Here is a 57671-nt window from a genome sequence, read left to right as displayed (position 1 = left end):
CGCTTCAATGCCGAACCCCAGTCGGGCGCCCTCGCTGACGATCTGTTGGACGACTTCGCGCTGCTGGTTGACCTTGATCGGGAACACGCAGCGGTAGCGGTTTTGATACTTGTGGTCTCGGATCGAATTCTTGAAACACTCGTCCAATTGGCGCAGCCGGTCACGCAAAATCCCGTTGAATCGCAACAGAATCGGCAGGTCCAAATTGCGTTGTCCCAAGCGATCGACCAGCTCCTTCAAGTCAATGCTCTGGGACGAATCCCGGTCGGGTGAAACCAACACCGTGCCCGATTCGGAAATTGAAAAATAACCTCCGCCCCAGCGATCGATGTCGTACGTTTGGGACGCGTCGCTGCGCGTCCATTTGGGATCCAAAACCGAGCTCACCCAGAGTTCCCTGTGTAAGAAAATTGTGTTTGAAACGTGAGAGTCAGAATTGCACCTCTTTCACGCCCCGCGCACCAGTGGGCAACTTCCCAGTTACCGTGATTTCTGTGATTGGATAGCGTCCAGGAACCCAGAATTGGCTGCTTTTGGTGGCAAAGGCGGCTTGGCGGAGAACCAGAGTTTCGCCCACGCCCAGCGGCTTGTCCTGGTACAGAAAGTACTGGCCGTTCAAATTCATCGTGACATTGGGGATCTCAAAGTCCGCTTGGTTGGTCACCACCAAGACATCGTCCAACAACTGCGAGTTGCCTTGCACGGTCATCAGCGGCCGGCGGTCGATCAGAATCTCGACCGGAAGACCATGTTCGCTGGCTTTGCCGAAGATCACTGCGTACAGACTCAGCCCGAACAGCGGGACAAAACAGACCGTCGCCAAAGCGAGGAACAGGCCGCGTCTGGACAACTGAGGCGTCGGCGCGATGGATCGCGGTGGATCATGAACCGCCGGATTCGATTCCGTTGGAGGAGCGGTTGTTGGTGTGGTGCTGGTGGATGAATCGGACATGGAAGGGTGTCAGCGAGGACGATGCAGAGGTGAGGTGTGTCAGCCAGAACGCAATGGAATCAAAGGACCAAACGATCGCCGACCGATTCACCGAAACGGCTGGAAAAAGTTGTGGCTTCGAGACCTGGGCCCGGTGAATGGGCCATCCGCCAACGGGCCGCCAAGGGATGTTCCAACGATGGTCAATTGTCGTGCCAGATCAAGGGCCCCGTTTTGTCGATCGAGACCTCTTCCTGGCGTTTTCCAGCACGGACCAAAATCAATCCAATGCCGTGTTCAGCAGCATACGCTTTCGCGTCCTCGTTTCCCATCACAAACAAAGCGGTCGACAAGGCGTCCGCATCCACCGCATGAGTCGTCGTCAAGGTCAACGACAACCACTGGCCAGCGGGGTATCCCGTTCGTGGATCAATGACGTGGCCGTATCGTTTGCCCTGGTGGTGAAAAAATTGCTTGCCACTGCCGCTGGTCGACAACGCTTCGTCACGCAGCCAAAGCCCGCCCAATCGACGTCCCGGACGAGTGGGGTGTGACACGCCGACCAGCCAACCCGTCGGGGCTTCTTCTTGGGTGGCTGCATCCTTGTTCCGTTCGGAGACTTCATTGAGTTCCGTTTTGGCGCGGACGATGTCCTCGGAGCTCGATGGTTCCAACGGTTGCTGATTCCCAGCCGCCAGAACGCTGCTGTGCCCCGCATGGATGAGGAAGTCACGCATGCCGTCTGCCCGCATCGCTGCGGCCAAAACATCAATCGCGTGGCCCTTGCCGATTGCCCCCAGATTCAACGCCATGCCTTCGACACCAAAGCGAACGGTTCGGTTAGTCGTGTCCAGCATCAGATGTTCCCAACCCACACGAGACCTGGCGAGCTCAATTTCGTCTGGTTTCGGCTTGCGGCCTTCCCGTTTAGTGAATCCCCACGTCTCGACCAATGGCCCGGCAGTGATGTCGAATGCACCCTGCGTCTTCTCCGCCAACGCATTCGCTTTGACCAGCAAGTCAAAGGTGGGTGGCTTCACGTGAACGACTTGCTCAAACGCCAACGCGTTGATGCGAGCGATTTCGCTGTCGTCCCGATAAACCGTGAGAGCTCGCTCGATCTCTTCAATTGCCTCCAGGTGCCGCAACACAACATCGGCGACCGAGCGATTGCCGACCCGTTGATTCTCATCCGGCACCAGCACCACAAAGTCACATGCCATCGCACGATGCGTCAATTCCAACAACTCAATCTTCCCTAAAAGCCAACCTTTTCAATGTTCCCGGCCGTTCGCTGGCCGGCAACACATGATAGGGGCAAGGTCACTCCATTGGGAAACCCCATCGATTCACGTGACAAATCCCCGCACCTGATGTGGTGAACGACAGCCCGGTTTCGAGAGCAAGCGGCGCAGCAAACCACTGAATCTGGAGTCAAGGAATCTCCCAGAGATCCGTCGATCCGATCGTTTCCTTCTCTGGTTTGGGTTCGATGGTTTCTGGGAACGTGACCGTTTTGATCTTGGCGATGTCAAACTCGCTGCGATCATTGACCCACTGCTGAAGGGTCTTGCTTCGCGGAATCACCCCCATCGTGGTTACCAACGAATTGAAGCCCCGAATCATTAACGCATCATCGCCAGCGTACATCGCGACACGATAGGTTCCATAAGTCACCGGAATCGTCTCGTTCTTCTTGCCAAATCCGATGATGTTGGAAGTTTCAAAGCTGACGGATTCAGTCACTTGGTTCACGTCGGCTCGGAGGACGAACGGGCCGTCCTGGTCAACAATCCAGCCATTCTTCCTCGCCATGGCTTCCAACTGAGTTCGGATCGGTTGCCGATACTGCTCCGCCATGGATCCAAAAACACGAATCGCAACCTTTGCTCCAGGGCGGACGGAAGTGACTTTGGGAGCCGGTGGCTCGAGCTGATCGGGAGAGACGACATCGAACAGGTCCCGAACAAGAATCTTCGAGTCGCGTTCGTTGTGAATCAGCAACTTCCCGGCCAGTGTGCTGACGGAACCGACCGATTGTCGATAGGAGGTGAGATTGAACTTCCAAACGATTCGATTGGACTTGGAATCGAAGATGGATGCTCCATCGACGAGCGCGTAGCGATCGTCGATCCATTCAACAATGGAATCCGATAGTCCTTCCGCCTCCAAAGTTCGGGGCTTTCCGTTGTTCATTGAAACGATGGTGGGAGAACCAGCGCCGCTGACGAGGAGCTTCGTTCCACTGGGAGCAAAACTGACCTTCTTCACGCTAGATCTCAGCGGTTCTGTGTTCGCCAAGACTCGAATGCCATCCGTTTTGTAGATGGTGATATGACCAAACACAAAGAAGGCAGCCATCTCGCTGGCAGGCGAGAACTCAATGGGTGTCTTGCTGTTGGCCGTGATGATGGCATGTTGTGACTTCGTCTCCGGCATCCAAACCGCAAAGCGTTTTTCATCGAGCACAGCCACACGATCGTTCTTGAGCCAGAACGCAGATTGAACTTGGCTCACTTGGTGCGACTCTGGAACAGGACGCCACACCCATTCAATTGTGGCCGAATTGTCTTCGATCAAATAAACGCAAAGTCCGGTTGGTCGTGATTCCTCATCGCTGAGGGAAACGATCAGACGTCGCCCGTCGTCTGACAACGCCTAGGGATTCATCGTCGTGCGAGGCAGTTCATCGGTTTGCCACTCAATCTTCCCGTTAGTCAAATTGAGTGCGACCAGTTGATCATCCCGGACCAACAAGGCACGCTCGCGGTAGACCGATGGAATGAACGCATTCCACGATTTGTCGTTGTGAGATGGGTCAAGCTGAAAGGTCCAGTTTTCAAGCGTTGGTCCCGCTTCCGTTGGAATCGGAGCTGACCATCCATTGTCCGATAGGTGACCGACAAAACGGCGGCGTTGGATCGACTCGTGACTGTAGACCGGTGGAGTTGTCGGTGGAAGTTCGAGCGTCAGTCGAGGCGAGATCGTTGCACTGTCCAGGTTGGTCTTCTGCTCCTCGGGGAGATTTACGACCGGTTCCATTTCGGGCTTGGTGGAGTTGCTAGCTGGATTTTCATTTGCAACGGCAGCCGGAGGATCCGCCTCGGCAATCAATCGCAACTCCTCCGCCGTCACCCACTTGTTCCAGCTATCCGAATAGTCGTCAAACGCAATGAAGTATTTGCCAGGCTGAACCTGCAGCACTTCGCCTGGGTACCAACCCCCTGTCGATTTGATCTCGACCTTGGTGCCGATGGGAAAGTCCCCCACCATCGCCTTGTATCTCTGCAACATGTCGCGAAGGAACGTTTGGTCCCGATCTGAAAGTCGGGCCAATGGCACCACCACTTCGACGCCATCTGCCTTCTGGAGCTTCACCTCGGTTTCATCAAGATCCATCACCACGGCTCGAATTCGAAACTTGCCGGTTTGGTCAGTGAAGAACCGCGAGCCGGGTTGTTGGGCCGCACAAGTTCCCGCCATCAAGCACAAGATTGCCAGCGAGTTTCGGAGACTTCGGATGAATGACATGGTCGGTACTCTCCTTGAATATTCACAATGCCAGCGGAACGTCCGTTTCAACTGCTTCGCTCGGCAAGCACCCGATTTGACTTGGGCTCAAACAAATTCTCTTCGACGGAGAATCAAGGTGCAAGACAAACAACGGTTGAATCGCAACTGGGAGGATTCGCAAGCTGTTTTCACGTTCCTACTGATCTTGGGGTGTCCTCCGCCAAAATCAGCGTCGACGTTCGGGACGTCTGCCGTTGTCAAAAAGCTTCGCGTAGGCGCGTCCGACCCCAGCCTTGAAAGGTCGTTTCAAAGTCAAATGGTTCGCTTGGATCGGGTATGATGAGGGGCCGAAACCCGAACCAATTGACACCCTGTGCCCGCCAAACTGGAATTCCTCGCCGTGACCAACAAGATGACTACCGCCAACCGTCGCTCTTTTCTGAAAACGGCCACGACCGCGACCATTGGCATCGGAACCGTCGGCATTCAATCCGCGACAGCGGCCGAGTCGAGCGACAAGCTGAACCTGGCGATCATCGGTTGCACAAATCGCGGAGCCGCCATTGGCAACGACGCGATCAAATCCGGCATGGTCAATGTCGTTGCCCTTTGTGACGTCGATCCGTCCCGCACCGCTCGCTTCAAACAGCAACACCCTGATGCGAAGGTTTACGATGACTTTCGCAAGATGTTTGACGACATGGGCGGCAAGATCGACGCTTGCACGGTGGGAACGCCCGACCACACGCACTTTCCCATTGCCATGCGTGCGATTTCAGAGGGTGTCGCCACCTACGTCGAGAAACCACTTGCGCACACGTTCGAGGAGTGTGAGCTGCTGATCGCAGCAGAAAAAAAGCACAACGGCATCTGCCAAATGGGGAATCAGGGGCACTCGTCTTCTCAACGCATGCAGTTCAAAACCTGGGTTGAGGACGGAATCATCCAAAATGTCCGCCGCGTCGACGCTTGTATGAACAAAGGACGTCGTTGGCATCCATGGGGAGACGTGACCGGGTACCCAGCCGCGGAGCCGATGCCGGCTGGAATGAACTGGGACGTGTGGTCCGCGACCGCACCGATGCGTGACTACAGCAAGCGGCTCGATGGAGGCAATTGGCGAGGTTGGTACGACTATGGCGATGGTGCGTTCGGCGATTGGGGACCGCACACCTTGGACAGCATTCACCGCTTCCTCGAATTGGGACTGCCCTACGAAGTCCGCGCCGACAAATTGGAAGGGCAGAATGACTACATCTTCCCCATGGCAACCACGATCGCATTTGAATTCGCAGAACGTGGACCAGGCATGCCGGCCATGTCAATCAACTGGTACGACGGAGTCAAGAACACGCCTCCTCGCCCGAAGGCACTGGGCGAAGGCAAATCGGTTCCCGCTTGCGGAAAGGTGATCTACAGCGATGATTTGACATTCATCGGTGGCACGCACAGTGGGAAACTCAGCATTCTTTCGGATTCAGAGGATGCGATCGAGACGCCCAAGATTCCTGCAGGCGAAACCAACCAAAACCACATGAAGAACTTCTTGCTCGCCGCGATGGGCAAAGAAGAATGCAATTCGAAGTTTGCAGTCTCGGGTCCGTTGACGCAGGTCTTCATGATTGGCTGCATCGCTCAGCGACTTGGTGGAACTCTCAAGTTTGACGCGGAAACGCGAGAGATCACGAACAACGATCAAGCCAACCAGCTTCTCAAGGGGCACGCTCCCCGAAAAGGCTGGGAAGAGTACTACACGCTGTAGTTCACTGACGCGTTGCTTGACGATCGGTGGCTGGTGGACCACAACAAATGGTCCGCGCAAACTCCCCCGTTCCACCTGATCGTCGTGGTCACGCGGCTTCTGAATGCCCTTCTCGAAACCTCTTGCGAACCTCGCCCGTTGAGGAGGTCGTGCAGTTTTGAAGTACCGTGTTGCCAAGCGTTTATTATCACCCTCCCTTGGGACGTTCGAAAAATATATGGTGGCGGGCGTCTGGGTGTCGCCCCGGATGGGGCCGTCATGCTTAGCTCGGGGCGGAAGCCCCGAGAGACCGATGCCGGAAAACAAACGGTCGCCCCGGATGGGGCCGTCGTGGGAGTTGGGGGGCGTCCCTCGCTCACGCTTCGGGTTGTGATGGGGTGGTCTTGGCCGACTCTGAGGGGCAAGAGTGCCCATGCTACAACCGTTTCACGATGCGGCGGGTTCTTGCGAGGCGGCCATCATGCGGATGGCTTCGGGCAGCGTTTCGCATTCGAGTTGGAACACCCGCGAGGCGAGGTCGTCGGGCGTGTCGGTGGGAAGGATCGGGCAGGCCTTCTGATGGATGATCGGCCCGTTGTCATAAAGGTTGTCAACGTAGTGAACCGTGCAACCACTGATCTTCACGCCTCGCTTGATCGCCGCGGCATGCACGTTGTGGCCGTACATCCCCTTGCCTCCGAAGGCAGGCAGCAAGGACGGATGAATGTTGATCACGCGTTGTTCGAAGTCACTGGGGATCAAAACGTGTTTCAAGAAACCCGCCATGACCACGTGCGTCGCCCCGGCGTTTCGGCAAGGACCAAACATGGCTTCGCAGTAGGCTTCGTCGGTATCGAAGTCGCCTTTCCGAACGACGCGTGTTTCGATGCCAGCCTCCTCCGCGATTTTGATTCCGCCCAAACCCTCTCGACTGGCGATCACCAGCCGAAATTCGATGGGCAGACCATGGTCATCGCGATGGCGAATCAAATTGGCCAGCGTGCGACCGCCTCCGCTGAGGAAGACGGCTACTTTGAGGGGGCTTGCATCGCTCACGCGTCACTCACCTTGGCGACAAACAATTCGCCGCCCTCCATGCTGACTTGCTGAGCGTTCTTCAATGTGCCAGCGATCAGTTCATTGGCCAAGGTTTCGCTGCAAATCATTTCACGGTGGGTTTCAATCGCGGCCTGCAGTTCCGCATCCGACGTTTCCACGGCCACACGGATTCGATCGGTGTATTGGCAATCGAGTTCTTTGCGTTGGCTTTGGATCCCGCGGATCAAGTCCTTGGCCAATCCTTCACGACGAAGTTCGGGAGTGACTTCGGTGTTGAGCACGACGACGCAGCCTGAACCTTGAGCAGCTGCCCAACCTTCCCGGGCTTGCAAGCGAATCTCAATGTCTTCCCCGTCCAACTTCAAGGGACCCGATGGAAGTTCAACTTCCACGTAGCCGGCCGTTTGCAGCTGAGTCAGCAATTGGTTGCCGTCCGCTTCGCCCAGCATCTTTTTGACCAGCGGGATGTTCTTGCCCACTTTGGGGCCCAGCCGTTTGAAGTTGGGGACGATGGTGTACTGGACGTACTCGCCGCCATCGGTCGTGTAGTCGACCGCTTTCACGTTCAGTTCTTCTCGCACCAACGCATCGTGGCTTTGCAACCAATCGATCGACGAATTGTCCGTCAGGATCACTTCGACCTTGGACAGCGGCAGGCGGACCTTCAGCTTGGCGTCGGCACGAGCCGAGCGTCCCATCGATGCGATCTCTCGCAGCAATCGCATGGAGTCGGAAAGCTTTTGATCGACGCGGGAGGCATCCGGTTGGGGAAAGTCACACAGGTGAACACTCGGCAGCACCTTGTCGCCAAACGGCGCGGTCAATTCTTTCCACAACGTGTCGGCCAGGAACGGAACGAAGGGAGCGATGACCTTGGTCAGTTCCAGCATCACTTCGTACAACGTCCAGTACGCATCGTGTTTGTCGGGGGAATCGGCATCGGAGGCCCAGAACCGATCGCGGCTGCGGCGGACGTACCAGTTGCTCAGACCATCCAGCAAGTTCGTGATCGCTTGGCACGCGTTGTAGTTGTCAAACGCATCCATGCGGTCGATGACGGTCGCCAAGGTGCGATGCAATTCAGAATGGATCCAACGATCGATCTCACTTCGTTCGTTGATGGGGCGATAGGTGGGTGCCGAAGCCAATGACTGGGGCGTCAGCTGATCGTCCGCGTTGGTGGCCGACGTGGGATTGAACCCATCGATCTCAGCGTAGATCGAGAAGAAGCTGTATGTGTTCCAGAGTCGCAGCAGGAACTCGGGGATCGAATCGCGGATCGCTTGATCGGAGTAGATGATCGAATTCCACGGTGCTTGATTGGCGAAGAAATACCAACGCATCGCATCGGCACCGTACTTGTCGAAGATCTCCGAGGGACTGCGATAGTTCCGAAGACTCTTGGACATCTTGCCGGTCTTCTTGGTGAACTTGCCCTCGGCTTGTTCGACTTCCGCTTCGGACAGCAACACCGTTTTGGGTTGGCCATCTTTGCCAGCCGCTTCGTACCACTGAGACAGCATCAATCCCAGCACGATGCAGTTGCGGAACGGATGCGGGTAGTCCGATTCACTGTCGCGAGACGGTGTGGATTCGCTGGCCTGAGTTCCAGCTTCCCGGATCGAGGCCCCTTCGCCAAACAACATCGTGCTGATCGCCAGTTGGCTGTAGAACCAACCGCGGGTTTGGTCGATGGCTTCGCTGATGAAGTCCGCCGGGAATTGCTCTTGGAATTGAGCGTCGTTTTGATGCGGCCATCCCCATTGGGCAAACGGCATCGCACCGCTGTCGTACCAGCAGTCGATGACTTCGCTGACCCGCTGCATTCGGGCGCCCGATTCGAACGGCGAATCGTAGGTGACCGAATCAATGTAGGGTTTGTGAACGCGAAGATCGTCGGGCAGTTCAGGGTTGGCCGCTTTGGCATTGTCCCAAACCTGCGTTCCATCCACGCCGGGTTTGGCGAGCAATTCTTCGTAGCACTCGATGGCTTCCATGCGACCGGTGGATTGGCAAACCCAAATCGGAAGCGGCGTGCCCCAGTAGCGTTCCCGCGACAACGCCCAGTCAACGTTGCTGTCTAGGAAGTTCCCAAAGCGTCCATCGCGAATGTGTTCGGGTTGCCAGCCGATCTTGCTGTTGTTCTTCAACATCAAGTCGCGGAACTTGGTCGTTCGGATGAACCAGCTTTCTCGAGGGTACTGGATCAACGGGTCATCGTCGGCTCGCCAGCAGAACGGATAATCGTGCAGGTACTGTTCCAGGTGCAACAGGCGACCGGACTCACGCAACGTTCGCGTCAGAGTCTTGTCGGCTTCCTTGACCCAGACGCCCTTCATCGATGCAAACTCATCGGTGAATTTTCCGTCGGGGCCGACTGCACACAAGAGTTCGGGGCGCTGGCCCTCGACGAATCGAGTTCGCTCGGTGACCAAAACTTCGTGATCGATTTCACCGAATGCAGGTGCCAAGTGAACCAGACCGCTGCCCGAATCCGTGGTCACAAAATCAGCCGCCACGACGCGCCAGTACAGCGACTCCTTTTCACCGGTGATCAATTCGCCGCTTGGATCGCCCAGTCGCGAGTGGTAATCGTCAAACGGAGGTTGGTAGCGCTTGCCGACCAGCGACTCGCCCGTGACCGTTTCGATGACTGTCAATTCGCGTTTGAGTTTGCCTGCGAGTGACTCCACCAGTGCGGCGGCCAGGACCAGTTCTTGACCGGTTTCGGAATCTTTGACAACGGCGTATTCCAGTTCGGGCTTCACCGCCGCGTACATGTTGCTGGGCAACGTCCAGGGGGTCGTGGTCCAGACCACCAAGGATCGTTCTGGTTGGTCAGCCAACGGGAACAACACGTAGACGCTTGGGTCAGCGACCTCGCGGTAGCCCTGCCCGACTTCGCCAGCGGAAAGTGCCGTGCCGCCTTGAGCCCACCACCACACGATCTTGTGGCCTTGGTAGAGCAGTCCGCGGTCGAACAGATTTTTCAGCGACCACCAGACGCTCTCCACGTAGGATTGGTGGTACGTCACATAGGCTTCTTCCAGGTTGACCCAAAACCCGAGTCGGCGGGTCAGCGTTTGCCATTCCTGCATGTAACGCCACACGCTGGATTGGCATTTCTGGATGAAGGGTTCAACGCCGTAGGCTTCGATCTCTTCTTTGCTGTGGATGCCGAGTTCTTTGCCGACTTCGACTTCAACCGGCAACCCGTGCGTGTCCCAGCCGGCTTTGCGTTCGCAGCGATAGCCCCGCATCGTTTTGTAGCGAGGGAAGACGTCTTTGATCGCGCGTGTCAGGCAGTGACCCGGGTGAGGCATCCCGTTGGCCGTTGGGGGGCCTTCGTAGAAAACGAAGGTGGGTGCGTTGGCGCGGCGAGCCAGTGATTGCTCGTAAATCGAGTGCTGGTCCCAAAACGCCAGAACTTGTTCTTCGAGAGTCGGGAAATGGGGGCTCGCGGCAGGGGCCCGAAAAGCAGCGGTCGAATTCGCGGACACGTGATAACCGAACGAATGAGATGGGAATGTCAAAACAACGCATAGTTTTATGCGTTGAAGGACATTTCCCCTACCCCCAACCAAGTTCTGCCGCTTTCGTTGTCATTTTCACCTTCTCCAATGACCGGCCTCCCCTCGCGCACGCCGTTTTTGCAGTCGGTTTTGTTGGCCAACGGCCATCATCATCGTAGCCGGGGGGGCGCTGCGGAGCAGCATACCCCCGGCAAACGAGCCCCCGAAAAAACTCTCCCTCCCGCCGTGGCCATCGGCCACGGCGGGAGGGAGAGTGGCGACGCGGGCTACAGGTCCGTCGGTGGCGCTATCGCTTACCGACGGCTACTCTCTGTCATCCCTACCGGGATGAAAACTTGCGCAAACGAATACGTTCCACAACACCAAACATGTCGCAGTCCAGGCGAACGCCCATCGGCTGATCGCTCAATCTGCGAAACGTCCTCGATCAACAAGCCCGTTTGCAACGGGCGGGGTTCTCAAGGCGTTACTGGCACAGCGTTTGAAAACAGCACGACCTCGAGGGAGGGCGGGAATTCAGGCGACCGCGGCTGAGTTGGCGCTCGCGGCGGCCCGTTTCGCTGCCACCATTTCCTGGTACTTCAAACGCAGGACATTCAGCCAGTACATCAGGTAGAGGTTGGCGACGAAAGAGACCAGCAGCAGCGCGTTGAAGAGCGTTTGGGTGGCCACCTTTTCTCGGTCCGCACGTGGGTCTTGGCTGATGGCGCTGCCGAGGGCGTCTTTGTCGTCCAAGGAACCTTCCCCTCTGCCGGGCGGAGGCCCTGCATTGGAAGTTCCTGGTTGCGTGCCGCCCGAGGCAGAGGTGTTGCTGGCGACTCCGCCAGGGTTGTTGGCGTTGGGCGTGAAATTGACGTATTGGTAGGGATAACCCGTCGCCGGATTGATGTTGGGGTTGGCAGGATTGGAATTCGTCGGTGCGTAGGGAATCTGGGGCGGTGTGTAATTCTGACCGTACGGGTACTGGGACTGGGGTTGCCCGGCGTTGGGCATGGGGGCGGCGGGTTGTTGGCCGTTGGCGAAGAGCGGTCCGGTGTTTGGGTTCCCAGTGTTAGGAGGAACCGTGTTTGAGTTCCCGGTGTTGGGGGCCGCGTAGTTGGGGAAATGGGTGCCTGGATTGGCTTGGCCTTGGTTGGTCTGACCTGGATTGCTGCCCTGTTGGCTGGCGTAGGTCGCGTTGCCGCCGTAACCCGGGTTCCCGTTGGTCGGCGCGCCGTTGGACTGCATGCCCGAGGACTGGGAACGGTTGGGGGTGGGATTGCTGGCCAGGCTTGGGTTGGAACGGTTGCTCTCGTTGGCGTAGGCCGAGTTCGAAAGAGGCCGGCCATTTTGATCAACTCGCTCGCCGTAGGCATTCAGCAAGTAGCCTTCTCGGTCAACGGGAATGCCCGCGGTGTTGAATGACCAGCCATTGGGCGGCAAACGGTCCGCTTCGGCTGGAGTCAGCTTGGGATCGTATTCGTAGCGTTGGATCGTGTTGGCGTCGCCTTGCGAGGAGGTCGCGTAGGTGGTGTCACGTCGAGACGAGGGGGTGGCGAGGGAGTCCGATGCTGTTTGGCCGAAGGGATTTTGTCCGCCCAGGCCGCCGGGCATTTGGTTGAAATTGCCAGTGTTGAAGGCTGAGTTGGGGCTGTTTCGGTTGCTTGGATCTGCGCCGGTGCGTGGTGCAGCGCCAGGATCCGAGGCCAAGGAGCCATTTGTCGGGTTGGTGGCAGGGGCGGTGGAGGGACGCGAAGCGGGACGGTTGCCCAGTGCGTACCAGTCATCGTCATCATTGGGCCAAGGCGGCGCACTCGATCCGGTCGATGCGGACGTGGGTGCGGTCGACGGGCCGCCGTTTCGGGCGGAGCGATCCATGGTGGCTGGATTGGATGTTCCGGGGTTCGCCGTGTAGGGGTTCGCAGCGTTGGGATTGGTGGTGCCCGAGTAGGCCGTGTTGCCTCCGGTGAACGGGGGCGGAGCGACGGTCGTCGACGAGGCACGCGAGGCCGCCGCCGGGTCATTGCTCGCTGTGCTGGGCATGCCCAGACCGAGGTTCCGCCGAGTGGCCTCTGCAAAGGCTTCCGCTTCAGCGCGGAGCGTGTCGTTGAGTGACGCTGTGTTGGCAGCGCCCGTGTTGGGGACGCCTGTGCCCGGGGTGGATGCAGCGCCGCCTTGCGCCAATGAGGGCGGCATGTTGAAACCGCTGGTCGAAGGTCCGGTGGTTGGGGCGGGAGGTTCGTAGCCACCGGGAAGATTCATGCCTCCGGATTGAGGTTTCATCAACCGGGTGACGCTGGGTGAGTTGACGTTGCCAGGGATGATTCTTGGTTGCGTCGAGTTCGATGTCATCGGGATCGGAATCGGCCGACGATCATCCGAGGCGATTGGCAGACTGCGGAGCGCATTCTCGTCCGAGACCACCTGCGAAACCCCGGAGGGATGCGACGCATTGGTTTGGTTCCAATGAGCAGGTGTCTCGCGAGGGACACTTCCGGTGCCAACTCGGATCACGATTTCGCTGACTCGTCCCCGCACTTCGGGCGAGATCGTGCTGGTGATTTCACCCACACGCTCGAGTTGATCGAGTTGGTCTGGCGGGACTTGGATGATGTATTTCACCCCATCGGCACCATCCGGAGTCCATCCGAAGGTGATGCCCATCGTCGCGACCAACAATAACGTCACAGCGCCACCCATGGCACAATCCTTTGCTGTGTTCAGTTGTGGGCTTGGAAGCACATTCCGAGTGATTCACATCGCAGCCCATCGGGTTTCACGCCAAATCGTACCGGCGATTGCTGATCGAGGTAAAGCCCGATGTGGGGTGAAAACACAAGACACTTGGATGCTCCGTCTGAAACGCTGAGTCGGGTGATGGGAGCCTCGTGAATGGCAGCCGATTGCAGAGCTGAATTCGATTTGCATGCTCTCGCCGGGGTGTTTAGGGGCAGCTCCCTGGGGGGTGTTTATGGGGCGAGAAGTCGCCTAGATGGATTTCTCTGGTGGGGAATCTCTCGAAAATTTGGTTTTGTTACAGGATGTTTGTGTACCCGCTGCCGGCGGGATCCCTAAGATGGGAACGCATCGCATTGCTCGAGATGAGTGTGTGATTTTTCATTTTGTTCTAGGGAGATTTTGTTATGAAGCGTTTTCGTGTCCAGCCAAAGGGTTTCACTTTGGTAGAGCTTTTGGTGGTGATTGCCATCATTGGCGTTTTGGTGGGGCTGCTGCTGCCAGCCGTGCAAGCCGCCCGAGAAGCAGCTCGTCGAATGAGCTGCAGTAATAATTTCAAGCAATTGGGCTTGGCAATTCACAATTACCACTCGGCGTACAACCAGCTGCCGATTCATGGGGTCGGAACGGGTGGGACAGATGGAGGTGCCGCCCCGTTTGGAAACACTGGTGTGACGACCAATTGGTGGACAAACTATGGCGATGCCAACGCTTGGCGTTTGAGCATGCTGGTAGGCCTGACTCCTTTCGTCGAACAGCAGGGGCTGTGGGAAGAAATCAGCAACCCTAGCCTGGTCAACGCGTTGGACCTGAATACACCGCTGACCGTACCTTGGCCCGCGATGGGGCCAGCGGTCGAGTTTTTGCAATATCGCCCCTGGATGACGAACATGCCAACGCTCCGTTGTCCGAGCGATCCTGGCCAAGGTTTGCCTGGCCAAGGACGCACGAACTACGGCGCCTGTCTGGGGGATTCGATGGAGTGGTCGGTCCGTGGGACCAAGTCACACGATGGGACCAGTGGCGAAAAGGTGAACAACAGCGGCTGGGCGCAGCGTTCGCGTGCTGCTGACCGAGGTATGTTCGTTCCTCACACGACTTCCAAATTCCGAGATGTCTTGGATGGATTGTCCAACACGGTTGCGATGGCAGAGATGCTCACGGATCTTGGTGATCGGGACACGCGTGGGATCCAGTCGATCAATGGGAACCCACCCAATGAAGTTCGGCTGAACCCCAATTACTGCGTGGAGAACAACCAGATTGACCCAGAACGTCCACAGTTTTGGCTTGCGACAACTTCGATCCAAGGTGTGAATGGTGGCCGCGGTTACAAGTGGGCCGATTTTCGTCCTAATTTCAGCGGAATCCACACCATTGCTCCGCCGAATGCAGCGATCTGTGGTGGCAACAACGCGGGGCAAACGGGAATGTTCCCGCCATCGAGCCGTCACCAAGGTGGCGCCCATATTTTGATGGGCGATGGAGCGATCAAGTTCATAACGGACTCGATTGAGGCCGGGAACCAAAACCACGAGATGGTTTGGCAAAGCGCCTCGATGGCAACCGCGAAGCCAGGGTCCAAGAGCCCGTATGGCGTTTGGGGAGCGATGGGAACCAAGGGTGGTCGTGAGATCATCGACCAAGAGTTTTGACCCTCACGAAGCAACCTTCGAACCAAGGTGCTGAGGAACAACGAAAGCCGGCTTCGCTCATTTGAGTGAAGCCGGCTTTTTTTAGGAATCATTCGGAAACAACTTCGGTCTTGAGAGTGTCAACGGAACGACCCGAGTCCTCCAGCAACGACCAGGTGGCTCACGCCATTCCGCCAAAACGGATTGATGAACCGTTCCTTCGTCTTGACCCCGAGCGACAGGGATGGAATCCCAGTCGCTCGGGCTTCAAACAGCGTTGGTTACGGTTTGGTTTCGAGGGTACCGTCCATCGACGCGAGGTCTTTCTCTTGTTCAGCCTGGTAGGCGTCGATCGCCGACTGGTCAGCGTCTTCCAACGCGGTGGTGGGTTGCGAGGGGCAGCCAACTGCGGTGCCCAGTGTGAGGCAGCAAAGGACAGCGAGGGCTCGCCGGAGGTTCAAGACGTTCATGGGGGCTCCAGTAACAAACGTAAAAAGGACAAGCGTCAACTACGTGGACGCGGCGCTTGTATTGTAACTGTTTCGCGCACGGGACGTGTTGCTCTGAGTGAAAGCTGAGTGGCATGACGCCCGATGTCGGCGCATGAAAAATGCCGAGTCACCTGGGTGACTCGGCATCGAGAGTTCGAGTGGATTCGAGCGTTGCGATTTCAGTCGCTCACAATTGAATCGGCTCAGCAGCCTGGGCCGGGGACGTCGATCAGACGCCGGCGGGCACGTTGGCCGTCTTGACCGTTGCGATAATCGCACTGGCAACCATGTATGGGTCCGCGTTGGAGGCGGGGCGACGATCTTCCAACCAGCCCTTCCAGCCATTTTCGACGGTGGCGATTGGAATGCGGATCGATGCACCGCGGTCCGAGATGCCGTAGCTGAACTTGTCGATCGATTGCGTTTCGTGCAAACCGGTCAAACGTTGGTCATTGTCAGCACCGTAGACATCGATGTGCTCGGTGATCCGAGGCTCGAAGGCTTGGCAGATCGCATCGTAAACTTCTTTGCTGCCACACGTCCGGAGGGTCGTGTTGCTGAAGTTGGCGTGCATGCCGCTGCCGTTCCAGTCGCCCTTGACTGGTTTGCAGTGGTAGTTGATTTCCATGCCGTATTTTTCACCGGTGCGATCCAGCAAGTAGCGGGCGAGCCAGATCTCGTCGCCAGCTTGGGCGGCGCCCTTGGCGAAGATTTGGAATTCCCACTGACCCATCATGACTTCGGCGTTGATGCCTTCGACATTCAGGCCAGCTTCCAAGCACAGTTCCAGGTGCTCTTCGACAATTTCGCGACCGACTGCTTTGCCAGCACCGACGGAGCAGTAGTAAGGGCCTTGAGGGGCTGGGAAGCCTTCTGAAGGGAAGCCGATTGGCTTTTTGGTTTCCGGATCGAAGATCGTGTACTCCTGTTCGAAGCCGAACCAGAAGTCATTGTCGTCGTCGTGGATGGTTGCACGCCCGTTGCTACGGTGAGGACTGCCATCAGCATTCATCACTTCGCACATCACCAAGAATCCGGTGCCCAAACGATCTGGATCGGGAACGCAGTAAACAGGTTTCAGCAAGCAATCGCTGGCACCGCCGGGGGCTTGTTCGGTGGACGAGCCATCAAAGCACCAGACAGGTGCATCTTCCACGTTGCCGCTGAAGTCGCTGACAACCTTGGTTTTGCTGCGCATGCTCTGGGTCGGTTGATAGCCGTCGAGCCAGATGTATTCCAATTTGCACTTGGTCATGGATGCGTGTCTCCTAAAGACTTTCGGGCGCTCTTGGCGATTTTGCCAGAACTAAAGAATGAAACTGTCAGACAAACGGTTCTACCCAACCGCAGCAATTGAAAACAAACGACTCAGTTTGCGTCAGATGCAGCCAACAGTTCCCTAAAATACCCGAATTGAATCGATTTACCAATGCTCCGAAAACCAAGATTCTGGGGCGGTACCAAATCCACCGGCATTTGGGTTTAATGTGCGTGCTGTCACGACACGGATGATTGTGACGGGAGCGGGAAGGCTGCGGACCAGCTCTTTCCGTCACCGTGGCCACGGCGTTCGTCAAGGGCTCGTCAGGGAAGAATCTTCACCATCGCGTGGGCGAAAAGGGAATCATGTCCAGTACACCAAACGACCCATTTGACCCGAATCGGGCCTATCAAAATCCGCTGACTCCCGAAGTGGTCGGTGGGCCTGGCGTTCCACCGCCGGCCAAGAAAAAGTGGCCCATGATCCTGGCGATCGTCCTGGGGCTTGGTTTTCTGTCGTTGGTGGTTTGCTGTGGAGTCAGCTGGTACGCGATGTCCAAGGTTGGCGGTTTGGCGGTGGTGTTCGAACCCGTCAAAGAAGATTTGAATCGCATGCCCGAGGTCACCGAGGAAATCGGTTCGATCGAATCGATGTCCATGAACTTCAGCGAAACGGTCAACGAAGCCGAACAGAACCCCGATTTCATCGTGTTTGACTTGGAAGGCACCACTGGCTCTGCCAAGGCCGCTGTCAAAGTGGGATCCGATGGCGGGGTGGAAAAAGCCGTCCTGATCCTGCCCGATGGGACTCGCAAAGAACTCGACCCGTCGAATCAGTCCGCCAGCGTTCCCAGCGTGCCCAGCATCCCCCGTCTCGACGAAACGCAGACGGACGACACGACCTTTGAAGACGAAACCGAGCGAGAGCTTCGTGAATTGGAATCTTCGCTCGATTTGTGATCTCGAGTTGCCGGAATGGAACTGGGGTCCCAATCAAAATCAACCAACGAACCGTTTTTACTACCTTGACGAAAGTGACCGATGAAAGTTGCCACATTTGATACCGATCGCGGAACGATTCGCATCGAATTGTTTGACGACAAAACTCCCAAGACCGTTGAAAACTTTGAAACGCTCTGCGAGAAGAAGTATTACGACGGGCTGGTTTTCCATCGCGTGATCCCCAACTTCATGGTCCAAGGCGGCTGCCCCGAAGGCAGCGGTCGCGGTGGCCCCGGTTACCAGTTTGAAGATGAATTTCATCCCGATCTCAAGCACGATGGTCCCGGCGTTTTGTCGATGGCCAATGCGGGGCCGAACACCAACGGTTCGCAGTTCTTCATCACGCATGAAGCCCAGCCTCACCTCGACAACCGACACAGCGTGTTCGGCAAGGTCATCGAAGGCCAGGACATCGTCGATGCGATTGAGCAAGGCGACAAGATGAAGACCGTTCGCGTCACCGAAGAGTGAATGCGATTCATTCCTGGCGTTTTCCGCGTCGTGGATGATCTCAAAATCAAAGCGACCCCGGTGAGTTCACCGGGGTTTTTTTGTGCTGTTTCGAAGTCGCGGGCGAGGTTGCCCAGCATCGCCCCGGATGGGGCCGCCGTCGTTAGCTCGGGGCGGAAGCCCGAGACCGATGGCGGCCAACAGTACGCCGCCCCGGACGGGGCCGTCGTGGGGGGATTCCGTGGGGTACCTCGCTGACGCGTTCGGGTTGTGATGGGGGGCGATCGACGGACTTGGTGGTCTGTCGTTTCGGGACGTTTTTCCTGGACTGCTAAATGTTTGCTGTTGGTGCTCTGATAGCGGATGCAACTTTTCTTCCGGCTTCTGTCTTTCTTCATCCCGGTAGGGATGTCAGATGGTACCCCCGGTAAACGAGCCCCCCTGAAAAACTCTCCCTCCCGCCGTGGCCATCGGCCACGGCGGGAGGGAGAGTGGCGACGCGGGCATGTCCGTCGGTGGTCGAGCGAAGCGAGGGGAGGGTCGAGCATCGGAACCAGCGCGTAACCCTCCCCGACCCGAAGCGGTCCGACCCTCCCAAAGGGAGGGTGGAATAAAACGGCACAACCTCTTCTCGGCGGCTCAGGGAAGCTGAATCGCGTTGGGCTGGCCCTGGACCATCAACCATTCCGAGTTCGTTGCGATGCCCTGGAACGTTTGTGGTTGATCGTTTGGCCATCGGATTTCAACCGTGACGTCGTCGGCAGAATCCGGGCAACTCAGGGTCCAGGCGGCTTCGTCGTTGCTGAAGTAACTTCCACCGGCGATGACCCAGTGTTTCCGTTGCCAGTCGCCTGCCGTCACGGTGATCCAAGTGCCGATCGCATCGCGAGACGACTCTGTGCCAGCCACTCGGATCTTCAGTTTGGGGGATTGGGAAGCGGTGTGATTGACGAGCATCGCAGCCGGTTCGGTTTGATGGGTCACCATCAGATCAGGTCGCAGGTCGCGGTTGACATCGATCGTCCACAAACTGCGCCCGACATGGGGCTGGGAAAGGTACTCGCCCGACATGGGTGCCGTTTCAAATCGGCCATCGGATCCATGGCGAAAGATCTGCGCCGGTTGAGCGTAGAGACTGCGGCGAGCGGACGACTGAGAGGGGTCCTCCGACAAGTCATCGCGTTGGAAGATGTCGACGTGGCCGTTGGCAACGATCAATTCGTTCTGCCCGTCGCCGTCCAGGTCTGTCGAGGTGGTTCCGAAGCCAACCAAGGGCAGCGTGTCCGAGCCCAGGTTCACTGCCATGGTGGAGTCGCGATAGCTGCCAGGGCCGGTTTGCAGGTGCAGCGTGTTGTATTCCTGGTCGAAGTTGGTGACGTAGAAGTCGATCTTTCCGTCCTGATTGAAATCGTCGACCGCGATGCCCATCGAACCCTGCGCGATGGAGCGACCATCCACGGCCAGCCCGCGAGGCAAGGCGGACTCGGACCAGTTGCTGTTCGTATCACCTGGCGAGGGTGACCAGTAAAAGTTGCTGGTCATGTCGTTGGCAATGAAGACTTGATTGCCCGGTCGATCTTCAAAGCGACCGATGGCGACGCCAAGTCCCCGACCGGGATCAGTGGCAAGGACGTTCCAGTCCTGCGTGACGTCTTGAATGCCTCCGCGCGGCTGAGTCCGAAAGAATTGGTCTTGGTCTCCACGGAATCGCATCGGAGAACAGGACCGGGCGGGTTCGTCGGACCCGTCGCCACAAACAAACGTGACAGGATCCAATCCTTCGCAGTAATTCAGGACGACCATGTCGGTCAATCCGTCGGAATCGAGGTCGGCAAACGCGGCGCCCGTCGACCAACGTGTTTCGTCAGGTTGGTCCATCCATTTGGCCGTTTCATCGACGAAGGTTCCGTCACCTTGATTGATCAGCAACACGTTGGGTCCGTAGTTCGTGCACAGCAAATCGGGCCAGCCATCTTCGTTGAGATCGCCGACCGCGATTCCTTGGGCAAACCCGCGATCGTTCACGCCGGCCGATTCCGGTGCCGTGACGAAGACTCCATTCTCGTTGCGAAGCAAAACATTCGGCGGTGAATCCTTGTGCGGTGGCGTGCCACCGGCGGTCACCAGTGCCAGATCGCTCCAGCCGTCCAGGTCAAAGTCCAGTGTTGCACCACCACAGCCGAGCGTCTGATGCAGGCTGATTCCCGGCTGGTCGAGGTCTTGGCCCGTCGCTGCCAAGAATGAAACGCCTCGTTGCTGGGCTTCGTTGACCAACTCAATCGGTTGGACTTGGTCGCTGGCGGCTTGGGGCATCTCGGCGGCAGGAGTTCGGTTTCGCAATGGATCGGGCTCGGACTCCTGTTCTTTGATTTGTCGTTGTAGGAATCGTTCGAGGGAGGGTTGGAATGTGAAATCCGAAAGATCCAGTTTCAGCTCCGGATGGTTCTGCACCTCTTGCCAAGGTGTGTCGCGACGAAGCTGAGCGACCAAGTCCTGACGCAATTGTTTCAGGTCGACCGAATCATCTTCGGGGAGTTGCATGCCGATGGAGATCCAGGCTTCGGCTTCCCAGGGGCGGCCCAGATCTTTCACGACGCTCACCATTTCAGCGATCACCGATCGTGAGATTCGGCCGGACCGGTCGAAGCGTCGGCGAAGTTGGTTGAATCGATTGAGTTGTTTGGCTCGGTCGCCGATGGCTTTGACGACGGTTGGTTCGACTCCCAACGGCGGATCGGATTGCAAGACACGTTGCAGGTCCAACCAGGATCGCGAAATGTCGGGGTCGGTCTGGGTGGCTCTCCAGTGGGCTTTGGCGGCCGCCTCAAGGTTGCCGGTGGCTTCGGCCCACATGCCCATTGCGGTCCAAAAGTGTCGTCGCTGGGTCACTTGGGATGGCATTGATGCCAGCGATGATTCCAGTTCTTCCCAGTCCGCTTGTTCGGCCAGCAAGAGCGAACGCATGGCTGCGGCGGTCGCGTAATCGGGGTGGCGCTGGACGATCTTGTCCAGGCTCTCTCGGGCTTCATCAAACAGATTTTGGTCCAACGCGGATCGAGCCGCGCCAATCAAGGGACGAAGGTCGTCCGGATTGCGGGCCACCATTTCATCCAGCGGCTTGGCATCCATCGACCGGATCTCGGTGTCGGTCATCGTCATCAGCAGTTCCAGGTCGAACTGACGATCTCGGATCAAGCTTTGTCCGTTGAGCAGCCCTGCGTCGCGTTCTTCCGTGCCCATCTGGAGGTCAAACAGCATCCTTCGGGTGTCGTGGCGATCCGGATGAGCCGTCACGACTCGTTCTAGGAATGCCATCGCATCGTGAGTTCGACCGGCTGAGATCATCGCGATCAGCGTCTCGTCGACGCGTTTAGGCGAAGCGTAGTTCTCGACTCGGCTGGCTTGCGCCAGGTAGTCGGCGGCCAGGTTGGCTCGGCCGGTTTGGTGCGCGACTCGAGCCACAAACGTGATCGCTTCGGGATCCTCGCTGTGTTTTTCCAGCACCGCGTCACGCAGGTTCCAAGCCTCGTCCCATTTGCCGGTGCGTCCCAAAACTCGCATGCGACCCAGCGGGCGTTTGACCGTGGATTCCTGGCCAGAGTCAATGGACGGGGTGGAGCTGGGGCAACCCACGCAGAGTCCTAGCAAGAAACCAATCGCAATGGATTGGTAAATCCCGGCAGTGTGGCGGCGGAGGGAATTCATCAATGGAAAACAAGGTGCGTTCATGAACGCCATTGTATCCCAGCAATTGCTTTGCGATCAGCGGCGGGGCTACACTGCGAACAGGATTTCGTTGTCTTGGGATCCCTTTCCCGGTTCTGCGAATGAGCACGCTGGGGAACTCTCAGCAGGGTTGTTTTCACTCGTTTTGGGATTGTTTTTTTGTTTCGTGGCACGCCTCCGACACTCGTTCGTTTGTTTGGCATTGGGATCGCCCTTGGAGTGCTTTCACTCGAACTCGGCTGCACGCCTCGGTCCGATGCGCCGCCCGAGGCGGGGAAACGCACGGTCGCGCCGTCAACGGACCAGCCCAACGACCCCGTCGATCCCGATGTGGAGGCAGCGACTTCAGCGGCAACGTCTGATGCGCGGAAGATCGGGGATCGGTTGGTCGAACGGGTGCGCCCCCAGGTCGAAGTGTTTTGCACGGCGTGTCACGTCATGCCATCACCCGCGGGAGCCCCGAAGCATGAATGGCCGCAATTGGTCGACCAGATGTACATGACCTACAAGGATTCGGGACGCAGCGATTTGGTGGTTCCCGATCGGACCGAGGCATTGAAGTTCTTTCAGATCCAGGCGCCAGAGTCGAAGAACTTGCCGTTTGCGAAGCAAGAGTTCGGCCCCAGCACTGCCCGTTGGGATCAGCGACCGGTCGATTTGGAAACGTCACGTCCGCCAGGGATCAGTCATCTGCAATGGATCTCGTCTGGATTGGGGGATTCACCAGCCCTGGTCGCGTGCGACGTCAACACGGGAGCATTGTTTGCAAGTTGGCCCAGTGAGCCCGAGCGACCGCCCCAGCGATTGGCGACCCTGTTTCAACCGGTTCATGTGGAGCCTTGTGACCTCGATGGCGACGGGGTGTTGGATTTGATCGTGGCGGATGTGGGTGAGTTCAATGCCGCGGACAGCGACCTCGGTCAGGTCATCGCGCTTCACCAAGAAGCACCGGGGGAAGCCAACGAAGTCGGGACGATGAAGAAGATCGTTTTGGCGGAAGGGCTGGGCCGAGTCGCCGAGGTCCAGCCGGGCGATTTTGATTCCGACGGGGACCTCGACTTCATCGTGGCGGTGTTCGGGTGGAGAAAAACCGGCGGGCTGTATTTATTGCGTCGGGATGGCGAAGTCGACATTCAGCTTGGCGCGGAGGCTTTCACGCTGGAAACCATTGACGAGCGATCCGGGCCGGTCAACGTTCCCACCATCGACCTGAACGGCGATGGGCACCTGGACTTTGTGGCGTTGATCAGCCAAGAGCATGAAGTGATCGAAGCGTTCTTCAACGATGGAACCGGGCACTTTCGAAACGTCGTGATGCATGCGGCTCCCGATCCGTCTTATGGATCGACGGGCATTGAACTGGTCGACCTGGATCGCGACGGTGATGTCGATGTGCTGTACAGCAACGGGGACTCGTTCGATCGAGGAGCCAAACGTCATCATCAAATTCAGTGGCTGGAAAATCCGTTCGAGGATCAACGCCAATGGAAGGAGTCTTCGCCCGCAAAATCAGGGCAAGCACCTCGGGCAGAGTTCCGGCATCATCGGCTGGCGAGCATGCCCGGTGTGTTGCGAGCTCAAGCAGGCGACTTCGATGGAGACGGCGATCTCGATGTGATCGCGGGAGCACTGTTGGCCACGCCCACCATCGTTGCATGGCAAGGAAGTGGTTCCCCGTCACTGTTGTTGTTGCGACAAACCGAGGCGGGTGTGTTTGAGGGAGAGATCCTTGAAACGGATCTTCAACGGCACCTCACACTCGAGGTCGCCGACATGGACGCTGATGGCGTCGACGAATTCGCAATCGGCAACTTCTTCCGCGATGGCGAATCCAGCGACCCGCACATCCGGTGGTGGAAAGAAGCGAGCACGAAGAATTGAGGTTCTCCATCGAAACGTTGGGGCTCGCTTTGGTCACGGCCGGACCTTGGGTTGAAACCCAAGGCTGGCCAAATGCCGTCGCTCCGCGACTGTTCGTTTGAGATGTTGGTCAACCAACCGCGGAGCGGTGACATTTGATAGCGTCGGGTTCCAACCCGACGTCTCGGATGCCCGCCCCCACTCCAAAGCCGCGGAGCGGCGGCAGATCGTTCCGAACTCGTTGCCGACTCTCGTCGCTAGGGATGAAACTTGCGGAACCCAATCATTCCTGCCTGCCTGCTTAGCGGAACGGGTCTTACCCCTTCACCGCTTTCGGACCCGCGGTGAGTTTCGCTTTTGCCTCTTGCAAAAACTGCCAAGCTTGAATGGGTGACATCGAATCAATGTCGACCGATTCAATCTCTTGGATCAACGGGTGATCGGCGTAGCCAAACAGGGTCAGCTGATACGTGTCACCGGATCCTTTGCCGCCGCTCGGCGGAGCGATGGTCGGGCGATCCAAGCTGTCGCGGTGATCGGCTTCGAGTTGGGCGAGCACATCTTTGGCACGCTCGTTGACTTCCACGGGAATCCCAGCCAATCGAGCGACTTGGATGCCGTAGCTCTTGTCCGCACTTCCCGGCACGATGCGGTGCAAGAACACCACTTCGTCTTGCCATTCTTTCACCGCGACGCTGAGGTTGGCGACTCGCGGAAGCGTTTCCTGCAGTGCGGCGAGTTCGTGGTAGTGAGTTGCGAAGAGGGTTCGAGCGCCGATCTGTTCGTGCAGGTGTTCGGTGATCGCCCAGGCCAATGACAGGCCATCATACGTGCTGGTTCCACGTCCGATTTCGTCGAGGATGACCAAGCTGCGAGACGTTGCTGTGTTCAGGATGCGAGCGGTCTCGACCATCTCCACCATGAACGTGCTTTGGCCGCGACTGAGTTCATCGCTGGCACCGACTCGTGCAAAGATGCGATCGGCGATGCCAATTTCGGCAGACGTTGCGGGCACGAAGCTGCCCGTTTGTGCGAGCAACGTGATCAGGGCGACTTGGCGGATGTACGTGCTTTTGCCCGCCATGTTGGGGCCGGTGATCAACAGGATCATGCCTGTTTCGGGGCTTTGAATGCAATCGTTGGGAACGAATTCGCCTTGAGGCATGGTGACATCCAGCACCGGGTGCCGACCGCCTTCGATCCGAAGCACGCTGTCGTCGGTCAATGTCGGACGCACCCAGTGATGCTGGGCGGCGACTTCGGCGAGCGACGCGACCACATCGATCATCGCGATCGCGCTGGCGACCTCTTGCAAGATGCCCAGGTGCTTGTGCGTGTTTTCGCGAAGCATCGTGAACAGCATTTGTTCGCGACTGGACGCTTTGTCGTCTGCGGCCAGCACCTTCTCTTCGTATTCCTTCAGTTCCGGCGTGATGTACCGTTCGCAATTCTTCAGCGTTTGCTTGCGAATGAAGTCCGCGGGGATTTTGTCTTTTTGAGCGTTGCTGACTTCAAGGAAGTAGCCAAAGACGCGGTTGTAACCGACCTTCAAATTCGAGATGCCGGTTTCGTCCATTTGCCGCTGTTGGTATTCGGCGATCCACCGCTTGCCGCCGCGAGCCAATTCACGAAGTGTGTCAAGTTCGGAGTCAAAGCCTTCGCGAATGAAGTTGCCATCGGCCGCCGACAACGGGCAGTCATCGTTGAGCGCAGCTTCGAGTTGTTCACGCAGTTCCGGGCAGAGATGCAGTTCCGATTCCAAGCGGGTCAGGCAGGCGCTGTCACGCTCGGTCAAACGAGCTTTCAGTGCCGGCAATCCGCTGAGTGTGACCGCGACCTGTCGGAGGTCTCGCGGGCCAGTGCGTCCCGTGGCGACACGGGCGAGCAAGCGAGTCAGGTCGTAGGTGTCGCCCAGAATCGTTCGGACGTCGCCCCGCAAGTTGTGGTTGCGAACGAATTCGTCGACCGCATCGGCGCGATACGCGATTGCATCGACATCGATCAGTGGAGCCGCGAGGTGCTCGGCCAGCAACCGCGATCCCATCGGCGTGACCGTGCGATCGATGACGCCCAGCATCGCTCCTTCGCGTGACCCGGTCCGCATGGTGCGAGTGATTTCGAGACTGCGCCGGGTCGCCGCGTCGATCTGCAGAACCGGACTGCGGTTGTGGCAGGTCAGGGAGCGAAAGTGATCCAGCGAGCCACGCTGGGTTTCCTTCAAGTAGCACAGCACCGCACCGGCGGCGCGAATCGCGACCTCACCGTTCTCTTCAAATCCGAGGCCTTCGAGATTGGCAACGGAGAGCTGTTTGCAGAGCGACTTTTCAGCGTCGGCGGCGGCGTAGCTCCAGGAGGGCCGAGCGGTCCAGGACCACGTCGCGGTCGGGTCCGGATGAACCGACGCATCGTCTTCGCAGTGGATGACTTCGGCGGGGCCGATTCGGGCGAGTTCATCGTCCAAGCGGGCACGGGGGAAAACGCCGGCTTCGAATCGACCACTGGAAAGCTCTGCCCAAGCGATCCCAACGACGTCGCCGCCAGTCGGGTCATTGTTCTTCGCCGCTTGTTTCTGAGCTTTTTCGCGAGCCTTCTGGCTGGGTGCAAAGACGGCCGCCAAGTAGTTGGGCTCTTTCGGGTCGAGCAGGCCTTCGTCGGTCAGCGTGCCAGCACTGACAACCCGCGTGACTTCGCGGCGAACCAAGCCTTTGGCCGATTTGGGGTCCTCGACTTGCTCGCAGACGGCGGCTCGAAAGCCCGCTCGGATCAGCTTTTGAAGGTACTGATCCAGTTGGTGGTGGGGGAACCCCGCCATCGCCGTTGGGTTCTTGCTGTCTTTGTCACGGCTGGTCAGGGTCAGCCCCAAGATCCCCGCAGCGACCTTGGCGTCGTCCAAAAACAGCTCGTAGAAATCGCCCATGCGAAAGAAGAGCAATGCGTCGCCGCACGCCTCTTTCGCCTCGTGGTACTGTCGCATCATGGGAGTCATGCTGCGAATCGTACCGGCAGGCCGCCAACTGGGACAGCCTCGCTGGGGTCACATTTGCGAGTAAGGTTTCGCCGAGAGTACGAATTTATCGATCCGGCTGACCGTGCCACCGAAACGTGGGTTCTTGCTCAGCACTTTCCAGTCCGGGTGGGCTCGGAAAGCGTCCCACGCTTTTTCGCGAGCGGCGTCATTTTTGTACACCGTCAGGTACGTCAGGCTTGGCGTTTGCGGACCCACCAAGGCTTGGCCGATGAAAATGGGCTGGACGCCGCTGTCAAGAAAGATCGGGACTTCACCTTGGTTGAACATTTCAACCTTGAGGTCACCGAGTCGCTCGTTGGCGCTTTCGTACAGGCGGAGTTCGTAGACTCGTTCGTCGTTTTCAAGTGTTCCGGCGGGAACAACGGTTTTGGGCCAGCAATCCATGGCGGTCAGCAATTCGCTGCTGATTCGTGAGTACGGAGCCGTCTTGGTGTCGCGACTCAGATAGTCTGCGGCCGCTTTTTTGTATTCCGAGTCCTTCGCCAGCGCCGCGCGGGAAGATTCCATTTGGCCGAGTTCGGCGTAGGGAATGATCACGAAAATGGTCGCGTTTTGTTCGTCAGGCTTGGTTTTGGGAGCAAAGACGCCAATCGGGCCAATCTCCTGGCGTTCCAACGCGGGAATCAGGGCCTTTTCCAGGTACTGATCGATTGCTGCGGCGTCCCCTTTCTCTCCCACCACGATGGTGCGGACTTCGTAGTATTCGTCAGCGGAACTCATCGCAGGTTTCAAACTCGCGGTGAGGCAAAGGGCGGCGATCCAGCCGAACGTCATCCATCGTTTCATGGTGTTGTCTTCAAAGTGGGAGGGAGGAATGTTGCCTGAGTGATCAGGCGACAGGGCAGTGCCGCTCTGTCGGTAGCAGGCACAATCCTTTTTGCCGTCCGCTTCTGCACCAAAATCCCGGGATTGGAAGCGGACGGCACACGGAATGTGCCTGCTACATTTCTTGATTGAGCGACATTGCGAAAGGGGGGCATCGAGGACCAATTTAACACAGGCAAACAGCCGCCACGCAAACCATGGCGTCGCTTGGGAGTTCATTCGTCGGATTTGCGTGATAGGATTCTCAACCAGGGTTCAGGCTCCCCCATCGGACCCTGCCAAACCTTCACCTCCAACGCAGCGGGACGAAACTGTTGACGGATCCAAGTGGCACACCATCGGCTGACACAACTGCTCTGCTCGAACTGAGAGGCGTGAGCAAGCATTTCGCCGACGGTGACGTGGACGCATTGGTAGATGTCAACTTGTCGATCATGTCCGCCGAATTCATCGCAATCGTGGGACCGAGCGGTGGTGGCAAGTCGACGTTGCTGAACATGCTGGGGGCGTTGGATGAACCGACCCAAGGCGAAGTCTGGTTTGAAGGAAAACGCTTGGCGGAGTATCCCAGTATGGATCAGTTCCGAGCCCACAAGATCGGCTTCATCTTCCAGTCGTATCGCTTGCTGCCGAATCTGACGGCGCAGGAAAACGTTCAGCTGACGATGTTTGACACGCATCCCAATGTGTCGCAGCGAAGGGCGGAGGCGATCCGGTTGCTCGAGCGAGTGGGGTTGGGTGACCGAGTGAACCACCGCGCTGACAAACTCTCGATCGGCCAGCGTCAGCGAGTGGCCATCGCAAGAGCGATCGCGGGCAACCCCCCGTTGATTCTGGCGGATGAACCCACGGGTGCGTTGGACACGGAGCGAGGGGATGAAGTGATGGATCTGCTGGATGAACTCCGCCAGGAAGAAGGTGCCACCCTGGTGGTGGTGACCCATGATGAACGCGTCGCCGAGCGAGCTGACCGCGTAGTCTATATATGTGACGGGAGATTGCGGACCGTCTAAGATGGAGTGTGGCACTGACGGACCCGCGTGGTTCGTCGTTTCGGTTTCTTACCGGAGTGCCTCTCTCCTGCCTTCCCACCACTCAACCATCGCCTGCGATGCGTGATCCATTGATTTCAATCTCCACCTGCGCACGCGATTGCGACGTTGTTCTTTCAAAGCTCATTGGTTGGACCTTGTTTGTTCCGTTGATCGGAACGGTCCTGTGGGTCCAGTCGGCATCGGCAGATGATGCCGACCAGGCAGAAGACACGATTCAGTTCAATCGCGACATTCGTCCGATCTTGTCGGAGAATTGTTTCCATTGTCACGGACCGGACGATGAGAATCGCGAAGCCGGTCTGCACTTGGACACCGAAGAAGGTGCCAAGGACTGGGCCATCGTCGAAGGCGATGCCGAAGAAAGCGAAGTGTGGTTGCGGATGGTTGCCGATGACCCGGAAATGTTGATGCCGCCTCCGGATTCGGAACGCCAGGTCACGCCCGAGCAAACGGAAACCATTCGTCGCTGGATCGAACAAGGGGCTCGTTACCAGAGCCATTGGTCTTTCATCTCGCCAGCTGACGTGGACGTGCCCGAGGCTGCATCGGCGGCGGAAGAGTCTTTGGCTACCAGTGAGATCGATCGGTTCATCAATCGCTCGCTGACCCAGGCTGGCTTGAAACCCGAGGGCGAGGCGGATCGCGAAACTTGGTTGCGCCGGGTCACGTTCGATTTGATTGGTTTGCCGCCAAGTCTTTCTGAACTCGATGCGTTCCTGGCGGACCAATCTCCGCTGGCCAAGAACCGCGTCATCGATCGATTGCTCGCACGACCGGAGTACGGCGAGCGCATGGCAACCGACTGGCTCGACGTGGCACGCTACAGCGACACCTACGGCTATCAAGTCGATCGCGATCGTTTCGTTTGGCCGTGGCGAGATTGGGTGATCCAGGCTTTCAACGGGAACATGCCCTACGACGAATTTGTCACCCAGCAATTGGCGGGTGACCTGTTGCCGGGCGCGACTCAGGCTCAGACCTTGGCGACCACCTTCAACCGACTGCACCCACAGAAGGTCGAAGGCGGCAGTGTGCCGGAAGAATTTCGAATCGAATACGTTGCCGACCGAGCTCAGACGGTTGCGACGGCGATGATGGGACTGACGTATGAATGTTGCCGATGTCACAACCATAAATACGATCCGATCAGTCAGGAAAACTATTTTCAACTGAATGCGTTCTTTGACAACATCGATGAAGCAGGTCTGTATTCGTACTTCACGCCATCGGTGCCCACCCCGACGCTGCCGCTGCCAACCGAAGACGAAGCACGTCGGTTGACGCAGTTGCAAAGCGATGTTGCCGTGGCGGAGAAGAAGCTTCGTGAGACGATTCAGAAGCGACGCGAACACTGGTCGCAGCAATGGAAGGATTCGAAATCAATCCCGAGTGATTCCTTGCCCGAGCATCACCTGGCTCAGCCGATCGCATCCTTGGATTTCGAAGACGATCCCAAGTCGCCCAATCAATCGGTGGATGGGAAGGTTGGCAAAGCCTGGCAGTTGACTGGTGATGACGCGGTTGCGACGGAGGTTGGTAACTTCGATCGGTCGCAACCTTTCTCGGTCGCATTGTGGATGAAGACACCGGATGTCAAAGAACGAGCCGTCGTTTGGCATCGCTCACGAGCCTGGACCGATGCTGCCAGTCGCGGCTATGAGTTGCTGATCCTGGATGGCAAACTTCAATGGTCGCAGATTCATTTTTGGCCGGGAAACGCGATCAGTGTGATGACCACCGAAGCCATTCCCGTCGGCGAGTGGGTGCACGTCACCGCTTCGACGGAAGGTTCCAGTTCCGCATCGGGATTGACGGTTCACATCAACGGCAAAGAAGTGAAGACCACCGTGGTTCGAGATGCGTTGTCGAAACAAATCCAAGGCGGGGGCGGCGACCACATCACCCTCGGCGAACGAATGCGAGACCGTGGTTTCAAACAGGGAGCCGTTGACCAATTCCGCGTCTTTGATGTTCGTTTGAGCGACCTCGAAATTCAGCAACTCGTTCGAGACGATTACGAGTTTGATCTCGAGGCGGATTGGGAACCCGAGCAACGGATCCAACACGCTCTGCTGCGTTGGGATGCCGAGGTGGACGCGGCACGCCAGTCATTGCGAGACGTGCGGCTGGCCAAGTGCAAACTGGAGGACTCGATCGATGAAATCATGGTGATGCGGGAGACGCCTCAACCACGCCCCACTCACTTGCTGGCACGCGGTGTCTACGACAGCCCACAACAAGAAGTCCAACCGGGAACGCCTGACTTCTTGCCGCCGTTGCCGGAAGCCGACACCGCCAACCCAAACCGTTTGACGTTGGCGAAATGGTTGTGCGATCGCGAGCACCCGCTGACTTCACGTGTCGCGGTGAACCGATTGTGGCAGATCAGTTTCGGGCAAGGCTTGGTCCGCACACCCGAAGATTTCGGAAGCCAAGGCATGCCGCCAACGCATCCCGAGTTGCTGGATTGGTTGGCCTTGGATTTGGCCGACAACGGCTGGGACCTGAAACGGATGATGAAGCAAATCATGCTGTCCGATGCCTACGGTCGCAGCAGTGTTTCAACGCAAGACAATCTGGCGTTGGTCGATCCCACCAATCGTTTGCTCTCGCATTTTCCGACCTATCGATTGCCGGCTGAAATGCTGCGTGATCAAGCTCTCGCCGCGGGCGGACGTTTGGTTCACGCAATGGGCGGACCGCCGGCCAAGCCATACGAAGTGGAAGTGTCGTTCAAACCCACCGGTCGCGACCAAGGCGAGGGATTGTACCGACGCAGTTTGTACACGTATTGGAAGCGAACCAGCCCCGCGCCGGTGATGACAACTCTGGATGCTGCCAAACGAGACGTTTGCCGCGTGCAGCGGGAGCGAACCGCTTCGCCGCTGCAAGCCTTCGTGATGCTCAATGGCCCGCAAACGATCGAGGCCGCTCGTGGGCTGGCGGAGCACTTGGTGCGAGACGCTCCGCAGGACGATGGTCAGAAAATGCTTCACGATGCGTTTCGAATCACAACCAGTCGGCACCCGACGGCGGAGCAACTCAGCGTGCTGGTGGAACTGTACGAAGAACAATGGAATTACTTTCAATCCCATGAGGCGGCAACAAGCGAATTTCTCGCGATTGGCGATGCTGATCCGGACGCTTCGCTGGATGCCAGCCGTGTGGCGGCGATGACCGTCGTGGTGGGAACGTTGCTGAACTTTGATTTGTGCTTGGTGAAACGATGAGCTCTTCCGAATTGAATCCGATCTCCATCCATCGGCGTGCGTTGCTGCAAAACTCCGCCTACGGGTTTGGCGGCATGGCGCTGGGGCAATTGCTCGCCAGCAGTCTGGGGGATTCCAACGCATCGGCCAGCTCGCCGGACGCACTGGGGGCGGGCACACCGGTTCCTGGTTCGATGGGGATGCTGCATCACGCCGCGAAAGCAAAGCGAGTGATCTTTTTGTTCCAGTCGGGGGCACCGTCACAATTGGATTTGTTTGATTACAAACCTTTGCTCAACGAAAAACACGGCACCGAACTGCCCGATGAAATTCGTGGTGGCCAACGTTTGACAGGGATGAGCGGCAACCAATCGAGTTTGCCGTTGGTGGGTTCCCCGTTTGAATTCAAGCAACACGGTGAATGTGGCACTTGGATGAGCGACCAATTGCCGTACACGTCAAAGATCGCGGACGACATCTGTGTGGTTCGGTCGATGTACACCGAGGCGATCAACCACGGACCCGCGGTCACATTCATGCAGACCGGCAGCATGTTCCCCGGGCGTCCCAGCATGGGCGCTTGGGTCGATTATGGGTTGGGCAGCGAGAATGAAAACTTGCCCGCGTTTGTGGTGATGACCACCAAGAATCAAAACAGCGGCCAGCCCTTGGTTTCGCGATTTTGGGGCAACGGGTTTTTGCCCAGTGAGCACCAAGGCGTTCAGTTCCGAAGCGGAGCCGATCCGGTGTTGTATCTCAGCAACCCGCAAGGCATCGACACGCAAAGTCGCCGCTCCGCCATGGACGCCCTTTCGAAATTGCACCAGATGCAATTGGCGAGCAACGCGGATCCGTTGGTGGAGGCTCGCATTGCTCAATACGAGATGGCATTTGCCATGCAGTCCTCGATTCCCGAGGCCACTGATTTCGCAGACGAATCCGAAGAGGTTTTTGAACTGTACGGCGAAGATTCCAAGAACCCAGGTTCCTTTGCCGCAAACTGTTTGATGGCTCGGCGATTGGCGCAGCGTGGTGTGCGTTTCATTCAGCTTTATCACAAAGGGTGGGACCATCACGGCGGCCTGCCCAAGGGATTGCCCAATCAGTGCAAGGCAACCGACCAAGCGTCAGCGGCGTTGGTGCAAGATCTCAAACGGTTGGGAATGCTCGAAGACACGCTGGTCATTTGGGGCGGCGAATTCGGGCGGACCAATTATTGCCAAGGCAAGCTGACGGAAACCAGTTTCGGTCGCGATCACCACCCCAGATGCTTTAGTTTGTGGATGGCCGGCGGAGGGGTGAAGCCCGGCATCGTGCACGGTGCAACCGACGATTTTGGGTACAACTTGACGGAGGCTCCCGTTCATATCCATGATTTGCATGCCACGATCATGCACTTGTTGGGCGTCGATCACGAGCGTTTGACGTTCCGATATCAAGGGCGTCAATTCCGTTTGACCGACGTGCACGGTGAAGTTGTGCATGACATTCTGGCTTGACCGGGTGAACGCCATCGGTGCGATCGCCTCGTCTACCTTCCGTATTCTGTTGAGGCTCTATCGATGTTGCGTGCCGTTTGTTTGGTTGGCTGTTTGCTAGTCGCGTTGCCAATCACCGTCCCCACACTCGGGGACGATTCGTCGACTTCGAAGCCTCTTCCGCCACTGCAGGTTTATATCCTGGCGGGGCAGTCCAACATGGAAGGGCACGCCAAGGTCGAAACAATCGGCTACATGAGCGATGATCCACAAGCCAAGTCGTTGCTCCAACGCATGCGCAGCGAAGACGGCTCCTTCCGGGAGTGTGACCGGGTTTGGATTTCGTATCTGACCGGTCGAGGCGAAGCAAACGGGGAAGGCCTGGGCAAGCTGACCACTGGTTATGGTTCGCGACCGAATCCGAGTGAAGATGGTGGCAAGATTGGCCCCGAGTTCACGTTTGGTTTGACGCTCGAGGAAAACACCGACGCCCCGATTCTGCTGATCAAAACCGCTTGGGGCGGCAAGTCTCTGCACTACGACTTTCGTCCGCCAAGTGCTGGAGTCTATCCACGGACAGCCAACGACATCGAGCGAGATCGCAATCATGAGCAAGACTCGGGCAAGTACTACCGACTGATGATGGAACACGTGAAGTCCGTGCTGAGTGATCTCGATCGAGTGGTGCCTGCCTATCAAGAAGATCAAGGTTATGAGCTGGCAGGATTCGTTTGGTTCCAAGGTTGGAACGATGTCGTCAACCGGGACGTTTATCCTCCACTGCCTGCCAACGCCGAGCAGAATCGTTTCGCTAAGTACTCGCAGTGGATGGCGGACTTCATTCGCGACGTGCGGTCGGATTTGAGCGATGTTGACTCGAGTGCGAAGGAGTTGCCGTTTGTGATCGGGGTGTTGGGAGTCGACGGCGAAAACCCCAGTCCCGATCACCAGCAGTTCCGAGATGCGATGGCGGCTCCTGCGAAAATGGAGGCCTTTCGTGGCAACGTCGTGGCGGTTCCAACCGGGCCGTACTGGGACGAGTCACTGGGGGCCATCGCGAGCAAGTTCGCGGAAGTTCGGCAGAAGTCCTATCAATTGCGGACGAAGCAGCGAGGGCACGAGAACCAGGACGGATCCATGACCCCAGAACAGCAATCCGAATTCATGAAAGAATTTGAACGCGAGCTGATCTCAGAAGCAGAGCTCGCGTTGTGGAATCGCGGGGCGTCCAACGCCGGTTATCACTACCTGGGCTGTGGAAAGACCATGGCCCAGATCGGCGAAGCGTTCGCGTTGGCGATGCTGGAGTTGCAAGGCAGTTCCGGTGATTCATCCAACTAACGCCGCGACAATGAAAGTCCAACGCGGGATTTTTGAAACGCTGGACTGCGAAAAGTTTGGTGTTGGGGAGCGTATTCGTTTGCGCAAGTCTTCATCCCGGTAAGGATGACGGAGAGTAGCCGTCGGTAAGCGATATCGCCACCGACGGACATGCCCGCGTCGCCACTCTCCCTCCCGCCGTGGCCATCGGCCACGGCGGGAGGGAGAGTTTTTCAGGGGGGCTCGTTTACCGGGGGTGTGCTGCTACGCAGCGACCCCCGGCTACCATCTGACATCCCTACCGGGATGGAGAAAGACCGAAGCCGGAAGAAAATTTGCATCCGCGATCAGAATGCCAACCCTGAACTTTTAGCAGCCCAGGCTCACGCCGAATGGCTGATCGCTCAATCTGCGAAACGTACTCAATCAACAAGCCTGTCACGACTGTCACCGCTCGGGACGTCTTTTTTATTACCGACGTTTTTCGAAGCGTCCTTCGTCGAGCATCTGAACCGTAGTGGACGAGGCAACAAGTCCTTCCCCACGCGAGGGACTCGTTGCCTCGTCCACTACCAAATGCTGCGTTGATTCAATCGACGCCCCCCGCGGTTGTTCGATCATCCGGACACGCACAACCAGTCGCGGAGTGACGGAAGCCTTGGGGTTTCGAACCAAGGTCATGCTTCTTAGGTCAACGAAGGACGTGCTTCGCTGGTCCCGGCTGCTTCCTCATGTTCGACCAGGAAACGCTCGGCATCCAACGCTGCCATGCAGCCCGTCCCAGCGGAAGTGATCGCTTGACGGTAGTAATCATCCGCGACATCGCCCGCTGCGAAGACGCCACGGACGGATGTGTTGGTTCGGAACGCCTTGCTCCACTGGATGTAGCCTTCGCTGTTCATGTCGACAGCGCCGTCCAAGAACGTTGTGTTGGGCGTGTGACCGATAGCGACGAACATGCCGCCGACTTTCAGTTCACGGGTGGAGCCGTCCACGGTGTCTTTCAGACGCAGTGCGTTGACCAGTTTTTCGTCACCGAGAACTTCTTCGACAACGGTGTTCCAGAGGATTTCAATGTTGGGGTGATTGATCGCTCGGTCTTGCATGACCTTGCTGGCACGCATTTGGTCGCGACGCACGAGCAAGTAAATCGTGTCGGCACCTTTGAGATTGGCCAGGTAGGTGGCTTCTTCGACCGCGGAGTCACCACCGCCGACAACCGCGAGGGGTTTGCCACGGTAGACGGGCAAGGCTCCGTCACAAACGGCACAGGCACTGACACCTTTGTTCTTGTAGAGTTCTTCGCTGGGGAGACCCAGGTAATTGGCGCGAGCACCTGTGGCGATGATCACCGAGTGGGCTTGGACGGGATCGCCCGAGGCGGGATACAGCGTGTGCGGCGGTCCCGAGAAGTCGACTCGTTCGATATCGTCTCCGACCACTCGGGTTCCGAAGTTGATCGCTTGTTGCTTCATCAATTCCATCAGCTCCACGCCTTGCACGGCGTAGTGGGGTTGGCCGTCTTTTTCGTGGCCTTCAGGAACCATCGGCAGGTTCCAGTGGCGGTCCTTGTCAACGGCGGATTCAACGAACGCGCGGATGTTGCCGGCCGGGAACCCAGCGAAATTTTCGATCTCGGTGGTGTAGGCGAGTTGTCCCAGCGGAATCATTTCTGGCTTGACGGTGCCTTCGTAAAGGACGGGATCCAGGTTTGCCCGCGCCGCGTAGATGGCCGCGGACCAACCGGCCGGCCCGCTGCCGATGATGATGGTCTTTTCTGTCTTGGGTTGGGCGTTTCCGTTGCTTGAAGCAGAGCTCATGGTTCAATCTTGATGAGTGAGTGGTCGCGTATGCGAAATGGTCTCGATTGGGCCAGCGACATCGTTCGGAGCCCACGCGTTTCGCGTATTATAGGGGGCGAATCCGAATCGACGACCGGACAACGGTAGAAATTCCGCCGGGAACGGTTCGATTCGATCTCTCGGTGCTGTCGGCGTGAATCGCTTCACGTCGGCCGATTTGGCCCGTTTTCGCTTGTGACACCGAGTCCCGTTGCGAAAAACAGTGCCGTCGTGCGAACCGAGGTCCCACCCATTCAATGGCGAGTGCAGGTTGCCGACCGCCTGCCGCTGGACTGCGGTTGTCATTCGAGCCCCACCATCCTTTCCCCACTTTGCCTTTCCCCTCTTTGTCAGTCAGCTGATCTCCCCGCATGAGCACTCTTGTCATTGCGATCCTTTCGATGGTCGCGTTTGTCGTTGCGTATCACACCTATGGCCGCTATCTGGCGAACAAATTGTTCCGTCTCAGTGCGGATGAAACCATGCCCAGCGTGGCCCAGCGGGACGACGTTGATTTCGTGCCGACGGATCGGTCCATTGTCTTCGGCCACCATTTCACCAGCATTGCTGGAACCGGACCAATTGTTGGTCCAGCACTCGCGGTTTTTTGGGGATGGTTGCCGGCTTTGCTGTGGGTTGTGTTTGGTTCGATCTTGGTCGGAGGCGTGCATGACCTCGCCGCCTTGGTGATTTCGATCCGCAGTCGAGGTGAATCGATCGGACAGGCAGCGGGACGGTTGATTTCGCCACGAGCCAAGGTGTTGTTCCTGATCGTGTTGGCGATGGCCCTGTCGATTGTGTTGGCGGTGTTCGGATTGGTGATCGCGAATATTTTCAAGTTGTATCCCGAGTCGGTGCTCTCCGTTTGGACGGCGATGCCAGTCGCGGCGTTCATCGGTTGGTCGGTGATCCGCCGCGGAGGCAACTTGGTGGTGCCGTGTTTGATCGGATTGGGAATCCTGTACCTGACGGTTTACCTGGGCGCGACCGCGTTGCCGCTGGATTTGGCGGAGGTGTTGCCTGCCGATTCGGTGTACATGACGCCGGTCGTCGTGTGGACGTTGTTGTTGCTGATCTACGCGTTCTTTGCGTCGGTGTTGCCGGTTTGGTTGTTGCTTCAGCCTCGCGATTTTTTGAACAGTTTGCAGTTGGGGGTGGCGTTGGTGTTGTTGGTTGCCGGGTTGGCGGTCGCGTCGCTGAACGGGCAAGCCAATCTGTCCACGGCGGCGCCCGCGATTGCCAAGCAGGTTCCTGCGGATGCACCCCCGATGCTGCCGTTTTTGTTCATCACGATTGCCTGTGGTGCCTGCAGCGGATTTCACTGCTTGGTCAGCAGCGGAACGACGAGCAAGCAGCTCAAGAATGCTCGTGACGCGCAAATGATTGGTTACGGCTCGATGCTGGGCGAAGGGATGCTGGCCGTGCTGGTGATCTTGGCTTGTTGTGCAGGAGTTGGGATGGGGCGTTTGACTCGCGATGCATCTTCGGGGTCGATCGAAATCACGCGGCAAGAGCCGGTGGCGATGGCGGAAGCTGCTGCAGGGGAAGCCGCTTTGGACGGTTCGGCCGCCTGGCGTTCCTATTATCGAACTGGACCATCGGCGGCGGAAGTTGCGGCTGGGACGGCAGTCGCCGGTGGCGGATGGAAGAGCCAGGGGCTCGACAAAAAACTCGCGGCGTTCATCGATGGAGGAGCCAACTTCATCTCCGCGATTGGGATCCCCTTGAAATACGGCGTTGCCATCATGGCGGTGATGGTGGCCTGTTTTGCGGCGACGACGTTGGACACCGCGACTCGGTTGCAGCGCTACGTGATCAGTGAACTGGCCTCGTCCGCGGGGTGGCAAATGGGAACCAATAAGTACGTGGCGACCACCATCGCGGTTGGCATCGGAATGGCGATCGCCGTTTTCGCAGGCGAGAGTCCCGGCAAGGGTGGTTTGATGTTGTGGCCGTTGTTCGGTGCGACCAATCAGTTGCTGGCGGGTTTGGCTTTGATGGTGGCCGTGTTCTATCTCGCCCGAAGAAGTCGACCGGTGGCGGTGCTGGCGATCCCAATGGGAATGATGTTGTTGTTGCCGGCTTGGGCGATGGTCTTTGACTTGGTCAACAACTGGTGGCCACAGCGTGACTACGTGCTGATTGGGTTTGGCTCGTTCGTGTTGATTTTGCAGGCCTGGATGGTGGGAGAAGCGATCTCACTTTGGCGTCGTTTGCCGGAAGTGATGCAGCAGGCCGACACCAGCGACGAGTTCGGGAGCAGCGATCCCCTGACCGCGAACTAAGCAGGTACGCAGGTGTCATCGGGTATGTGAGCCGCTGGCGTTAGCCACGGTTTTCACGCACAACCGGGGCGAACGCCCAAACGGCTCACATGGTTGTGCTTGATCACTCCTGCCGACCTGCTTAGCGAGTCTGGTTGGGTGGCTGCCGAGACATCTGGAACCGGGGACGCGTTTCAGCCGCCATCGCGATTGCGAAGGCTGTCTTCGCAGGTGCGACGTTGAGCATGTCCGTTGGGGGGGAGCTGCGCGGTCGCGGGCACTTTGCGACTTCTGACCGGCCATTTCTTCACAAGATCTTCAAACGGTTTGGTGGCGACAATCCGTCATTTTGGTGCGGTCAAGGGCGTCTAAAACCTCTGAATACATTGTTTTAGGAGGCGATCGAGGTTGCTCGGGGAGCGTTGGCGGGCTGTTTGTCAACCTAGGGAAGAGGACTACAATTCGTCCTCGCTGGAAATGAACTGCAAAGGATCAGCAGCACACAGCAGCGCAATGGACGCGACGGATTCTGTGACTTTGAAACAGATGTGCCCCCACCTCCCCACTCTATCGTCCCCATTTATCAGGCGATCCGACCATGAAATTCACTTCGTTTGCCCTCTCTTGCTGGATCGCTCTCGCGGTTGTTTCGACGGGCTGTGACAAGTCCAGTTCCACCCCGGAGACCGACGGCGACTCATCGGCGCCGGCCGCTGAATCGAACTTGGTCGGCACGATCAAAGTTGACGGCAGCAGCACGGTTCAGCCCATCAGCAACGCCATCCGGGAAGGGTTCATTCAAGAGCATCCCAATGTCGACATCATCGTTAGCGGCAACGGAACTGGAAACGGGTTCAAGAGCTTTTACGACAAAGGCACGGACATCTCGGATGCCTCTCGCCCAATCAAATCGGGTGAATTTGAAAACTGCAAAGAAAACGACGTCACCTTTGTGGAGCTTCCGGTGGCCTACGACGGTTTGACCATCGTCGTGAACCCACAGAACGATTGGGTCAAAGAATTGACGGTCGATCAGCTGAAATCCATGTTTGTCGGTGACGAAGCGGTGAAAAATTGGAGTGATGTGGATCCGAGTTGGCCCGAAGAGGCGATTCAGATTTATTCGCCGGGCACCGGGTCGGGCACCTACGACTACTTCCACGAAGTGTTGGCGAAGAAGTCGAAGGAAGAACTTCGCGGCGACATGAACTTGAACGAAGACGACAACATCTTGGTCAAAGGTGTTTCGGACAACAAATTCGCAATCGGTTTCTTCGGAGTGGCTTACTACGAAGAAAACAAAGACAAGCTGCGTGCGGTTTCCATTGTCAATCCCAAGGATGAAACCGCCTACCAGCCAACCACCGACAACATCGCGTCGAATCGTTACGCTCCGTTCAGCCGTCCGTTGTTCATCTATGTGAACACGGATTCGCTCAACCGAGCTGAGGTTCAAGTGTTCGTCGAGTACTTCTTGGCCAATACCCCCGAAGTCAGTCAAAAGGTGGGTTACGTTCGGTTGCCCGAAGCCGTGATGGCAAAAGCCCAAGCGAATTTGGACGCTGTGAAAACGGGCACCCACTTCGTCGATGAAGCTGGTGAAAGCCGCAGCGGTGCCTTGACCGATTTGTTCATCGACGAAAATCTCGTTCCCTAAACAGACTGTTTCAGTTTCTTACAGACTGATTCCTTTGTCGCTGCTCTGGCGGCAAAGGCATTTCATAGGGCCGCCTTGCGAATCAAGCACGGTGGCCGATCGGGTAGATTGCCTTGAATCGTCCAGCCGCACTTGTCAACAAGAAGTTTCGTTCGACCGGCATTGGAGTGGTGCAAGAAAAAGCCATGGTGGCTTTGCTTGCACTGTGCGCTTTGCTGACGGTTGGGATCACCGTCGGCATCATTGTGATGTTGATTGGTGAAAGCTGGCATTTCTTTCAGAGCGAGCACGTCAGTCTCCGTGGGTTTCTCACGGGGACAGAATGGACCGCTCTTCAAAGCAAAGACATTGCCAAGGCTCAGTTTGGGATTTGGCCGCTTCTGTCGGGGACCCTGCGGGTCACGATGATCGCCATGTTGATTGCCTTGCCGTGCGGTTTGATCACGGCGGTCTTTTTGTCCGAGTTCGCGTCCGACCGAGTGCGGGCCGTGCTGAAGCCGACCTTGGAAGTCATTGCGGGAATCCCCACCGTGGTCCTGGGCTACTTTGCTGTTCTGATTGTCAGCCCTTCGTTGCAGTTTCTCTCGGCTGGCGGATTCGACACGTTCAACGCGACCAGTGCTGGCATTGCAGTTGGCATTCTTTGTTTGCCGATGGTTTGCAGTCTATCGGAAGACGCCCTGCATGCCGTTCCAAGGGCCCTTCGAGAAGCCGCTTATGGGCTGGGATGCACGCCGTTTGAGACGTCCATCAAAGTGGTCGTGCCCGCGGCACTGTCCGGGATCATCTCCGCTTTCTTGCTGGCTTTCAGTCGAGCGATTGGCGAGACGATGGTGGTGGCTTTGGCAGCGGGGACGCGAGCCACGTTCACGGCGGATCCTCGTGAGCAATCGCAAACGATGACAGGGTTCATCGTTGAAATGATCAAGAGTGAGAACGAGTACGGGACCGTTCAGTACTTCAGCTTGTACGCGGTCGCAATCACGTTGTTTACGATCACATTTGGGATGACTTTGGTCGGGCAACTGATCCGTCGCCGTTACCAAGAAGTTTATTCCTAAGTCATCCCGCGTTCTTCTCTCATGCGTGACAATTCCATGGCGACTGCTTCTACCGCACCAGTCGATGACCACAGCCCTCCCCCAGGTTCTGGGTTCACGGAGGGTGAGTTCTCGGTGTCGACGGACAATTCGAGTCGACGCAAACTCTACAGCCGTTTGTTCTATCTGCTTTGCGTTTTTATCTCCGGCTTGAGCGTGGTCGTGCTGGGGGTCTTGCTGGTTTCCATCGGATGGCAAGGCCATTCCCGGTTGACCGCTGATTTGCTGCAGAACTCGCACAGTGAGCTCAATCCTGAATCCGCCGGCATGTGGCCGTCGATTGTGGGGTCGATTTTCATTTGTGGCATCTGTGCCGCCTCGGCGCTCCCGCTTGGCATCGGCACCGCAATCTTCTTGGAAGAATTCAAACCGGTTAGCAGGCCGCTGAAGATGCTGCATGGTTTCATTCAGTTGAATATCTCCAATCTGGCCGGCGTGCCATCGATCGTTTACGGGTTGCTGGGCCTGAGTTTGTTTGTGTTCATGTTCAATGTCTTTGGCCGGATTCAAGTGAACGAATCCAGCGGAACGGAATTGTTCGGCGTCGATCACTACTATCAAGTCCTTTCTTTGGCGGGTGGTGGCCACACGGTTCTGATTCCACAAGTCGATGAAGCCAAGACAACCATCACGATTGATGCCCCGATGCAGGCCGTCGATCGTCAGGGGCAAGCGTTTGAATTGGCGGTTTGGGATCCTGCCACGGGGCAACCCAAACCAAGCGACCCGGAGGTTCGGGCGCGAACCGTTCGGAAGGGCCAAGGCGGAGGTTCTTACTCCGAAACGAAGTGGTATTACATGCGTCTTCCGTTTGGGAAAAGCTTCTTGGCAGCTGGGCTGACCCTGTCATTGGTCATTCTTCCCATTGTGATCATCGCCTCTCAAGAAGCGCTTCGTGGGGTCCCCTCCAGCTTGCGGGAAGCCTCGTTTGGACTGGGGGCCACCAAGTGGCAAACCGTCCGAAATGTTTCGCTCCCGGCAGCCGTGCCAGGTATCATGACGGGGGCTATTTTGGCGATGGGCCGAGCGATTGGGGAGGCGGCACCAATCTTGGTGGTTTTGGGGGCGGCGGTGGCAAAGAACTCCGGGCCTCAGAATTTGATGGATAATGTGGTTACGATGCCGGTGCTGATTTTTAATTGGGCCGGTCGTCAGCAAGCAGCCTATCAAGAACTCGCTGCGGCGGCGATTATTGTGTTGCTTGCCGTGTTGTTGCTGATGAACTCAGTGGCGATTTATCTTCGACAAAAAATGCGGGTGGGATAACACGGTCCAATGAAAGCTCTAAACGCGAATACTTCCACGATGTCAGAAGTCTCTCGATCGGCGAATCTCCATTCGGACTCACCCGCGAAAGCGGAGGTGACGCCCGATACATGCATTCGAATTGCAGATTTCAGCGCGTGGTACGGGTCCTTCCAGGCGATTCACAATCTCTCGCTTGAGGTGCCTCGCAACCAAGTGACTGCCTTCATTGGCCCTAGCGGTTGTGGCAAGAGCACCTTGCTCCGATGGATCAACCGGATGAACGACATCGTGCCTTCGGCCAACAGTCGCGGGACGTTGATGATCGATGACTTGGATGTTCTGGCGCAGTCGACTGACGTGGTGAACCTTCGTCGTCGCATTGGAATGGTGTTTCAAAAACCCAATCCATTCCCCAAGACCATCTTTGAGAATGTTGCCTTCGGGCCTCGGTTGCACCTCTACCTGAGTCGCAGCGAACTGCAAGAACTGGTGGAGTGGTCGCTGCGAAAAGCCGCGGTTTGGGACGAGGTGAAGGATCGACTTCACGCACCCGCGCTGGGGTTGTCCGGTGGGCAGCAGCAACGATTGTGCATTGCTCGCGCAATCGCTGTTGGTCCGGAAGTCTTGTTGATGGATGAGCCCTGCAGTGCTTTGGATCCGGCCAGTACGTTGGCCATCGAGGACTTGATCTACGAGTTGCGTGAGCAGTACACCATCGTCATGGTCACGCACAACATGCAGCAAGCGAGTCGTTGTAGTGATCGAACGGCTTTCTTTTTCGAAGGAAAGTTGGTTGAATCAGGAGCCACTCAAGACGTCTTCACCAAGCCCCAGGAAAAGCGAACGGACGATTACGTTCGCGGCCGTTTCGGTTGATCCCGGCTGTTCCTGGCCCTGCCCCACCCCCACCCATTCTCTGCTTTCGGCCAACCCTGTTGTCTGGAAGACCCATTCGGAATCACCTATGAGCAAGCACCTCAATCGAGCCGTTCAGGCTCTTCGCACTGATTTGGTGGAGCAGTTCGGTGTGGTCGAGCAAATGATCGAGATGTCTGTTCGGGCGCTCGTGGAACGGCGTCCCGACATGGCGGTCCGAGTGATCGAAACGGACGTCAAGGTGGACGCCAACGACGTCCGGATTGAAGAGGAGTGCTTGAAGTTGCTGGCGCTTTACCAGCCCGTTGCGATTGATCTTCGCTGGATGGTTTCGGCGATCAAACTGAATGCCGATTTGGAACGGATGGCTGACTTGGCATGCAACATCGCCGAACGCAGCAGGTCCTTGGATTTGTTTCCTTTGTTTAGCGTTCCTGACGATATCAATCAGATGGTGAACATCACGTTGGAGATGGTTCGCTCGGCACTGGATTCGTTCATTGAGCAGGATGCAGAATTGGCTCACCAGGTGATCGCCCGGGACGACGAAGTGGATCGCCTGAACGTGGAGTTGATCGAAGAGTTGCAGGCGATGATGAAGACGGACACGGACTGGGTGGAGCCAGCGGTTCACTGCTTCAGCGCCACTCGCCATCTGGAGCGAATCGCGGACATGGCGACCAATGTCGCCGAAGAGACCATCTACATGGTTAGCGGTGACATCGTCCGGCACCAACACCACATCGGAGAAGGCAAAGCCCACTGAGTGGGAGTGGGGCGATTGCAGGTGCGAGTTTCGGCACCGTTGCGAAACCAACTTCGGTCGTTCCGTTCGCAGCGGATGACCGCGAAGCATCGCGTGAAGAGCAACGCCTCCGACACAAAAAAGGCTACGGGCAATCAACCGTTCGTCGCCTCGTTCATTGCGTCATTTCTTTCTCGCGTGAGGCCTGCCTGCGTCGGTCTCCGGTGATGCACTGAGCGGTTTGCTCTCTCCGCGAAATCCAGTCTCGTTCTCACGCGGTTCCTTGGTGAGATGGGTGGCAGTGATTTGATCGAGGTGGATCCAGTTTTCACTTTGGATCGCCGGGTGGCGGTACATGCCAATCTTAAGGTAGTGCTGGTAGGCATTGTTCATGTTGGGGCCCGTCATCACTCGGTCGCTGTCTGTGACTTCTCGCAAGGAGATCTTGGCGCGACCCTGTTCGGTCAGCGACCAGTGGATGTCCGCGTGGACGGTGTACCAGTTGCCACGCTGGATCGGGATCGGAGCGGGATGGGCCTGTTCGTGACCGCCGTGCGTGATTCCATAGCTGATCCCAAGCAGCAGGTTCTGATTCACTTCTGCGATCGAAAGTGAGATTGGGGGACTGTAGGAAGGGTGCGTGTCCCATGTTTCGTTCTTGGTGGAGTCAGGTTGGTCATGCCATTGTCCGATGACCCACCAGCGGTTCTGCGGGGCATCCGAGACGAAGTCTTCTGGCAGTTGAAACCGCCAGGAATAGCGGACGACTTCTTCAGGCTGGAAGGGATAGTCCAGGCTGATCTCCGCTCGGATTCCACCGTGGGATTTGGACTGGCCTGGAAAGATTCTTAGCCCCAGAGAAGTGCCCTCAGGCGTTTCAAGCTTGGCAATGCAGTCACGGCTAGGGATGTCCAGGTGTGACTGCTCGAGCAGTTCAGCGGGGAGGGCTGCACGGAGGTACAACAATTCTTCGTCGCGGTCGCCTTGTTTTTGGCATCCGGCCGCGATCAAGAGCAGCAGCAACGCGAAGGGAATTCGGGTCATGGTCTGCCCGGCTCTCTTGGGATGAAGAATCAAGTTCAAGCGGCATTCACGTGCTGCGGCATCAAGCGAGTCGGTAGCACAGCCTCGATCAGGATAGCATTCATTGGTTGGCTCCGAACGGTTGGTTGTATCTCGGGTGTGGCCGGCTGGTTGGTGAGGCTGGTGTCAGGCCGATTCTGCGGTCGCGGTGCGAGCACGAAAAAACCTCCGAACTGCGAGGCAGTTGGGAGGCTTTGAATCGTATCGTCAGCAGGACCAATGGCTCGTTTGGTCGATCAGGTTGTTGGGAGTCCAACGAGTTTCTTTTCTTTGGCCATTTGACGGATGTCCTCGGTGATCTTCATGGAGCAGTACTTTGGTCCGCACATGCTGCAGAAGTGAGCGCTCTTGAAGGTGTCTTGAGGAAGCGTTTCGTCGTGGTATCGCTGGGCCGTTTCCGGGTCGAGCGACAAGCGGAATTGCTCTTTCCAGTCGAAATCAAAGCGGGCTTTGGAAAGCGCGTCGTCGCGATCTTGGGCGCCTTTGCGTTTGCGGGCGACATCGGCGGTGTGGGCGGCGATCTTGTAAGCGATCACGCCTTGTTTGACGTCTTCTTCGTTGGGCAGGCCCAGGTGTTCCTTCGGTGTGACGTAGCAGAGCATGGCAGCACCGTGCATGCCGGCGTTGGCCGCACCGATGCAGCTGGTGATGTGGTCGTAGCCAGGGGCGATGTCAGTGACCAGGGGACCGAGCACGTAAAACGGGGCGCCGTGGCAGACTTCGATTTGCCGCTCGATGTTCATTTGGATTTGGTCCAAAGGAATGTGCCCGGGGCCTTCGACCATGACCTGCGTGCCTTTTTCCCAGCCGCGTTTGGTGCATTCGCCGAGGACGTCCAGTTCGGCGAACTGAGCGTCGTCGGATGCGTCTGCGATCGAACCAGGACGCAGTCCATCACCGAGCGACCAGGTCACGTCGTACTCACGCATGATGTCGCAAAGGTCGTCAAAGGCTTCTAGCAATGGGTTTTGCTTGTTGTGGGCCATCATCCACTTGGCGATCAGGGATCCACCGCGGCTGACGATTCCGGTCACGCGGTTGACGGTCAGGTGCAGGTGTTCCAGTTTGACACCGCAGTGAATCGTCATGTAGTCAACGCCCTGCTTGGCTTGGTGCTCGACCATGTCCAAGAAGTGCTGGGCGTTCATGTCTTCGATGTTGCCGCCGAGCTCTTCCAACATTTGGTAGATCGGCACGGTCCCGATTGGCACGGGGCTCTTGTCGATGATTTGACGACGGATGTTGTCGATGTCTTTGCCGGTCGACAGGTCCATCACCGTGTCGGCACCGAAGTGGACGGCAGTGTGGAGCTTTTCCAGTTCCTCACCAACGTTGCTCGTCACGGCGCTGTTGCCGATGTTGGCGTTGATCTTGCACTTGGCGGCGATCCCAATGGCCATGGGTTCCAAGGCACCAGCGGCGTGAACTTTGTTGGCTGGGATCACCATGCGTCCCACGGCGACTTCATCGCGAATCAGCTCGACTGGCAAGTTTTCGCGTTTGGCGACGGATTCCATTTCGGAAGTGATTTCGCCCGCGCGGGCAGACAGCAGCTGGGTCATGCGATTAGAACTCAGGAATTCGGAGTGCGAATGGGTTGGTCAAAGTTATACGTCAGCACTGGTGCATCGAGTAGGCCGTAAAAAGGCGACTCCGGCAGGTTGGGCCAGCGGTGGGTGCGTCGGATCAACCGACGATGCCGCATTCGATTTCGCGGCCAATTTGATCCCAGGACATGTCAGCAGCCTCCTCGGGAACGCCGCCGGACAGTTGCAGCAGCCACGTCAGTGCGTGCACGCGTTCCGCCACAACGCCAGGGTCCAATCCGCCGGGGATCTCTCGTCCCGCCGCACCCTCCACCGCCAATTTCCACCACAAGCAAACATGCAAGTCAGCGGCTTGAAGCAGTTCCTCGATGGGCCGCAAGATCGCGTGCCCGATCAGGTCTTCGTGCGGCAGTGAGAGGATCAATCGCAGCACGCTGGCGAGGTCGCAGCGTTCATCGGCCCAGTCCAGGTCTGGTTGCATCTGCAACGCCCACTGCAGCGTGTGCAGTGATTCGTAACGCCAGGCGGCCGTGTCGACCATCTCAGCGGGAGGTGAAACCAGGTCGAAGAAATCTTTTTCAGCAGGCGTCAGCGCATCCGCCGCCAGCGGGGATCGCTCCCGGACTCGGTCGAGATCGAGCGTCTGGCCATTGGCCATTGCTTCGGCGCGAGCCGCGACGGCGAACAGTCCGAGCATTCGCTTGGCGGCGATCGCGGGTGCAAACGTTTCGGTCTCGCTGCTGCTGGGCAGCGGGGCGGTGCCATCCACTGGATCCAGGTTTCGATTGCGGAGAACCGTGGCAGACTCAATGCGTCGCTGCCGCGATTCCGGAAGGAAGGGGATCTGAGCCTTCGCGTCGAAGGAACCTGGGCCGTGCAGTTGTCGCCCCGCGGGGTCGCTGAGCAACGCTGGCTTGCCATCCGAAGCGGAGGTCCACCACAGAGCGTTCGCGCTCCATGCCCAGTCTTGCCATTCGGGTGAAAGGATCTCAGCCAACGAATGGTCTGGCGATTCGAATCGGTAGATGTGCCGGGCACGTTGAAGGTGCCGCTGCAGAGGCGCGGCCAACGGGTGGGGAGATTGATTCGGTGAATCAATCTGTTCCCAGCATTCTTCCAGCAGGTCTTCGGCTGCGTCGGGGGCCAGTTCAGTGACCCCGAGATTCGACTCTTTTTCGATGGGGTTCGCGGGAACGCGAACCGTCGAAATGGCAAAGTGAACCGAAGAAGAGGGTGGCTCGGACAGGTTGCCCATCGGGCTCAGCCGAGGCCCCACTTTTCTTGGAACCAAGCCACGCGGTCAGCCCGGCGAGGGCTGTAGTTCGCAGTTGGTTTGAACTTCTCGCGTTTCAGGAAACTGATCATCGCAGCGGCCGGCACATAAGCGTGCTGGGTGATTGCGTCGGTCGTTTCGCTGTCAGCTTTCCAGTTGTAGAGGATCGCTTTGTCGCGTTCGAACCATTCATCCAGGTAAGAAGCGTCGGTTGAGCTGCAGACAACGTGTTCGTAGTCTTTTTTGCACAAGAATCCGAGCATTCGTCCCGCCATGTCGCGGGTCCGCGCGGTGTCGCCGTCACAAGTGGCTGAGGCAACGTTCCAAACCGACGCAAAGCCATGCTCGTCGGTATCGTCTTTGTTGTAGCGCAGAACGATTTCGACGGGAATTTCTTCTGGGGGCGTGTCTTCGGTTTGCTCGGTAGCCATAAAGCGTCAGGGCGCAGCTTGTGAGGGGTGAAAGGGAAGTCCGATATTGAACACGAAAACGCCTAGAAAGAGAAGTCCCCGCGGCGGGCTTGCGCCAATTTCCGCTTGGTCAACGACCGCAAAGATGGAATACTCTGCATTGCCACGGCGATTCGGCCGTGAGCGAAAATCCCACGGATGGTGGCGAAAGAGATACGGTGGCAAAACGTAAAGGACGCAAAAAACGCGAGACCAGCGGAAATGACTTGCTCGCCGGGGCGTTGGTGAGCGACGCTCCCGCCGCAAATGATCCCAAGATCCGTCCGAAAAAGAAGCGGGCCGCAACACCGCCTCAGTCTTTGTCCACCCGGCTCGTCGATGGTTTCGGCAGCGACCCTTTGGATCCCTATGGCGATCGACCGTGTGACATGGTCGGTGCGGAGGACTCCGCGACGCTACAAACCAAGGTCAAGCGTCAGTGTCCCCCCGTTCCTGGGGTCTACGGCATGTTTGACCGGCACGGTGAGTTGATCTATGTCGGCAAGAGTCGATCGCTTCGGCATCGTTTGATGAGCTATTTTGGAGAAGCAGCGTCCAAGGAAAAGGGCGGCCGCATCATCGAGAATTCGCGCGCGATTCAGTGGGAAACCCAGCCGAGTGACTTCGCCGCCCAACTTCGAGAACTCGATTTGATTCGTCGTTGGGCACCTCGATTCAATGTTCAAGGCGTGCCGCAGAGGCAGCGGGCTGTTTACCTGTGCTTGGGGCGGAAGCCAGCGGAGACGTTCTTCCTCGCCAGCACCCCGCCCACTTCGGATTGTGTTGCCGTCGAAGGGCCGTTTTTCGGACTGGCGCGCATGCGAGATGTGATCGACGCGCTCAACAAAACGTTTCAACTTCGCGACTGCAGTCAACAAACGGTCTTTCAGTTTCAAGACCAGCTTTCCTTGTTTGACCGGCAGCCACGCCCTGGTTGTTTGCGTCTGGAAATCGGCACGTGCCTGGGGCCCTGCGCGGCCGCTTGCACTCGCAAAGATTACTTGAAACGCGTCGTGGCAGCGGAGAGCTTTCTGGACGGGTTCAACGACGAGCCCTTGATCGCCATCCAAGAGTTGATGGAGTCTGCGTCGGCCAATCAGCAATACGAGTTGGCTTCGCGAGCGCGTGACACGATGAAGTCACTGGCATACGCAACTCGCAAACTGTCTTACTTGTCGCACGCTCGTCGCGATTATTCGTTTGTTTACGCGGCGACGGGGTACGACGCTTGTTCGATTTGGTACTTGATTCGATCCGGTGAAATCATCGACGTGGTCGCGGCGCCCAAAGACCGCGACCAATACCAGCAACTACGCCCGACGATGCAGAAGTGGGCGTCGATGTTGAAGCGACGGCATGAACGGATCCGGGCTGATCACCCGCACAGCGTCGCGGTGGTTTCCAAGTGGTTTCGCAAGCACCGCGGCGAACTGAAGCAAACGTTCCAGCCGGAAGCCGCCGGCAGACGCTATCACCATCTTGCGCATCATCGTGCGGAGGCACTTTGAGATGGGGTGCGGCGTTCCTTGATTTGCTCCGGTGGGTAGCAACGCGTGAACAACAAGTGACGATGTTAGCGGTGTGGCGCAAGCCGCCCGGTGAGGAACCGGAGGGCTCGCGCCCTTCCGCTACGTCACTTGTTGTTCACATTGTCCTAAGCAGGTCCGGTTGTCTGATTGGCAGCCCAGTTTCTCACTTGTTCAAACGGAAGCAGGTGTCTACGATCCGCCTTGCCTCGCTTTCCTACACCTCCAGACTTGCCCCATGGACGGACATGATGACGCGAACAGGATGTTCCCTTTCTTTGCTTGGTCTTTCTCTTGCACTCCTTCTTTTCGGGATGGAGTCGCGTTCGGAAGCAGCGTTGGTGATTCACTCGCATCAAATTCAGCAGCAAGCCTCCATCACGACGGTGCACGCTCGTGACGGTCGCGATGAGACGTATGGCCAGCAGTTCAGTGGAAGCAATACGAATGGGCCGGCGTTCATGAATACGACCATCACCGAGACGGACTACGGCCTAGATCCTGTCACCGAGCACAGTCGAGCGACGGTCAAGCAGGAATACACTTCTTATTCCTTCGATGAGAACAGTCATCTGCGATTTGACTTTACCGGTTCGACGAGCGGTGAAGTGGCAATTGCTGGCACACTGGATGACGAGGCCACTATCTTCGATACAACTCAAGTGTCCTTTTACATCAATGAAACGGCTTATCTTACGCTCTCCGCGAGCGTGACAGCGGAGGGCGCTCTCGAGCCAGTCAGTGGGCACGGAGACGATCTTTCCGATGGAACTCGCATCCGCAATTCCACCATCCAACTTGATGGACATCTCGACGCGACAAGCACTGGCGGCACGAGTACACCACCAACGGACATCGAGATTTTCAAGATCTTCGACGGCGATGCTCTCTTCAGCATTGCCGCACTGGAACTCGCTCCTGGATCGTACAACTTGGTCACGAAGTCCCGCTACAGTGTGGTGGGAGACCCCGGGGAAACGGTCCAAGCGTCAACGGGGTATAGCCTGAACTTTTCCTTGTCCAGCACTTCTGTCATCGCCGTTCCCGAACCGGGAAGTGCGTTGGCCCTGTTCGCCTTGCTGGGAGGACTTGCACCGCTTCGTTTCTTGGGTGGTCGTGGAGCCGTGGGACGCCTCTTGAAATTCGGGAGCGTCTGAGTGGTATCGAGTGATGCCAACACGCGGAGGCTTGGTGTTGGCTGGTTCGATCCCTCACTCACCTTCAAATAGATCTTGTAGGTCCAGGGTCGCGGTGGGTTGGATCGATGGAGAGGCTGAATCGCCAAAATGAAAGATTTTGCGATGGTTGTATGCCTTGCCGGTTGGCTCACGCATCACGTGCAGTCGCTGGTGTGGTGCATCGACGACCCAGTATTCGGAGAGTCCTGCCTCGGCGTATAGGTCTGCTTTTTCGCCCAAGTCATACTGCAAGCTGGAATCGGCCACCTCAATCGCGAGAACAACATCGCTCACTCCAGGATGTCGGTCGCGGTAACGCTTGCGATGGATCCAGAACACGTCCGGTTCGGGACGACTGCCCACTTCAGGCATGTTCACGCCAGATTGACCGGTGATAAAGAAGCGTTTTAGATCAGCGTTTTCCGCTGACCAGGTCATCACATAGGCAATCAAATCCCCGTGAACCGGTCCTGCTGGATTCATCTGGCGCAACTCCCCACGAATCAATTCGATGTGTCGGTCCATGCCGACGAATGCTCCCGCAGCAATCATCCGGTCGTATTCTTCGAGTGACAATTGCAGTGCCGTACTCATCTTGCTTGTTCTCCTTTGACACATCCGACAAAACCCTGCCTGCTATTGTAACGTCGAGGATGAAGCCAAGGCGGGAGTGATGCCGGACGGACGTATGCGAGCTTTCCAAGGAGGGGTAACGCGCCTCACTTCTCATGCCCGGCCCTCACCCTCGCGTACGCCTGAACGGCGTCGCTCGACCTCTCCCCAAACTGCGTTTCGGGAGAGGTACACCATTTGGAAATCCGCCGAAATGCAGTGTCAAAAAACTGCATGGTCTCTGCCATGGGCAGGGTTTTGCAGAACATTGCCGGATTGGCACTTTGGCGGGCGGATTCGAGTTCGCCGCTAATCCGCTAAGCTATTGGAAACGAACACACGCTTCTCTTTGAAGATCTTTGATGCTGCCGCACTCCGAATATGTCGAACAGGCGTACTTGTTTGATTTGCTACGACAACGCATCGCCGAGCAAACTCCGATGCAGGAGTTGCTTGAGCAATTGCGGCACGAACTGTTGGCGACAACTCGGTTGCCGATGGCGATCGAGTTCATGCTGACCGAACTGCGGCACACGGGTTTGATGGGCCCGGCGATGGAGCGACTGTCGCACTATTTCTCGCCCTTTCAAACCTATCTGATCAACGAATCCGAAGAGGAGGCCGGGCGCTTCACCATTCACTTGGCTCTGCAGATTTTGCAGGCGGATGCGAAGTTGCGGTCTCAGTTCAGTGAGCAGTTGGAAGCGGTGGAGTCGGACGCGTTGCCGGCTGCACGGGCCAATCCGCACCATCGCGGGCCGGCCACTCCGGAAGCGATGTTGCAGCACAATCGTTGCGGCTTCTTTTTCTTTCAGTTCGAAACGCTTTCGCGAAACCGGTTGGGCTATGACGCAGGCTTGTTGGCGATGAGCCAGGATCCGGTTTACGACTCGTCATGGTCGCAGTGGTTGCTGAATCTGCGAGCCCAGGTGGGCCTGGTTGACTTGGCGGATTTGCTGTTTCTGGGCAGCGAAGAGTATCGGCGCCGGTTGATCGAAGCTGATCAAGACGCCAGTCAGAAGGGGCCGTTTCTGTTTGGCGAGAAAGAAGGCCGCATCGCTTTGGCGAACCGTCGCAAAGATCCGGTGTACTTGTTTGGTGCGATGCAGCGGCACCTGGGTTACCCACCGGTGCCTCGCCCCGTTCGCGTGACCGAAGATCGTGACACGATCCCGCTGTTGCTCCGGCGTATCGAACGAATGGAGTCACGTTTGAAGTTGATGGAACAGGAGCAGAAGCAAGAACTGGATATCAGCAAGTTTTATGAGAAGCCCAGCTGAAACGGACGACGGGGCGTTCAATCGGTGCCAACGCTGGACTGCTGAAAATTCGGTAAGGATAGCATCGTTCAAACCACCGGCTCCTGTCTGCCATCCCTTCGGGGTAAAACTTGCGCAACCGAAGTCCTCTGGAGCTCCAGGCGGTTCGCAGTCCAGGCCAACGCCCAGACGGCTCAATTGGTTCTTCCCCATCATTCCTGTTTACCTGCTAGAGCGAGACCCAATTGCTTTCGTCGGCGTCGCTGCGACGCAGTGCGTCAAGCACTTGTTGGGTCTTGATCGCGATGTCCGACGAGCGAGTCTCGACGCGGCCGTGCAGGACTTCGTCCGCGAAGTGCCGGAACATGCGTGTTTCTTGGGAGTCCGCTTCGCCGCTGGCGTGTTCGGTGACGCCCTGTTGGCGAGTGTGTTTGCCGAAGTTCCAGCGGCAGTTGTCGATGAACAGTTCGTGCTGGTGCGTTTCCCAGCTGGATTCGGAGCCGTTGAATGGCAGCACGAAATCGTTCAGTGTCACATAGCCGCGGTTGCCGGAGAGGGTGGCGGTTTGCTGGTTGACGGAAAAGAACGAGCAGAAGAAGCCCGCGGTCAGTCCGTCATCAAATCGCATCTCGCCTTGAAATTCACCGGGCACGCGGCCTTCATCCAAGCGGACGGTCGATTGGCCGCTGACGGCGACTGGCAGTCGGTCCCCGGCGGCCCAAAGTGTGAATCGGATGCAGTACCAACCCAGGTCGCCGAGTGCACCGTGTGGTTCGAGTTCTGCATTGGCGCGAATGTTGGCTTCTTCGAACGAGTCATCACCGCAAAATGAGAAGTGCGTTTGGATTCGTTTCAGGTCGCCAAACGCGACCGGGTCGGTCAGCGTGTGTTTGAGTTCAGGCAGTCGGCTGGAGTGATCGAACATCACGCCGTCCATCAGGTTCACACCAGCTTCGCGGCAGGCATCGGCCATTTCGTTGGCGTCGTCGCTGTGAACGGCGAATGGTTTTTCAGCGATCACATGTTTGCCTGCTGCGGCCGCGGCGAGCACCCATTTTTTGCGATGCGTCGTTGGCACAGCGATGTAAACCGCGTCAATGTCGTCGCGGTCCAGCATCGCTTGGTAATCGCCCATGGCCTCGGGGCGAGTCAGTTCCGCGGAGCCATCGGCTGCAGTGGTCACGGGGGGGCATTCCAGCGAGCAATCGTGGATGAAGGATTCGGCCCGCTGCACATCCCGGCTGGCGACGGCGGCAACGACGCCGTTCCCACTCATCCGAATGGCTTTCCAGTTTTTACGAGCGATGTTTGCGGCGCCTAAGATTCCCCAGCGGCAGGTTGTCTTGGTCATGATGAGTTGCGTGTCTTAAGAAGGCGGCGAGAGGTCTGGGAGAGCTGAAAAAATTGGAGGTCAACGTCGCGAAAGTCGTCAAGACCTTCTTGCGTCATGGAGCGGGTCGAAACACGTGCCGGTGACGGTGATCGAAAACACAAGGTGCGTTAGGCGATCAGCCGTTTTCCGACAGATCGGTTGGCAGGGTGTCGTTGATATCCAGTTCGTTGATCGTTTCAGATTGTTTGGAGGTTTTGGGTGGTTCTTCACCGGGTTCGGCAAGGGCGGGGGCGCTTCGCGGTTTGCCTCCGGCGGCATCTTCGGTTCGTTCAATGATGACCAGGCACATGTCGTCGAATTGCACTGCGCTTCCCATGTGCTCGAACGCTTGGCGAACGATGTCACCCTTGACCGTTTTGGCCAAGGGCTCGTCGTCTTCGCCCGAGGGGACCGCATTGAGAACAATTTGGCGAAGTGGATCGGTTCCCCACTCTTCTTCTTTTGCGTTGAGTGCTTCACTGAAACCATCGGTGTACATCAACGCCAGGTCACCCGCGTGCATGGGGACCGTGGTCACGGCGTAGTCCATGCCTTCGTCGATCGCGATCGGCAGGCCGGAGTCTTCGTCGCCCGGTTCGCTGATTTTGCCAGTCACCGCATCGCGTACGATGGGAGGCATGTGGCCTGCGTTGACGATCTTGAGTTCATTGGACTGCGGGTCGATCACAACCAACAGGTAAGTCACGAAGCGTTGGACTTCCAAGGCGCTCATGCGGTCGTTGAGACGTTCCACCGCGCGAGCGAGATCGGGTTCGCTGGCCAGGCAAAATCGAGTCTCCGCCGACAGTTTGGCCATGTACATCGCGGCGGCCACCCCGTGGCCGACGACATCCGCCACCACGACAGCGAGCCGTCCGTCCGGCAGGTCGACGTAGTCAAAGTAGTCGCCGCCGATGTGGTTGGCGGCTTGGTAAAAACTCTCGAGGTAATAGGTTGGAACCTTCGGTTCTTTTGCAGGAAGGAAGGCTCGCTGGACTTCTTTGGCAAGCTTGAGATCTTGTTCGACTTCCTGTTGTCGCAATGCGCGTTCGTGCATGCGAGCGTTGTTGATCACCACACTGGCTTGGGCAGCGATGCCGGTCAGCAAGTCGATGTCCTCGTCTCGGAATTGGCCGCGACCCTGGGTGGAGTCAATTTGCAAAGCGCCGATGGCATTGCCGTCTTCGTCGTGCAGGGGCGCGCACATCATCGAACGAATCGAAAAGTCGGCGATCGATTCGCTGCTGTCAAACCGACTGTCGTCCATCGCATCGAGCGACAGAATGGTGTGACCGGTTTCCATCGTTTGGCGAATGATGGTTCGACTGATCCGAATCGTTTCGGTGTCGTCCGTTTTGTTTCGCAATTGGACCCAACGAGGAACCAATGCCCCGTCGGGGGTTTCCATGACCACAAAACCGCGGTCGGCCGATGGAAAGATTTGAAACAAACTCGAGAGGACTTTGGGCAGCACGTCATCGACGGAAATGGCACCGGTCAGATTGCTGTTGATGGCGATCAAGGCGGCCAGTTTGGCTTCCGCCGTCGCCGACATCTTCAGGCCATCGTCACCCGAACGAAACTCGACCTTGGGACCAGTGATCTGTTTCGCGTGAGTCTCATCGACCATCAAGATCCCAAAATTGGATCCATCGAAGGTCATTTCGCCACTGCCGCTTCCGCTGGCAAAGCCCGGTGCTTCGTCGCCGTGGAAGACCAGCATGACTTCGCTGATTCGGATTCGGTCGCCTTCGGAGAGCACGTGAGGCCGCGCCAGCAGTTGCCCGTTGACGAAGGTTCCGTTGCGACTGCCGGCGTCTTCGACAGCGAACTCGTTGCCCGTCTTGACGATTTTCGCATGGAAACGGCTGACGGCTCCGGCGTCGACCACAATGTCGCAATCGGGGTGACGTCCCACCTGCATTTCGTCTCGGTCTAACTGAAACGTGCCCGAAGGGTTGCCGTCGATGGAAGCGGTGAGATGGGCCATGAAGTCACGGGGGGAAGGCGGGCACGGCTCGCGAGAAATCGCAATTTCACAAAAGCAGCTTTGGGCGGATCAATGATGCAAGGGATCGTCGTCCGTCGCGACGGGTTAGTGTAGCCGCTTCGTCCGAAACTCAAAACGAGGCGTCAGCGTGGAAGCATTTCGGTGTCGAAATGGTCTGCCGACGACGAATACGCGCTGTTGGTCGCCGCTTCCGTGGTTTCTGGCCTGCACGCGTTCATCGTTTTAATTCGATGTCGTGCGAACGCCCCGATTCGATCGTGATCGCTTGCTGATGAACCGATTGGACACGGTAGCCACCATTCCCGAGCGGCACCGGTTTGGCCTGTAGGAGAACGGAATAGGTGCCGGAGGGAAGATCTGAGAAAACAATTGGTGGCCCATCAACCAGCTTTTTTGATTCACTCTCGAAAGCCAGATCGACCGCGTTCTGGCCGTTGATGTAATCCTTCGCTTGCAACGTGACTGAGTCTGCGGTCGGCCAATCGTTCAGGTCGAGGTCGATCGTCAGGCTGGCGGGGGCTTCGGCTTGGACGACCAAGTCGGTGAGTTCCAGGTCGGAGAAATCCCGCAGGTTCGAATACCGCTGCGGCATCAAGTTCGTCCCAAAGTAAAACAGCTCCAGCCACGGAGTCTCCTTTCGGACGCCGGTGAATTCGAATCGGCCGTCGGCGTCACTGGTGGCTTTAAAAAATTGCAAGCATTGGTCTCGGTTTTCGATGTCGTCGCGTCGTAGCAACCCCCAGTGATAGAAACGCCAGCCCTGCATCCGCCCATTGCCCATCGGTTGTGGGACGGCGCCA

The 57671-nt window shown here is 57.4% G+C and carries 40 protein-coding genes (2 of these 40 cut by a window edge); 18 read left to right on the top strand and 22 right to left on the bottom strand.

The window, feature by feature from the left end; all coding sequences use genetic code 11:
* The 5 genes from speA to RISK_RS33065 all read right to left on the bottom strand — a co-directional run.
* A protein-coding gene (gene speA, locus RISK_RS14340; RefSeq protein WP_047814981.1) for a biosynthetic arginine decarboxylase crosses the window boundary here: on the bottom strand, nt 1-387 show its 5' portion. The gene continues 1620 nt to the left of window position 1, outside the view; only the first 387 of its 2007 coding nucleotides appear in the window; it begins with the start codon at nt 385-387; its stop codon lies beyond the left edge, outside the window.
* Between the two features lie 43 nt (nt 388-430).
* Nucleotides 431-952, bottom strand: a complete 522-nt coding sequence (locus RISK_RS14335) for a hypothetical protein (protein WP_047814980.1) — start codon at nt 950-952, stop codon at nt 431-433.
* 182 nt (nt 953-1134) lie between these two features.
* On the bottom strand, nt 1135-2154 hold the full coding sequence (locus RISK_RS14330) for an FAD:protein FMN transferase (protein ID WP_047815073.1): 1020 nt from the start codon (nt 2152-2154) through the stop codon (nt 1135-1137).
* A 211-nt stretch (nt 2155-2365) separates the two neighbouring features.
* The gene (locus RISK_RS33070; RefSeq protein ID WP_236696304.1) at nt 2366-3448 is read right to left on the bottom strand and encodes a hypothetical protein; all 1083 of its coding nucleotides are present in this window, start codon (nt 3446-3448) and stop codon (nt 2366-2368) included.
* A 141-nt stretch (nt 3449-3589) separates the two neighbouring features.
* A complete protein-coding gene (locus RISK_RS33065; RefSeq protein ID WP_236696303.1) occupies nt 3590-4462 on the bottom strand; it encodes an SHD1 domain-containing protein in 873 nt (290 codons plus the stop codon).
* 394 nt (nt 4463-4856) lie between these two features.
* On the opposite strand from RISK_RS33065, the gene RISK_RS14315 reads away from it, so the two are divergent.
* On the top strand, nt 4857-6206 hold the full coding sequence (locus RISK_RS14315) for a Gfo/Idh/MocA family oxidoreductase (protein ID WP_390173937.1): 1350 nt from the start codon (nt 4857-4859) through the stop codon (nt 6204-6206).
* A 426-nt stretch (nt 6207-6632) separates the two neighbouring features.
* On the opposite strand, the gene purN is transcribed toward RISK_RS14315, so the two are convergent.
* The 3 genes from purN to RISK_RS14300 form a co-directional block, all read right to left on the bottom strand.
* A complete protein-coding gene (gene purN, locus RISK_RS14310) occupies nt 6633-7241 on the bottom strand; it encodes a phosphoribosylglycinamide formyltransferase (protein WP_047814978.1) in 609 nt (202 codons plus the stop codon).
* Nucleotides 7238-10744 carry an isoleucine--tRNA ligase gene (ileS, locus tag RISK_RS14305; protein ID WP_083434976.1) on the bottom strand — a complete coding sequence of 1169 codons (3507 nt, stop codon included), beginning with the start codon at nt 10742-10744 and terminating at the stop codon, nt 7238-7240. Before ileS ends, purN begins: the two co-directional genes overlap by 4 nt.
* A gap of 549 nt (nt 10745-11293) precedes the next feature.
* A complete protein-coding gene (locus RISK_RS14300; RefSeq protein ID WP_173442670.1) occupies nt 11294-13456 on the bottom strand; it encodes a mu-protocadherin in 2163 nt (720 codons plus the stop codon).
* Between the two features lie 443 nt (nt 13457-13899).
* On the opposite strand from RISK_RS14300, the gene RISK_RS14295 reads away from it, so the two are divergent.
* A complete protein-coding gene (locus RISK_RS14295) occupies nt 13900-15147 on the top strand; it encodes a DUF1559 domain-containing protein (protein ID WP_047814977.1) in 1248 nt (415 codons plus the stop codon).
* Nucleotides 15148-15407: 260 nt separating this feature from the next.
* On the opposite strand, the gene RISK_RS14290 is transcribed toward RISK_RS14295, so the two are convergent.
* Both RISK_RS14290 and RISK_RS14285 read right to left on the bottom strand, forming a co-directional pair.
* Nucleotides 15408-15596, bottom strand: coding sequence for a hypothetical protein (locus RISK_RS14290; RefSeq protein WP_047814976.1), 189 nt, complete (start codon nt 15594-15596; stop codon nt 15408-15410).
* Nucleotides 15597-15846: 250 nt separating this feature from the next.
* Nucleotides 15847-16872: a glutamine synthetase beta-grasp domain-containing protein gene (locus RISK_RS14285; protein WP_047814975.1), complete on the bottom strand. Its 1026-nt coding sequence runs from the start codon at nt 16870-16872 to the stop codon at nt 15847-15849.
* Between the two features lie 371 nt (nt 16873-17243).
* Between RISK_RS14285 and RISK_RS14280 the strand changes: the two genes are divergently transcribed.
* Together RISK_RS14280 and RISK_RS14275 are read left to right on the top strand one after the other, a co-directional pair.
* Nucleotides 17244-17837 (top strand): hypothetical protein, encoded by a 594-nt coding sequence (locus tag RISK_RS14280; protein WP_047815069.1) that lies wholly within the window; start codon nt 17244-17246, stop codon nt 17835-17837.
* An 81-nt stretch (nt 17838-17918) separates the two neighbouring features.
* Complete coding sequence (locus RISK_RS14275) at nt 17919-18350, top strand: peptidylprolyl isomerase (protein WP_047814974.1); 432 nt, start codon at nt 17919-17921, stop codon at nt 18348-18350.
* 618 nt (nt 18351-18968) lie between these two features.
* Here the strand turns inward: RISK_RS14275 and RISK_RS14265 are convergent.
* Nucleotides 18969-21890: an FG-GAP-like repeat-containing protein gene (locus RISK_RS14265; RefSeq protein WP_047815068.1), complete on the bottom strand. Its 2922-nt coding sequence runs from the start codon at nt 21888-21890 to the stop codon at nt 18969-18971.
* Nucleotides 21891-22247: 357 nt separating this feature from the next.
* Here RISK_RS14265 and RISK_RS14260 point away from each other — a divergent pair, with 357 nt between their 5' ends.
* Entirely contained in the window at nt 22248-23936 is a 1689-nt protein-coding gene (locus RISK_RS14260) for an FG-GAP repeat domain-containing protein (protein ID WP_047815067.1), read from the top strand.
* Nucleotides 23937-24231: 295 nt separating this feature from the next.
* Here the strand turns inward: RISK_RS14260 and mutS are convergent, their stop codons facing one another.
* Together mutS and RISK_RS14250 are read right to left on the bottom strand one after the other, a co-directional pair.
* Nucleotides 24232-26901, bottom strand: a complete 2670-nt coding sequence (mutS, locus tag RISK_RS14255; RefSeq protein WP_047814972.1) for a DNA mismatch repair protein MutS — start codon at nt 26899-26901, stop codon at nt 24232-24234.
* A 48-nt stretch (nt 26902-26949) separates the two neighbouring features.
* Nucleotides 26950-27729: an NIPSNAP family protein gene (locus RISK_RS14250; protein ID WP_047814971.1), complete on the bottom strand. Its 780-nt coding sequence runs from the start codon at nt 27727-27729 to the stop codon at nt 26950-26952.
* Between the two features lie 353 nt (nt 27730-28082).
* Between RISK_RS14250 and RISK_RS14245 the strand changes: the two genes are divergently transcribed.
* From RISK_RS14245 to RISK_RS14230, 4 genes are all read left to right on the top strand, one after another.
* Entirely contained in the window at nt 28083-28781 is a 699-nt protein-coding gene (locus tag RISK_RS14245; protein ID WP_047814970.1) for an ABC transporter ATP-binding protein, read from the top strand.
* A 98-nt stretch (nt 28782-28879) separates the two neighbouring features.
* Nucleotides 28880-32053, top strand: a complete 3174-nt coding sequence (locus RISK_RS14240) for a DUF1553 domain-containing protein (protein WP_047814969.1) — start codon at nt 28880-28882, stop codon at nt 32051-32053.
* Entirely contained in the window at nt 32050-33531 is a 1482-nt protein-coding gene (locus RISK_RS14235) for a DUF1501 domain-containing protein (RefSeq protein WP_047814968.1), read from the top strand. Before RISK_RS14240 ends, RISK_RS14235 begins: the two co-directional genes overlap by 4 nt.
* A 63-nt stretch (nt 33532-33594) precedes the next feature.
* The gene (locus tag RISK_RS14230) at nt 33595-34851 is read left to right on the top strand and encodes a sialate O-acetylesterase (protein WP_047814967.1); all 1257 of its coding nucleotides are present in this window, start codon (nt 33595-33597) and stop codon (nt 34849-34851) included.
* Nucleotides 34852-35516: 665 nt separating this feature from the next.
* Here the strand turns inward: RISK_RS14230 and RISK_RS14220 are convergent.
* A complete protein-coding gene (locus tag RISK_RS14220; RefSeq protein ID WP_047814965.1) occupies nt 35517-36650 on the bottom strand; it encodes an FAD-dependent oxidoreductase in 1134 nt (377 codons plus the stop codon).
* 392 nt (nt 36651-37042) lie between these two features.
* Between RISK_RS14220 and RISK_RS14210 the strand changes: the two genes are divergently transcribed.
* From RISK_RS14210 to phoU, 6 genes are all read left to right on the top strand, one after another.
* Nucleotides 37043-38956, top strand: a complete 1914-nt coding sequence (locus RISK_RS14210) for a carbon starvation CstA family protein (RefSeq protein ID WP_047814963.1) — start codon at nt 37043-37045, stop codon at nt 38954-38956.
* A gap of 577 nt (nt 38957-39533) precedes the next feature.
* Nucleotides 39534-40592 (top strand): PstS family phosphate ABC transporter substrate-binding protein, encoded by a 1059-nt coding sequence (locus tag RISK_RS14205; protein ID WP_047814962.1) that lies wholly within the window; start codon nt 39534-39536, stop codon nt 40590-40592.
* Between the two features lie 113 nt (nt 40593-40705).
* Nucleotides 40706-41653, top strand: coding sequence for a phosphate ABC transporter permease subunit PstC (gene pstC, locus RISK_RS14200; RefSeq protein WP_047814961.1), 948 nt, complete (start codon nt 40706-40708; stop codon nt 41651-41653).
* Nucleotides 41654-41689: 36 nt separating this feature from the next.
* Nucleotides 41690-42958, top strand: a complete 1269-nt coding sequence (locus RISK_RS14195) for a PstA family ABC transporter permease (RefSeq protein WP_047815066.1) — start codon at nt 41690-41692, stop codon at nt 42956-42958.
* 9 nt (nt 42959-42967) lie between these two features.
* Nucleotides 42968-43816 carry a phosphate ABC transporter ATP-binding protein PstB gene (gene pstB / locus RISK_RS14190; RefSeq protein ID WP_047814960.1) on the top strand — a complete coding sequence of 283 codons (849 nt, stop codon included), beginning with the start codon at nt 42968-42970 and terminating at the stop codon, nt 43814-43816.
* A gap of 88 nt (nt 43817-43904) precedes the next feature.
* Nucleotides 43905-44582, top strand: coding sequence for a phosphate signaling complex protein PhoU (gene phoU, locus RISK_RS14185; RefSeq protein WP_047814959.1), 678 nt, complete (start codon nt 43905-43907; stop codon nt 44580-44582).
* A 162-nt stretch (nt 44583-44744) separates the two neighbouring features.
* On the opposite strand, the gene RISK_RS14180 is transcribed toward phoU, so the two are convergent.
* The 4 genes from RISK_RS14180 to RISK_RS14165 form a co-directional block, all read right to left on the bottom strand.
* Nucleotides 44745-45605, bottom strand: a complete 861-nt coding sequence (locus RISK_RS14180) for a polysaccharide lyase (protein WP_063838441.1) — start codon at nt 45603-45605, stop codon at nt 44745-44747.
* Nucleotides 45606-45880: 275 nt separating this feature from the next.
* Nucleotides 45881-47206, bottom strand: coding sequence for a phosphomethylpyrimidine synthase ThiC (thiC, locus tag RISK_RS14175; RefSeq protein WP_047814958.1), 1326 nt, complete (start codon nt 47204-47206; stop codon nt 45881-45883).
* A gap of 124 nt (nt 47207-47330) precedes the next feature.
* A complete protein-coding gene (locus RISK_RS14170; protein ID WP_047814957.1) occupies nt 47331-48446 on the bottom strand; it encodes a DUF4272 domain-containing protein in 1116 nt (371 codons plus the stop codon).
* 5 nt (nt 48447-48451) lie between these two features.
* Complete coding sequence (locus RISK_RS14165; protein ID WP_047814956.1) at nt 48452-48895, bottom strand: hypothetical protein; 444 nt, start codon at nt 48893-48895, stop codon at nt 48452-48454.
* 296 nt (nt 48896-49191) lie between these two features.
* Between RISK_RS14165 and RISK_RS14160 the strand changes: the two genes are divergently transcribed.
* Together RISK_RS14160 and RISK_RS32625 are read left to right on the top strand one after the other, a co-directional pair.
* On the top strand, nt 49192-50421 hold the full coding sequence (locus tag RISK_RS14160; protein WP_390173936.1) for a UvrB/UvrC motif-containing protein: 1230 nt from the start codon (nt 49192-49194) through the stop codon (nt 50419-50421).
* Between the two features lie 359 nt (nt 50422-50780).
* Complete coding sequence (locus RISK_RS32625; RefSeq protein WP_173442669.1) at nt 50781-51596, top strand: hypothetical protein; 816 nt, start codon at nt 50781-50783, stop codon at nt 51594-51596.
* Between the two features lie 54 nt (nt 51597-51650).
* Here the strand turns inward: RISK_RS32625 and RISK_RS14150 are convergent, their stop codons facing one another.
* Nucleotides 51651-52211, bottom strand: a complete 561-nt coding sequence (locus RISK_RS14150; RefSeq protein WP_047814954.1) for a Uma2 family endonuclease — start codon at nt 52209-52211, stop codon at nt 51651-51653.
* A gap of 380 nt (nt 52212-52591) precedes the next feature.
* Here RISK_RS14150 and RISK_RS14145 point away from each other — a divergent pair, with 380 nt between their 5' ends.
* Nucleotides 52592-53509 (top strand): hypothetical protein, encoded by a 918-nt coding sequence (locus tag RISK_RS14145; RefSeq protein ID WP_047814953.1) that lies wholly within the window; start codon nt 52592-52594, stop codon nt 53507-53509.
* 208 nt (nt 53510-53717) lie between these two features.
* On the opposite strand, the gene RISK_RS14140 is transcribed toward RISK_RS14145, so the two are convergent.
* The 3 genes from RISK_RS14140 to RISK_RS14130 all read right to left on the bottom strand — a co-directional run.
* The gene (locus tag RISK_RS14140; RefSeq protein ID WP_047814952.1) at nt 53718-54839 is read right to left on the bottom strand and encodes a Gfo/Idh/MocA family protein; all 1122 of its coding nucleotides are present in this window, start codon (nt 54837-54839) and stop codon (nt 53718-53720) included.
* Nucleotides 54840-54996: 157 nt separating this feature from the next.
* Nucleotides 54997-56850: a SpoIIE family protein phosphatase gene (locus tag RISK_RS14135; RefSeq protein ID WP_047814951.1), complete on the bottom strand. Its 1854-nt coding sequence runs from the start codon at nt 56848-56850 to the stop codon at nt 54997-54999.
* A gap of 235 nt (nt 56851-57085) precedes the next feature.
* Nucleotides 57086-57671, bottom strand: partial view of an MSCRAMM family protein gene (locus RISK_RS14130; RefSeq protein ID WP_160311450.1) — the final stretch only. Its footprint extends 1847 nt past the window's final position; the window shows 586 of its 2433 coding nt (coding positions 1848-2433); its start codon lies off the right edge, out of view; its stop codon occupies nt 57086-57088.

This window comes from Rhodopirellula islandica (assembly GCF_001027925.1).
GTDB classification, from domain to species: domain Bacteria; phylum Planctomycetota; class Planctomycetia; order Pirellulales; family Pirellulaceae; genus Rhodopirellula; species Rhodopirellula islandica.
This window is presented reverse-complemented; position numbering and strand designations above follow the sequence as displayed.

What these genes read in the sequence shown, in the direction of transcription:
- RISK_RS14265 (WP_047815068.1), bottom strand. Translation starts at nt 21,890, where the DNA reads ATGCGAGTTTTGGGACGCACCGGCAAATGGGACGAGGCTTGGAACCTG.
- RISK_RS14240 (WP_047814969.1), top strand. Translation starts at nt 28,880, where the DNA reads ATGCGTGATCCATTGATTTCAATCTCCACCTGCGCACGCGATTGCGAC.
- mutS (WP_047814972.1), bottom strand. Translation starts at nt 26,901, where the DNA reads ATGACTCCCATGATGCGACAGTACCACGAGGCGAAAGAGGCGTGCGGC.
- RISK_RS14145 (WP_047814953.1), top strand. Translation starts at nt 52,592, where the DNA reads ATGCTGCCGCACTCCGAATATGTCGAACAGGCGTACTTGTTTGATTTG.
- RISK_RS14135 (WP_047814951.1), bottom strand. Translation starts at nt 56,850, where the DNA reads ATGGCCCATCTCACCGCTTCCATCGACGGCAACCCTTCGGGCACGTTT.
- RISK_RS14140 (WP_047814952.1), bottom strand. Translation starts at nt 54,839, where the DNA reads ATGACCAAGACAACCTGCCGCTGGGGAATCTTAGGCGCCGCAAACATC.
- RISK_RS14250 (WP_047814971.1), bottom strand. Translation starts at nt 27,729, where the DNA reads ATGAAACGATGGATGACGTTCGGCTGGATCGCCGCCCTTTGCCTCACC.
- RISK_RS14220 (WP_047814965.1), bottom strand. Translation starts at nt 36,650, where the DNA reads ATGAGCTCTGCTTCAAGCAACGGAAACGCCCAACCCAAGACAGAAAAG.
- RISK_RS14230 (WP_047814967.1), top strand. Translation starts at nt 33,595, where the DNA reads ATGTTGCGTGCCGTTTGTTTGGTTGGCTGTTTGCTAGTCGCGTTGCCA.
- RISK_RS14205 (WP_047814962.1), top strand. Translation starts at nt 39,534, where the DNA reads ATGAAATTCACTTCGTTTGCCCTCTCTTGCTGGATCGCTCTCGCGGTT.
- RISK_RS14330 (WP_047815073.1), bottom strand. Translation starts at nt 2,154, where the DNA reads ATGGCATGTGACTTTGTGGTGCTGGTGCCGGATGAGAATCAACGGGTC.
- RISK_RS14280 (WP_047815069.1), top strand. Translation starts at nt 17,244, where the DNA reads ATGTCCAGTACACCAAACGACCCATTTGACCCGAATCGGGCCTATCAA.
- RISK_RS14315 (WP_390173937.1), top strand. Translation starts at nt 4,857, where the DNA reads ATGACTACCGCCAACCGTCGCTCTTTTCTGAAAACGGCCACGACCGCG.
- pstB (WP_047814960.1), top strand. Translation starts at nt 42,968, where the DNA reads ATGAAAGCTCTAAACGCGAATACTTCCACGATGTCAGAAGTCTCTCGA.
- RISK_RS14195 (WP_047815066.1), top strand. Translation starts at nt 41,690, where the DNA reads ATGGCGACTGCTTCTACCGCACCAGTCGATGACCACAGCCCTCCCCCA.
- RISK_RS14275 (WP_047814974.1), top strand. Translation starts at nt 17,919, where the DNA reads ATGAAAGTTGCCACATTTGATACCGATCGCGGAACGATTCGCATCGAA.
- RISK_RS14210 (WP_047814963.1), top strand. Translation starts at nt 37,043, where the DNA reads ATGAGCACTCTTGTCATTGCGATCCTTTCGATGGTCGCGTTTGTCGTT.
- RISK_RS14295 (WP_047814977.1), top strand. Translation starts at nt 13,900, where the DNA reads ATGAAGCGTTTTCGTGTCCAGCCAAAGGGTTTCACTTTGGTAGAGCTT.
- RISK_RS14165 (WP_047814956.1), bottom strand. Translation starts at nt 48,895, where the DNA reads ATGGCTACCGAGCAAACCGAAGACACGCCCCCAGAAGAAATTCCCGTC.
- RISK_RS14150 (WP_047814954.1), bottom strand. Translation starts at nt 52,211, where the DNA reads ATGAGTACGGCACTGCAATTGTCACTCGAAGAATACGACCGGATGATT.
- RISK_RS14170 (WP_047814957.1), bottom strand. Translation starts at nt 48,446, where the DNA reads ATGGGCAACCTGTCCGAGCCACCCTCTTCTTCGGTTCACTTTGCCATT.
- RISK_RS33065 (WP_236696303.1), bottom strand. Translation starts at nt 4,462, where the DNA reads ATGTCATTCATCCGAAGTCTCCGAAACTCGCTGGCAATCTTGTGCTTG.
- phoU (WP_047814959.1), top strand. Translation starts at nt 43,905, where the DNA reads ATGAGCAAGCACCTCAATCGAGCCGTTCAGGCTCTTCGCACTGATTTG.
- thiC (WP_047814958.1), bottom strand. Translation starts at nt 47,206, where the DNA reads ATGACCCAGCTGCTGTCTGCCCGCGCGGGCGAAATCACTTCCGAAATG.
- RISK_RS14180 (WP_063838441.1), bottom strand. Translation starts at nt 45,605, where the DNA reads ATGACCCGAATTCCCTTCGCGTTGCTGCTGCTCTTGATCGCGGCCGGA.
- RISK_RS14235 (WP_047814968.1), top strand. Translation starts at nt 32,050, where the DNA reads ATGAGCTCTTCCGAATTGAATCCGATCTCCATCCATCGGCGTGCGTTG.
- RISK_RS14290 (WP_047814976.1), bottom strand. Translation starts at nt 15,596, where the DNA reads ATGAACGTCTTGAACCTCCGGCGAGCCCTCGCTGTCCTTTGCTGCCTC.
- RISK_RS14285 (WP_047814975.1), bottom strand. Translation starts at nt 16,872, where the DNA reads ATGACCAAGTGCAAATTGGAATACATCTGGCTCGACGGCTATCAACCG.
- RISK_RS14300 (WP_173442670.1), bottom strand. Translation starts at nt 13,456, where the DNA reads ATGGGTGGCGCTGTGACGTTATTGTTGGTCGCGACGATGGGCATCACC.
- RISK_RS14335 (WP_047814980.1), bottom strand. Translation starts at nt 952, where the DNA reads ATGTCCGATTCATCCACCAGCACCACACCAACAACCGCTCCTCCAACG.